Raw genomic sequence first — 57,671 nt, 5'->3', positions numbered from 1 at the left:
GGATTACCAGCAAGTTCCGCTGGCTCATGACGACAGCGGTAAACCGATCGCTATCCGCGACGACGGCGTCTATCTGATTACCGGCGGACTGGGTGGGCTGGGTATGCTGCTAGCCAGCTATCTGTCCGATATCAGCAACGCCTCACTCATTCTGACTTACCGCACGGCGCTGCCACCGCGCGAAGCGTGGCAGCAGTGGCTACAACAACACCCGGTAGATGATTACACCAGCGAAAAAATCGCCGGGATTCTGAGACTGGAACAGCACGGCAATCAGGTCCACCTACTGAATGTAGACGTGTGCGACTACGAGGGTATGAAGGCCGGACTGTCTGCTTTCCCACATATTAACGGCGTGTTCCACACCGCCGGTATCGCCGGTGGCGGTATCATCCCACTGAAGAATGCCGCCGACTGCGCTGGCGTGCTGGATCCGAAGGTCATCGGTTCACTGATTCTGGACGAATTGCTGTCCGACCAGGCGCCGGAATTTTTCATTCTGTTCTCGTCGATCACCTCCATCGTCGGCGACATCGCACGTATCGACTACTGCTCCGGCAATGCTTTCATGGACGTGTTCTCCCACTACCGCAACCAGCTCCGCCCAGGCCATACCGTCTCTATCAACTGGGGCAAATGGGGTGACATCGGCATGGCGGTGCGTTGGACCAAACAGCTCATCGAAAAGAAGAAAAACAGCAAGATCAATACATTTGAAGAACGTACCGGTGATTTGCTGACGCTGATTGAAAGCGCAGGCGCGCAGGAGACGTTCCGCATCAATTTGTCAGTCAATCAGGACTGGGTGATCGACGAACACCAACTGTCGCACACCCCAGCGCTGGTAGGGACCACTATCCTTTCAATGCTGTACGAATACCTGACCGTGTTCAAACCACATGAGGATCTACAGGTCAAGAGCCTGATGCTGACCACACCGGTAATCTACCATCACGCCTGGCCACGGGAGATGCGGCTGTTCGTCACTGATGAGGGCAACGGTTACAAATTTAGTCTAAAGAGTCGCGGCCTGCTGGAACTGGATTGGCAGGAGCACGCGCTGGGCAACATCCGCCACAGCGATGAAGTAGAGACACATTACGCCACTGCGGAAACACTGCGCCAGCGTTGTAGTACCCTCTACCCGCACCAGCCGATGGCACTTCACATCGGCAGCGCTACCACTGGCGAGGAGTTCCTTACCTTTGGCAAACGCTGGGACAACCACTGCGAACTACGACAGAATGGCACCGAATGGCTGATCCACAAGGTATTGCCGGAAACGTTCAGTACCGACCTACAACGCTATGCGTTCCACCCAGCGATGATCGACTCGGCGGCCATTACCTGTCTGATACACTTCACGCAAGACAACTTTCTGCCCATCAGCTATGGCCGGATTACCTTCCACGCACCGCTGGGACAGACATGTTACGTGCATCTTCAGTTGCATCGACCTTATCAGTTGCAGGATAGCTCCATCGTTATGGACATCGTGTTCTTCAGCGAGCAGGGCGAACGCCTGCTGACGCTGGAAAACTACACCTTGCTCAAAATGACGCAGGGCAACCAGGTGGTCGACTCTCAGACCAAACAGGCCGACGCAGTCAAAGTAAATCTACGCGATAAAGATATCCTGTTTTCTGAAGGCCTCGACGCCATCAAACGCCAACTGGCACATCTGGAATTCCCTCAGTTGGTGGTGGTGACCAGCGATTTACATCAGTTGATCTACGAAGCCATCCCCGAACAAGAAGAGGAGAACACGGAAGAGGATACCGCTGACGTCACCGACGCTCACTCTCGTCCAGTGCTATCAGTGGAATATGTCGCGCCGGAAAACGATATCGAGAAGGAAATCGCCAGGGTGTGGCAGTCCACCCTGGGCATCTCCGGCATCGGCGTGATCGACAGCTTCACCGAGCTGGGCGGTAACTCCCTGCTGGCGGTGCAGGTAGTGTCAATCGTGTCCGGCATTTTCGAGATCGATATCCGCGTTGACCTGTTCTATCAGGATCAGACCATCAAAGGCATGGCCAATCTGATCGTCAAAGAACTGGAAGGCGTGCTGGAAGGCGAGTAAGTCAGCACCGCGCCATGGCTCCAGTACGGAGCCATGGCCGTACCCGCGGTGTCACCGAAATAAAGGGATAGTATATGACCAATAAAAGCGCGGCCATCCTCTCGTTGAGTCTGGATGAACTGAAAAAACTGGCTCAGAAGAAAAAATCACGGCCTGCCAGTCAGGGCGGAGACGGTATTCAGCGCTGTACGGACCCCACCCGTAGGCAGTTTCCGCTGACCAGTGCCCAGAAAAGTTTCTGGATGCTCGATCAGTACCTCGAAGACAAACGAGCCTACAATAACCCCTACGCCGTTATCTGCCGCGTCGACCACGAATTCAATCCAGATCGGGCGCGTCAGGCGCTAACGTTTCTGGCCCGAAAGCACAGTATCTTGCGTACCACCTTTCAGGTGGTGAACGGCGAAATCATGCAGTGCGTATCGGACAATATCCGTTTCGATTTCGTTTATGAAAATATCGTCGCCATGCCGCAGGACGAAAAGCAGCAGCGTATCAAACAGCAGGCGCGTGACGAAGGCTGCCGGGATTTCGATCTGGCCCGCGGGCCACTCTCTCACTGGCGCATCGTCAAAACCAACCATAACGAATACGTGCTGATGCTAACCTTCCACCACATCATTTCCGATGGCTGGACCGTGAACCTGTTTTTCAAGGAGTTCATGGAAATATACTTCCAGTTGGAAAACAACATGACGCCGGCGGTGGACAATTTTCTGCAGTTTACCGACTACGCGTTGGCGGAAAGTCAGTGGCAGACCAACGGCCACTATGACCAAGGACTGGCGTACTGGAAAAACAAGCTGGACGGTGTTCAGGGCATTCTGGATATCGTCACCGACGCGCCGCGGCCACCCAAAATGAGCTCGGCTGGCAGTCTCGTTAGCCAACGACTGGATCCCGTCACCCGGGAAACGCTCAATACGTTATGCAGTCACCATAACGTCACGCTATTTCACGCTCTGCTGACGGCCTGGCAGGCCCTGCTGTACCTCTACAGCGGCCAGCAGGAGATCATCATCGGTATTCCTTTCGCCAATCGTAACCACCCGACGACTCGGGAACTAATGGGGCTGTTTATGAACACCCTGCCGCTGTGTGCCAACATCCGGCCAGAGTCCCGACTAGTAGACATGCTGTCTCAAGCAAAGGAGGAGAGCGAACAGGCGATGCGCCATCAAGACGTGCCATTCAACATGATCATCGAACACATCAGTTTCGGCCGTTCGCCACAGGTCAATCCGCTGTTTCAGGCCATGCTGACCTATCAGGTATTCCCGCATTTCCACAACAACACACTGTTCACTATCGAACCCCTGAAAGTGGACTACGGCGTTTCGAAAACCGATCTCAATCTGTGGGTAGAAGAAGACAACGGCATGCTGCTGCTGACGCTCTACTACAACCCGGTAATCTTCCGCCAAAACACTGCCGAACAGATGTTAGAACATTTCCAGCGCATCCTGCGGCAGTTCATTGCCGACCCAGAGATCACTGTCGCGCAGATCTCGCTGCTGAGCGAACAAGAACGGCACCAACGCCAGGCCGAGTGTCAACCACAGCCCCCGTGCGCCGTCGAACCGGTACACCGGCAGTTTGCCCATATCGCCAGCGATTACCCGCAGCAGCCGGCAGTACGCTGCGACAATCGGGAAATGAGCTACCAAGCCACGGCGCAGCTGGCGGAGCAACTGGCGCAGCGGCTGCTGGCTGCTGGTCTAGAGCCGGGAGAAGCGGTCGGTCTTTACATGAAGAAAGGCGTCGACTACGTCGTTGCGATAATGGCGATCCTGAGCGCTGGCGGCTGCTATCTACCGCTGGATATTACTCTGCCGTGGGAGCGGGTGGATTATATCATCGCCGACGCCGCTGTACGGATGGTGCTGACGGATGCCGACGATATCGCCATCGACGGCGTCGCCTGCCTGAACATGCGCACAGCGGGCGTTGACACCGCTACCCGGCGGCCATTACCCGAGCCAACGCCGGACTCCCCCGCCTACATCATCTATACCTCCGGCAGCACCGGCGTTCCCAAAGGAGTACGGGTCAACCACGCCCAGCTCGCCTGCTACTGCAATAGTGCCCGTCAGGTACTACAACAGCCGATGGGCGCCCGCTACGGTATGTTTTCCTCCTTCACCACCGATCTGGCGCACACCATGCTGTTCCCCGCGCTAACCAGCGGCGGCTGTCTGGAGATCATCAGCGACCAGCAGTTACAGGATCCGGCCCGCTTGATGGCAGCGCTGACGCAGCATCCGCTCAACTGTATGAAGATCACCCCCTCCCACCTCGGCGCGCTGCTGGCGTCAGATCTGGCCGGCGTCCTGCTGCCGACCTCACTGCTAGTGCTGGGCGGCGAGCGAGCGCCTTGGTCGCTGATCGAACGGCTAAGGCAGCTCAACGCCCGCTGCCGCATCCTGAACCACTATGGCCCGACCGAGTGCACTGTCGGCGTCGCCACCTGGGAAGTGATGCCAGATACGCAATTGCCGGAAGGCAGCTACCTGCCGATCGGTAAACCGTTCCCCGGCGTACACCTGTTGATTCTGGACAGCCAGCACCAGCTGGTGCCGGACGGTCTGCCCGGCGAAATACACATCGGCGGCGCTCACCTCTCCGCCGGCTACATTGGTAATCAGGCAGGGAAAAACGCCGCGGCGTTCATTCCACATCCGCTGTGCGCCGGTGAACGACTCTATCGCACTGGCGATAAAGGACGACGTCTGCCGGATGGTAACGTGGAATTCCTCGGACGCATCGACCGTCAGGTGAAAATTCGCGGTTTTCGGGTAGAACTGACGGAAATCGAACAAATTCTTCATCAGTGTCCCGGCGTGACGCTGGCAGCGGCCGCCCTACAGCCGATCAGTGCTAACGAACACCGACTGCTGGTCTTTCTGGTCGGCATCGCCCCGGCGCAGCGCGATGCAGTCAAAGACACCGCCCGCGCCCGACTGCCCCACTATATGCATCCAGATCGTTGGGTATGGCTCGACAGTATGCCATTGACTGCCAGCGGTAAGATCAACTACACCGCACTCACCACCATGACACTGCCGATCGGCAGTAGCGAACGACGACCACGCAGTGAAACCGAACACCAGTTGCATCACCTCTATGCCAGCGTGTTGGATCTGAACGAGGTCGATATCGACGACAGTTTCTTCCAACTGGGCGGCAACTCCATCAACGCACTAAAACTGGTGATGCAGGTCAACCAGCAGTTCGGCATATCCTTATCTCTGGGGCAGTTACTGGAACACAGCAGCATCCACCAGTTGGCGCAATTACTGGAACAGCTCGGCCCGCAGCAGGCACTCACCTCACTAGTGGAGCTCAACCGGGGCCATGATGACCAGCCAACGTTCCTGATGGTGCACCCGGCGGGCGGCAACGTACTCTGCTACTATCCGATGGTGCAGGCGTTAGGTTCCCGCTATCCGGTGTATGGCGTTCAGGTGGCAGATTTCAGCCAGGCGCACGACTACGACCGTGATATCACGTCACTAGCAGCGTTCTATCTACAACACGTCGGCCACATCGCTCGCCGGCCAAAACTCATCATCGGTGGCTGGTCGCTGGGTGCTACCATCGCGTTGGAGATGGGCCAGCAGATCGCCAGAAGTACCGGTCAAGCACCGACGCTGCTGGTATTTGATCAGCCGGCGCCGCAAGTGCGGGTCGACTACGCCGACACCATGAGCGACAGCGACCGTCTGGCCTACTTTGCCAGCAAGGTCGCGCTGTTCACCGGCACCCGTTTTGATATTTCCGGCGAGAAGCTATCCGCCATGAGCGAGGATGATCGGACACGGCTGTTCCTGACGGAGTTCCGTCGGGCGCGACTGGTACCCTCCACGCTCAGCTTCGAGAACTTCCAGCACTTTCTGGTAATCCTATGGGCACACATCAACGCCAGCGACAGCTACCCAGGCGCATCCTACGCTGGGCCGATCCTGGTAGCGGAAGCTCAAGAGATCCTGACAGGGCGGATACGCCTGCCAGAACCGGGACTGGGCTGGCAGCGGCTGACAGATCGACCGCTGACCGTAGTGCCGGCGCAAGGAAACCACATCACCATGATGAACGAACCGCATATCGTTGAACTGATTCAACGGATCAAACAGGTGCTGGCATGAGTGGAACGAGCGCGATGAACAGCCCGGGGGCTACGGCGGCAGCCGCCGCTCCCGCCGTCTCCGCCCGCAACTGGTGTGCCATTATCGGTGGTTTGATCGGCGGCTTCATGGCCATTCTCGATATCCAGATCACCAACTCGTCGATGAAAGTGATTCAGGGTGCGCTGTCCGCCACGCTGGGCGACAGTTCATGGCTGATGACCGCCTACTTTACCGCTGAAATCGTCGCCATCCCGCTGTGTGGCTGGCTGTCGCAAGCGTTGGGTACCAGCCGTTACGCACTATGGTGCATCGTGAGCTTTCTGGCGGCATCATTGCTCTGTTCGTTCGCCTGGAATCTCGACTCGATGATTATTTTCCGGGCATTACAGGGGTTTAGCGGTGGTGCGCTGATTCCGATCGCCTTCCGGCTGATTATTGAGATCCTGCCCAAAGAGAAGCGGCCGTTCGGCATGTCGTTGTTCAGCATCATCAGCACCTTTGCACCAGCAATTGGACCGGCGATGGGCGGCTGGCTAACCGACTCCTTCTCCTGGCACGCCATTTTCTACATCAATGCCGTACCGGCGTTGTTGGCCTTCGGGCTTATCAGTTACGGCCTGAAACACCCGCCGATCCGCTGGCAGGTGATCCGCGACGGCGATTACACCGGCATCGTCACCGGCATGTTATGGCTCGGTACACTGGAAGTGATCCTGGAAGAGGGGCGTAACAAGGGTTGGCTGGAATCTGACCTTATCTGCACGCTTGCAGTGATCTCGACCCTGTCATTCCTATGGTTTCTTTACGACCAACTGGTTCACCCGCGACCGCTAGTCAATATTCGCATGTTCCGGGACTCCGCCTTCGCCTACGCCACCGTAATTTTTGCCATGCTGGGCGTTGCCATATACGGCACGCTGTTTCTGGTGCCCTATTATCTGACCATGATCCACGACTACAATGCGTCGCAGATCGGTAATGTGGTGATCTGGATGGGACTGCCACAATTGGCGATCCTACCGTTCATTCCGTGGCTGCTGCAACGGGTAAATCCTAAATATATGATTTTTATAGGCTTCTTTGGCCTTGCTATTAGCGCTTTCATGAACTGTCACATGGATAGCAACTTCGCAGGACCGGAAATGAAGCTGTCGTTGCTGATCCGGGCTCTGGGCCAGCCGTTCATCATGGTGCCACTCTCCATCATTGCCACCCGCAACGTACAGGCGCAGGACAGTGCGTCATCGGCGGTACTGATCAATATTTTCCGTAGTATCGGTGGCTCGTGCGGCACGGCGATCCTGACCACCGTATTTGCCGACCATGCCCGGATACATGCCGCGCAGATCCAGTCGGCAATGGCCTCCGGAAGCGACGCCTTCACCCGCTATCTGAGCAGTATCAAAATCCTGCTGGCGGGCCATGGCAGCGTAACCAACAGCCTGCACGTAGAGAAGACGGCCTATTCCATTCTGGCCAACAACATCAAGATTCAGGCGGAAGTGATCTCATTCAATGACATGTTCTTCATCATGGGCGGTATGATGCTGGCAACCGCGTTTCTAGCGTTATTTGCCACACGAAATTTCCAGCTGTTTCATCATTGAGGAAATATAGTGCAACAGAGAAACTCACTCACTTTCTGGCGCTATCTAAGCTCTCGCGCCGCGCTGCTGAACATCATCATTCCGCTGGCGCTGTACAACGGCGCACTCTACTTCTCCGGCGCTGGCATGGCGCTGCTGGTCAGCGCCATCTGGGCTGGCGTTCTCGCCGTGCTGAGCGGCGATCGTCAGGCGACACTGTCGGTGGCACTGATGATCCTGCTGTCCGGCGCCAGCCACTATGTGTTCCTGCTCCATCCGGCATGGCTACCCATCCAGCGAGAGGCGGTATTTCTGGCACTGAGCGGCGCCCTGACCGTCACCGTGGTGTTTCTCTGCTACTCGCTGCGTGGCCGCCCCATCGTGCGCACACTGGCGGAACAGGCGATACCAACGCTTACCACGCTGTCAGTGTATGGCACGCCAGCCTACGCCCGCGTCTGGCAGGAAGTGTCGCTGGCGTGGGTGACGGTTTATCTGCTCAAGGCCACGCTGATATACGGGCTCTATCGCCTAACCAGCACGTGGCTGGATGCTTTTCTGCTGCTCGCTGGCTGGCCGCTGACGCTGGCGATGATTTTTTTCAGTTTCCGCTGGCCGCGTTATCGCTGGCGAGCGATAGCCAAACAGCGTAACGCCCTTGCCGGGCAGCCAGATGGCACCGAATCAAAATAACTCACAGGACTATGAGGACGCTATGACCCACTATGAAAATAAGGCCGTTGTACTGGCCAGACACCCTGAAGGTGCTCTACAAATCAGCGATTTTCGCATGGAAGCAAGGTCGGTAAGAGCACTGGAGCCGGGTGAGTTTCTTATCGCCAACCACTGGCTCTCCATCGACCCTTACACCCGGCCGCGATTGAATCGGCACACGGACTACGTCAGCCCCATCGGGCTTGGCGAAATCATTTCGGGAGAAACGGTGGGGGTAGTGGTGGCATCCCGCACCCCGCACTATCAGGAAGGCGATAAGGTCTTCGCCTATTCCGGCTGGCAGCAATATCACATCACCAACGATCAAGACTTCATCGTTCACAAGCTGCCGCCCACCGATCTGCCAGACACCGTATTTCTCAACACCGTCGGTACGCCGGGACGTTCCGCCTATTTCGGAATGATGCGCATCGCCAAACCGCGTGCCGGCGAAGTGTTGGTAGTCTCCGCCGCCTCCGGTGCCGTAGGTTCGATAGTGGGACAAATGGGCAAAATGGCTGGTTGTCGGGTAGTGGGTATCGCCGGCAGCGCAGAAAAATGCCGCTATGTGGTGGAAGAGCTGGGATTCGACGCCTGTGTTAACTATCGCGATGACGACCTGAAGAAACAACTGCGTCACGCCTGCCCGGATGGCGTGGATATCTACTTTGAAAACGTCGGCGGCCGCATCTCTATGCTGGTGGCACAATTGCTCAACGAAGGCGCACGGGTACCAATCTGCGGTAACGCCGCTCAATACGACAAGGGTACTGATGTCAACGTTTCCAGCCCAACGGCGTTTTTTTCCTCCTTGCCGGATGCGCCGACCAACCGCTTCTTTCTAGTAACCGAGTGGTTCAAGGACTACCCAGAATCCGACATGTGGCTGCTTAAAGCGCTGAGTGAAGGGAAACTCAAATATCGGGAAACCCTGATTGACGGGCTGGAAAACGCACCGCAGGCGTTTGTCGACCTGTTGAACGCCAGACATTTCGGCAAGCAAATCATCAAAATCGTGTGATCCAACTGGCCGGGAAGCACCTCGAACATCGATTCCCGGCTAATTTGCAACACCTGGAATTACAATTCTTTGTAACAGGGACACTATGAAATACTTCAAGAAAATCATTCTGCCGCTGCTGGTAGTCCTACTAGTAGCGGGTTACCTGTACTGGCTGCTGTACTGGCGTTATTTCCAGACCACAGATAACGCCTACACCCAAAACGACATCACCAATATCAGCGCTCGCATCAGCGCCCAGGTGATGCACTCCTTTATTCAAGACAACCGTGAAGTGAGGCAGGGGCAGTTGCTCGCTATCCTCGACGATCGCGCCTACAAAGTCGCGGTTCTGAAGGCTGAAGCTGACGTCGCACAGATGGAGGCGGCGCTGGCCAACTCCCGGGCCAGTTACGAGATGCAGAAAAGCATCATCAACGAATACAACGACAGCCTGCGTTCAGAGCAGGCCAGCGAGAAATATGCCCACCAGCAGATGCTGCGTTACCGTCAGCTTAGCGCTAATCGCTACGTCTCGGCAGGGGACATGGACAACGCCGACTCTACCTACAATGTCGAAGCGGCCAAAGTGGCGCAGGCGCAGTCAAGCCTACAGACTCAGAAGGCCAAACTACCTGTACTGCAAACCGCCATCGAACAGGCCGAAGCCGACCTGAAGCAGGCGCAGGCCAGCCTGGAAGCGGCAAAGTTGGAGCTCACCTACACCCGCATTACCGCCCCGATTGACGGCGTGATTGGCAACCGCAGCTTGCAGGTGGGCATGCTGCTCCAGGCCGGGCAAACGATCGCCAGCATCGTCGCCGACCAAAGACCGTGGGTCATTGCCAACTTCAAGGAAACGCAAAAAGGGGACATGAAGGCTGGTCAGCCGGTAGAGATCACCATCGACAGCTATCCGGGACAGGTATTCCACGGCCACATCGACAGCCTCTCCCCCGCCACCGGTTCTATTTTCGCGCTGCTACCAGCGGACAACGCCACCGGCAACTTCACCAAAGTGGTACAGCGCATCCCAGTGAAAATTGTGTTCGATACGCCGGTGAATATCGCCAGCGGCCTTTCCAGTGAGATCACGGTGGATACCCGCCGGTAACGGTTCAAACATACCCGCGATACACAGGCGGCATTTCGTTATACGTCGCCGGTTATGCCCTCCCCGGCTGATCCGGCGCATGGTTCCCGCGGTATCTTCACCGCCGCAGACCGGCAAGATTCAATGCAAACCATACTGACGCAACAAGCCAGCCAACCGAGGATTACCACGAAACAGCAGTCGTCGATCAGACAGAATGAGTTGTACCTTGGTGAACAGTTCCCAGTCATTAACGACTCCCAGCTTCACCATCGCTGAGCGCTTATAACGACTCAGATCCTTGATACTCCAGCATGTCAACGCATGTGCTTCAGAAATGGTCATCTCGAGGGAAAAAAGCATCAACACAAACTGTTCTTTATAATTCAGCAAATGCCAGAGATGCTCCGTTCTCGGGTCCCCCTGACTGTCCATCAATGCCAGCGTCTGACGCATACAGCAGGTGAGCTCGTCACACGGCATTTTGATATCAATAAAATAGGGCGCACCAGAACATACGCCATGTAACACCCGCCAAACTTTATCGTCACCAATAACAATCATGCGCTTTTTTTTAGTATGTTTTATTTTTATATAATCACTCATCCCCAATGCACTGCTATCGCAAAAATACACAAAAGTATTATCAGGAATAATGAGTTTCTCTATCATTGACATGGCTGCTATTTTCATAAAACCATTTCGAGATAAAACATTAATTCGGGTATTTTCATGTATTGCCATAATATCCTCCCTGGACAAATACATTTCTTATAAAAAATACAACATTTCCTTTACAACTAATCACTCATCGAAACAATTAATTAAGCGATAGCTGATAGTCGTTGAAATAATATTTTCTACATTTTTCTCTTACATCAAAAAATAAATTCATATTCGCTATCTCATTATTTCATTTACATTCATTCAAACGTAATAATGCTAATGGCCTTTTCATACCAAATAGATTTCGAGTTGCAGAAAAACGACAAGTGAAGAGATCCCGATGAGCTCACCAAAGTAAGTGATGCGGGCGACAATTCTGCCTAGAACAGAATTAAACGCTACTTGCAGCAATCCCAAAAGGTCGAAGCTCAAATATGAGTCAAGTAATAAACACTACCAATGCATCTGCAACTCAAAAGATGATGAACAGATAATTAATACCATGTTATACCCTATATATCATGCTTATTTTAATAGATACGGACACTCTTTTTAACCAAAAAACACAATTAATAATAATTAAAAAAATACATAAAAAACACGCAATAGAAAATTAAAAGTGCGTTGTTAATGCTATTTTTTATGAATTTAATGGGAATTTATCTGATATATCCTCAATACTGCGGGACTAATCATTAGCATGAGATATGACAAACAGCAGGAGAATATTACGTATTCTTACAATATTGATTGCACCCACGAACAATAAACACTGGCCTAAGTGAGATTCTGGTTTTCAAATTATTCTGAAGCGGACCGTGCTGCTACATCCACTCATCAGACTTATTTGCTGCACTGTTGTGCAGCAAATATCCACCATTATCGGTAAATCAACCCGCCATCAATCATCGGTGCCTGCCCGGTCATATAATCCGAATCTGGGCTAGCCAGATAGGCGACAAACGCTGCGACATCATCCGGGGTTTCAGCCCGACCTAATGCAATGCCGCCGACATATTTCTCATAGGTTTCACCAATTTTAGCACCGGTTTCTTCCGACATACGCTTATCAATATCAACCCACATATCAGTGCCCACTACCCCTGGACAATACGCATTAACAGTAATTCCAGCGCTTGCCAGCTCTTTTGCCGCCGCTTGAGTGATTGCCCGCACAGCAAATTTGGTCGCAGAATAGACTCCCAATAAAGCAAAGCCCTCATGCCCGGCAATCGACGAAGCATTAATAATTTTGCCTTTCTGCTTAAGCTGTTTAAATTTCTCGGCCGCCGCCTGAATTCCCCACAGCGTACCTTGCAGATTAATACTGAATATTTTATCCACTTCCTGAGGGGTAACCTTAAGTAACGGATTAACCTGGCTGATACCCGCATTGTTGACAATAATATCAAACCCACCCAGTTCTTTTGCGGCAAACTCGACAGCCGCGAATACTTCCTCACGGTGGCTGATATCAGCCTTAAAGGTGACAGCCTTGCGTTTTAATGCTCTGATTTCTTCAGCGACTGCTTTGATTTTGTCATCTTTAACATCCACCAATGCTACATCCGCACCATCTCGCGCCAAACGTAAGGCAATAGCCCGACCGATGCCTTGCCCAGCACCAGTAACCAACGCAACTTTTCCATCTAACGCCATGATATTTCTCCTCAACGTACAACGACAAAGAGGGCTGACATGTTTCATTTTAGCCAGCCTGTTTCACTAAAATTAAAATCTGTTTATTGAGTATAGACGTTAAAATAAGCCCCCTTATCACATTAATGAGTAACAAACTCTCTCTGCTTCAAATGATTTTATTCAACCATCAGGCGATTTAAGCCATCATCTGACATACTTATATTAGTCATCCTTGTCCCGACATAAGCAGGACGATGTTGATCGTGCTACATTTAAATAAATATAAAAATCAATCATGTATATAGCCAATAGATTTCAAGATACCGGAAGGCGGCAAGCGAACGCGCTGCAACTTGAAAGATGACAGGTATATCTGCATGGCTCTGAATGGAGAACGCATCATGCTACAGATCTTTACTCTCACGCTCGCTCCTTCGCTGGATTGCGCCACCACCACGCCCAGAATTTACCCGGAAGGCAAACTACGCTGCACCACACCGGTATTTGAACCCGGAGGCGGGGGTATCAATGTTGCCCGGGCGATTGTTCATCTGGGTGGTGAAGCCAGTGCCATTTTTCCGACTGGCGGCCCGACGGGTGAACATCTGGCAGAGTTACTTAAACAGGAAGGTGTCGGAACCGATACCGTACACACACAAGACTGGACGCGACAGAATCTGCACGTCCATGCAGATAATAGCGGCGAGCAATATCGCTTTGTGATGCCCGGAGCCAGGCTGACTGAAAGCGAACTTGAACAGTTGCTCGACCGGGTGTTAAAACTTCCCTCGGGTTCAATATTGGTCATCAGCGGTAGCCTGCCGCCCGGTTGTGATGTCGACAAACTGACACATTTAGTGAAACAGTCACAGGCCAACGGGCTACGTTGCATCATCGACAGTTCCGGCCCGGCGTTGGACGCCTGCCTAAAGCTAGGTGGTCTGGCACTGGTGAAGCCTAACCAGAATGAGCTATCAGCCTTGATTGGACGGCCATTGGAAGGCCCGGATGACGTTTACAACGCCGCATCAGCGCTGGTAAAGAAGGGATCAACGGAACGGGTCGTGGTATCACTGGGTCCACAGGGGGCACTGGGCGTAGACCACAAGGGACGTATACAGTTTGTTCCGCCGCCGGTGAAAAAAATGAGTACCGTAGGTGCCGGTGACAGTATGGTCGGCGCGATGGCCCTAAAGCTGGCCGCCGGGGCTGAACTGGACGAAATGGTACGCTATGGCGTTGCCGCCGGTACCGCCGCAACACTGAACCACGGAACTCGCCTCTGTACCCGGGAGGATACTCAGCGCCTGTATGACTATATTCTTCAGAGCAACATGGTTTCCCATGACAGCATTACGCCAAAGTAACTAACTGATTTAACAGACCATGATGGGGGTTGATACATCACGAATTCAACTCCTGCCGAGACATCTCGCGCCTCAGGGCATCATCAGAAAGCGATCAAGCTGCCGGCGTAACTGCTCATTCTCTTTTTTGAGTTCTTCGAGCTTATCCAGCAGCGTTAGCGTCATCGCAATGCCTGACCAGTCCAGATCCAGCTCGGTCTGCAATCGCAAAGCGCGCTTAAGGCAGCTCACCGCGTGAGAATCGAAGATCCAGTGCGAATCTTCCGATTCCAGTGGGACAATAACACCCAGCCCCACCACTTCAATCAGCTCGTCCTGAGAAATATCCACCGACTGACACAACTCCATCACGGTAAACGTCATTTCTTCAGACATCGTACTTACTCCCATCCTGCTCGAGGATTAAATGCAGCCTGCTCCGCAAGTTGTTTCCACAGAGCACTGACTTTTTCATCTGGTTTCGCGGGCATAACCACCTTCAGAATGGCATACATGTCCCCAGTCCCCTTTTTACTGACCAATCCTTTTCCTTTAATTCTCAGTCGGTTTCCGCTCTGGCTACCGGGAGGAATCGTCAGGGAAATTTTATCCGTGAGTGTCGGCACTTCAATCCGCGAGCCTAACGCAGCCTCCCACGGTGCCAGCGGCACCACAATGTGCAGATCCCGACCGTCAATATCAAACAAGGGATGCGGAGCAATACGAATAACCAGGAATAAATCACCGTCAGGACCACCACCAACTCCCGCACACCCTTGCCCTTTCAGGCGAATACGGTCCCCATCCGCCACACCGGCCGGGATCTTCACATTCAATGTTTTGGCTATTTCTCGAGTCTGACGACCGAATTCATCATAGACCGGCAACTGGTAAGAAATAGGCCGGTTTTGTCCCGTCAGCGTTTCTTCTAAAAATAACGAGATCTTCATTTCAAGATCTTGCCCACGTATACCATGGGTTCGGTGGGATCGAGCAGAAGATCGATGTCCTGCCGCAGCCTGACTACCAAACATTGACTCAAAGAAATCAGAAAAATCATGCTGCGTCTGCCCATCACCTCTGAAGCCCGGAGAGGGCTCAGAAAATCGAGGATCGTTACGGTGCTGTCTTAGTTCATCATACTCGGCGCGACGCGTGTCATCTTTCAGCACTTCATACGCTTCGGCAACCGCCTTAAACTTATTTTCCGCATCCGGCTCGGTGCTGACATCAGGATGATACTTTCGCGCTAGTCGGCGGTAAGCCGTTTTGATCGTTTTCAGATCAGCGGATGGCTGTACTTCCAGCGCGGCATAGTAATCTTTAAACTCCATGCGGTAGTACCCTCACAATTCACTTGGATTATAATACCCGTCATCTTTCAAGTTACCGAGGCATTGGCTACGCTCGGTTACCCGGCCCACATCCGGACCTCATCCTTAAATTTATTGGCTTATATGTTCAACGTCATTTTCATCACTTATTGATACCATCTATTTCTTCACTGTCACTTCTTAACAATACGCCCTTCAGCAAGCCATTGCGTTATAAAAAACCGTAGACGATAAGTCAGTCTTTCGGTGTGATCTAACTAAAGATGCCTGAAAAAATAATGAATTGATTACCGGCATTATTGGATCTGATTAAATCAGCATATCTTTCAGCACCGCGAACAGTTTGTCGAAACGCGTATAGCCGTCTCGTTCAAGAAAATGGCCGCTATCTGGCACGCCGTAAAGATCGGCATCAAGCTGCTGGCTGAGCGCTAGGCTGAGTTCAGGGGGGACAATATCGTCATTGAGAGAAAGAATAACCGCCCGGCGCAGGATCTGTGTTTTCAGTTGCGCCATATTGAGGGGTTGTGCGGTAAATTCATCCAGACCAGGCAGTATCGGTAATGATGAGAGAAATCCGGCGGCCAGCACCGCCCCACCCACTTTTACACTGGCAGGTTTACTTTGCAGGTAACGTAGCAATGTCACGCATCCCAGACTGTGACCGACAAAGAAGGTCTGCTCGTCCAGTGTTTTCACATTTTCTGTAATGTGTTTCTGCCAGGCAGCATTGTCTGGGTCAGTAGAGTTCGGCATCGCTAATATAGAGACGTCCGTCCCTAGCGAGTGCAACTGATCCGTTAGCCAGCCAAACCAATGACTGGTGGGCGTTGCGGTATAACCATGAATAACATAAACGTGCTTTTTATCGTTCATCGATACATCCTGCAAAAAATTAGGGAAGAACTAAAGGGTCACCGTCACGGCTAATCCTATGGTCTTCCCTATTTTCATATCCAGTATCTTTTTATTTTTTTATAACCGATGGCAACGCACCGCGATACCAGAAGCCGTCGGTAGCAGATCCTGCGGTTTCTGGCAGCGTTCATCCGCGTAAGGACAGCGCTCACGGAAAAAACACCCCTGAGGCAGATCACGATTGCCAGGCAACTCGCCCTTACGGTCAGTCTGCCCGTCATCAAGAGAACGCCCCGCCTGTGGAACAGAGTCCAGTAGCAGGCGAGTATAAGGATGTTGTGGTGCGCCAAGCACCTGTTGTGTCGGGCCGAGTTCGACGATTTGCCCAAGATACATCACGGCTACGCGATCGCTCATGTGCCGAATCACCGAGACATTGTGGGAAATCAGCACAAAGGTGAGATTGCGCTGTTGTTGTAACTCCACTAGCAGATTCAGGATCTGCGCCTGCACGGAGATATCCAGCGCTGACGTGGGCTCATCCAGCACAATGATATCCGGCTCCGACGATAATGCCCGCGCAATGGAAATGCGCTGACGCTGACCGCCGGAAAACTCATGCGGCAATCTGTCAAGATACTCTTGCCGAATACCGACTTGCGCAGCAAGCTCTGCGGCCAGCGCCCGACGTTCGGCCACACTGTTATGTTTTTGCACATAAACCGGTTCGGTAATAATACGCCAGACAGGTAGGCGTGAGTCGAGAGATGACTGCGGGTCCTGAAACACCATCTGCATACCCGAGCCGAACCAGGAACCGTCCTGCCGGGCGCGAACCAGCTGACCGCTGCTTGGTGACTGTAACCCCATCAGCAATTGCGCCAACGTACTTTTACCACACCCGGATTCACCCACAATGCCCAGCGTCTCGCCACGCAGGATGTCCAGGTCCAGACCGTTAAGCGCGTGGACAAACGTCTTGGGTTTCCCCAGCCAGTTATAACCGACCGGAAAGTGTACCCGCACATTCCGTAATTCCATCAAGGATTCACTGATCATGACATCGGCTCCTTCTTCGCCTGTTGTGGGTGCCAACAGGCAACCTGTTGGTGACCATTATCGTTCAATGCCATAAGTGACGGGGAGACACTGCATTGCGCATCGACATGCTGGCAGCGACCACAGAAATTACAGCCCGGCGGCAAATCTGCCAGATTGGGCACCGTACCGGGAATGGCCTTCAGCATGCTGCGTGGCGCTGCATTTTCCGGCGCGGCCTGTAACAAACCGATCGAATAAGGGTGTGCGGGATGGCCGATGACCTCATCAGTAGTACCACTTTCAATCACCTGCCCGGCATACATCACATAGACCCGGTCACAAAGCTGTGACACCACGGCCATATCATGGGTGATAAACAACACCGCCGTGCCACTGGCTTGCGCTTTTTGTTGTAGCAGGCGCAGCACCTGGCGCTGTACCGTTACATCCAGCGCGGTAGTAGGTTCGTCGGCAATAATCAATTCCGGTTCACAGGAAAATGCCATGGCAATCAGCACCCGCTGGCGCATACCGCCGGAGAGTTCAAACGGATAGCGGTTCATCACCTGCTCGGCATCCGCTATCTGCATCTCCCTGAGTAAACCGATGGCCTTAACCCTTGCCTGCTGATAGCTCAGTGACTGATGCAGACAGATCACCTCACACATCTGACGGCCAATTTTGCGTGTCGGGTTCAGCGCGTTCATCGGCTCCTGAAAGATCATCGCCACCCGTGCGCCACGCAGGGTGCGCATCTGTTTTTCGCTGGCGTTCACCACGTCCACACCCAGCATACGCAGCTGCCCCCCGGTAATGCTAAAACCCTCCGGTGGCAACAATCTCATCGCCATCATGGCCGTTACGGATTTGCCCGAGCCGGATTCTCCCACTACGCCGACGATTTCACCGGCGTTCACGGTTAACGACACCTGATTCAGCGCGTTCACCTGCCCACCGTACACCGGAAAAACCAGTTGCAGCCGGTCAATTTCCAGTATCGGCGCAGACGCATCAGGAGGTATTACTGTGGCAGTATTCATGGTTAGCGCCCTCTCCCTTTCGGGTCCAGCAGATCACGCAGACCGTCGCCGAACAGATTAAAACCGGTAGCGGTAATCAAAATAGCCATACCCGGGAATGCCGAATACCACCACTGATCGAGAATATAATTACGCCCATTCGCCACCATCGCCCCCCATTCGGCGGTCGGTTGCTGTGCCCCTAACCCGATGAACCCCAGTGTGGCGGCCATCAGGATCGAGGTGCCGATATCCAGTGAGGCCTGCACCACCAGCGGTGGCAGCACATTGCGCAACACATGCCAGGTGATGAGGTGCCAACGCGACGCGCCAAAAGTCCGGGTAGCCTGCATATACGCCTGATGGCGCAGCATTAGCGTTTGCCCACGGGCCAGACGCACATAGAAGGGAATACGCACCACGGCAATCGCCAGCATGGCATTGAATAGACTCGGTCCGAGGGCCGCTGCCAACGCCATGGTCAGCACCAGCGACGGTACCGATAGCATGATGTCCATACCACGCATAATCAGCGCATCCGTCATGCCGCCAATCACCCCGGAAAAACAACCGAGCAGTGAGCCAACCGTCCCAGCCAGTATCACCACCGCCAGACCGGCAGTGACCGACTGCTGGCTACCTATCAATACACGGCTGAACAGATCACGTCCGACTTCATCAGTGCCGAACCAGTGCACGGCAGACGGTGCCTGCAAACGGGCGGTCAGGTCGATAGCATTAGGATCGAACGGCACCAACCACGGCGAAAACACCATCAGCAACAACACCATCAACATAATGGCCGCGCCGATCAGCGTCAGCGGGCTACGACTTAGCAAATAAAAGGTTTTGCGCATACTGGCAAAGCGCGAGCGCGATGTCACCGCGGTGGCGGCCACCGCACCACAACGCTCGTTCATGACAGGTTCAATCATAGACATCCGGTTCACCCCTCTCGTCCGATACGCGGATCAATCCACACATAGAGCAAATCCACCAACAGGTTGACGATCACATAGGCGAACGACACCACCACCGCAAACCCCATCACGGCCGGGAAATCCAGCGCCTGAATCGAATTCACCACGTAAGCCCCCATACCAGGCCAGGCAAAAACGGTTTCGGTCAACACCGCACCATAAAGTAAATCACCGAGTGCCAGCCCAAGCACGGTTACCGAAGGAATCAGTGCATTGGGCAATGCATGACGCAGGATCACCCGCCAGTGAGACAACCCATTGGCCCGAGCGGTGCGGATATAGTCTTCGCCCATCTGTTCCAGCATCGCCGAACGAATTTGTCGGGCGACAATACCCATATGGACAAACGCTAACGTCAACGCTGGCATGGCAAGATGCCGCAGACTGTTCCACAGGACAGCGCTATTGCCGGTCAGCAGTGCATCGATTACGTAAAACCCGGTGATATGCGTAGGCGGATCGAGCCAGTCGTCCAGCCGGCCGCCACCCGGCAACAGGTCTAGATGGCCATAGAACAGAATGATCACACCCAGCCCCAGCCAAAACGCCGGAGTTGAGATGCCAAGCACCGACAGAAAGCGCACGAGGTGATCAAGAAACTTATTACGATAAACCGCTGACAACACCCCCAGCGGTACGCCAAGCAAGATGGCAATCAACAGTGCACTCAGCGCCAATTCCAGCGTCGCCGGGAAGAAAGCGCGCAAGTCTTCCAGCACCGGCCTGCCGGTACGAATTGAGACACCCAGATTGCCGTGCATCAGATCATACACATAGTGATAAAACTGCACATAAAGTGGCTTATCCAGCCCCAGTTGCTGGCGAATATGCTGCACGATCGCATCACTTGCATGATTGCCTGCCAACAGTCTTGCCGGATCACCGGGGATCAAGTGCGAGATGATAAAGGTGATGACACACACACCTAACACCACCAGCACCAGTCCCCAGCAACGTTGGCGAATAATGGTCCAGAAAGTCATAAACATCCCCTGACCGGCTCACAACACAATTTACCGTTTATCTTTTCAGCGGCAGTGGTACCCAAACCTCAGTCACTGAGTTGACTCAACGCCTGGGTTCGTTGGATTACCACCTTCTTGTACCTTGAAATCTATCGGGTATAAATGCTGTTCGCCGGGTATAAACCGTCACTACACAGAGCGTTACCGCGCGGCTACTTCTTGCTCATTTGACCCACGTTAAACACCTGCTCCAACATCGGGTTGAACACAAAACCCTGCACCTGCTTATTCATCGCCACCTGATAGTTCTTCTGGAACAGATACACATATGCCGCATCATTGATGACCGTTTTCTCCACCTGCTGGTAGTAGTCCGTACGCTGTTTTTGATCCGAGACCAATACGGCCTTTTTCAGCAACGCGTCCACCGCGGGATTACTGTAGAAAGATCGGTTTCCCGGCAAGCCTTTTTTATCCGACTCGAACCAGTAGTTCATGTACATATACGGGTCGGCGAAATCTGGGCTCCAGTTACCGATAGAGATGTCATAATCCCCTTTACCGATACGGTCGCGCATAGTGGCATTGGCCAGTTTTTCCAGCTTCACATGAATGCCGACGGAAGCCAGTGTGGCCTGCATGGAAAGCGCGATGGATTCCCAGTTCGGATCGTTATCCGAATAGAGGAAGTCCAGCGTCTGGCTGTGATCTTTCACGTTGGACAGTGCAGCTTTGGCTTTGGCCAGATTCAGGCTGTACTGCATTGCCGTAGCATCAAAGCCCCACATACCGTCGGGGATCGGGCCACGCATTTGTTTGGCGTTGCCACCTAGAATCCCTTTCACCATGCCCTGATAGTCCGTCGCCCAGGAGATGGCACGGCGGTAATCGACATTATTCAGCGGCGCTTTGGCGTTGTTGAGATACAAATATGTCACACGCAGCGCCGGAAATTCGTCTACTGCCACTTTGCCTTCTTTTTTCAATGCCGCGAGTTGATCGACAGGCAGCGAATCCGCAATATCGATATCTCCACGAGAAAGCTGCAAACGGCGGGAAGCACTTTCACCGATGATCTTCACCGTAACGCGTTTAAAGGCTGGCTTGGGGCCGTGATAATAGGTGTTTGGCACCATGACCAACTGCTGCCCTTTCTGCCAGCGCGCCAGCATGTACGGACCGGACCCCGCAGTGTGGGTGGACAGCCAGGCTCTGCCCTGATCGCCAGGATGTGCTTTGGCGATAGCCGGGTTCACAATACTTGCGCCGTCGTTTGCCAGTGTATAAAGGAACGGGGCAAAGGGCGTTTTTAGTGTGAAACGTACTGTCATCGGATCAACGACCGTCACCTGCATATCTTTTGGAAACGCTTCCGATGGACCTTGCCCTATCTGCATCAGACGATCGAACGACCACTTCACGGCAGCCGCGTTTACTTCGCTGCCATCATCAAACTTTTCTCCCGGCTTGAGTTTGAACGTCCAGACCAGCTGGTCATCGGATGCTGTCCAACTGGCGGCCAGTTCACCTTCTACCTGCGTCGAGCCTTTACCATTTTCAGTTTTGTACTGTACCAATCGCTGATACGCCGGGTAGGTTACCGTCCAGTCGTTGTTATCGATGGTGACGGCCGGGTCGAGTGTTTGCGGGTCGGCTGCTTTGCCAATTACCAACATATCTTTGGGTACTGCCGCCTCAGCCGGTAACACAGCGCCAGCCATGGCGAGCATGATGGCTCCGGCTACAACGCGGCGGGTAAACAGATGGTGAAGTGGTGGTGTTGTGCTGGTTATAGCGGTTATTACTGTCGTTATTCTCATGGCAAACTCCTGAAACAGATAAAAGTTATCGACTGGTGTTGTGATAAAGCCTAAGGACGAACAAGACTGTCACTGAGCCGATATCGGCGGATAACAGCCGAAGCGGTCAGTTAACAGCGGGTACGACAATGCGTCTGGCAGTTCGAAATGCCACCATTCGCTGGTAATCCCCCGATATCCTCCGGCTACCATCACCGCATTAAGCAACAGGCGGTTACGCTGAATCTGCGGGGGAAAATCAGGGTAAAACGGGTGAGAACGTTCGTGCATTTCATCAAAATCAGCCCCCATATCGAGCGCCTCACCCTGTTCGTTCAACAAGGTGAGATCGATTGCCACCCCACGGCTGTGATGGGAACCACGACGAATATCCACCACATATTCCGGGTTGGGGAATGCCGTCCACAGACAGACCTGTGCCTGCTGCGGGCGATAAGCATCAAAAATTTTCAGACCGAAACCGGCCAGCTTTGCCACTGCGGCACTGCGTACCAGAGCCTTAGCCGCATCAGGATGCAGGAGACAGTGGTGCTCCCGGTAGATAGGCTGACCGGTCAGGTTATCGGCGGTGGCGTATTTCAGGTCGATGACCACATCTGGCAGTAGTTCGGCGATATCCACCAGCACCACGTTGTCATCGTTAATCAAACCGTTTTGCATCACGGTATTTCCCTCTCTCATCATCAAAATCGTGCAATACAGTCTCAGTCCACTCAGCGTCAGGATTCGAACTGACCGAACTGTTTTTGCAGCTGACGGTTATCCGCCAGTCGTTGCTCTATCTCCGTACCACCAAGTTCCAACACTGCCGAAATCAGCAAGTTAAACAGGCAACTGAGTGGTGCCAACGAATCCCAGAACTGCCCCGTATCGGTCTTCACTTGCAACAAATCGACGGGGTAGTCACGCGCCCAGGGGCAGTAAATGTCGGTAATTAATGCCACATTCAGGCCCCGTTCACCGGCTACCCGACAATATTTCTGGGCTACCACTGAATAGGCGCGAGTATCGGTCACCACCAAATACGGCGAAGCAAATTCCGAATTCAGCGATTCCACATAGGTGCCGGAAAGCCCGTCGGCGAAATAGACTTTGGGGCGCAAATACTCCAGATGGCTGTAAAAGGCATTAGCGATCCCGCGGGTGGACTGAATACCCAGAATAAACACCGCATCTGCCTGGGCCAGCCGGCGGCTGATGCGGGCAAAGCTCTCGCTCTGCGCCAGTTGATAGACATGGTTGATGGCCTCCAGTTCTAGCGTTAACGCCTGTTGTAACTTTTGCGGTTGCGGTTGCTGTCGGCGTTCCTGATAGGCACCAAGACGATCCGTCACCAGCCATGGCTGATAGAGGCCACCGCCGCTTTGTTGACGCAGTGTGCGTTTGAAGTCATCCAAATTGCGGTAGCCGAGACTGCGCAGATAACGCCCCACCGAAATACCGCTGGTGGCCGCACTGCGGGCAATACTGTCTGCTGTTTCAAACGGCACCTGTGCCAGATTCGCCAGCAGGTATCCGGCAATGCGTTTGCCTGTCGGCGTCTGTACCGCAAACGAGGCTTCTATCTGCGCAATGACATCCTGGTTATCACTCATCATTAGCCCTTTGTTACTCATCCATCATACTTATGACATTTGTTATAAAAGTAACAATGCATGGATTATGCCAATACTGAAATAAACGTGGCTTTTTCATAACAAGCAGTGTGCGACAAGGGGCTCACAGGAATACGCTAAAACGAAGGGATAACAAGAGAGAGGGAAACAGGTCACCATTGCACAACAAACAGGCAACCTGGTAAAGCTATGGTGCAATCGCTATAAAACGACGCTTGCCGAACGCCGCATGACGCCGGTCAGCAAAACCGTGACAACCACTGACGCCATAAAAGCCAGAATAAACGTCGCCAGCACCCCAGCCCAGAGTATCAGTTCCCGGATTACCACATAGAACAGGATGACTCCCGTTGCACTGACTGCGTTACCACGCACCACAGCGGCCATGTCTCTTCTTCCCCCTTGAATGTGGGCAAATAGCGTCAATGGCCAGGCAATAACGGGGACAGGAGCAAGCATGCCACTTATCTGGGGGCCGAGCAGGTGTGCAGAGGAAGTAATCGCAAACAGCAACGCTGTTGCAGTAAGCATACGCAAAGGAATATCCCAGTATGGTACTGCCGGTTCTTTTACTGCCCTCTCACCACTGTCAGTTAACCGCAGGATGATGATAATCGCCACGACACTGACAATAATCGCGCCTTCCGTTGATGCTAAGAATAGAAACAGTGTGGAGATCATCCCAAAGAAACAGAGAGCACTGACACCAGCCACCAGAATGGAAAGGAAGCGGGTCAGGATAAAATAGAAAAGATAGGTGAGTAATACCGCACTCAGTCCGGATAACGCGGCACCAGCCGCTTCAGCGGCAAAATGCGGCCCCTGTTCGACCGCCAGAAAGACAGCCACCGGGCCAGATGTCAGCGGCATGCCGGAGAGTATACCGCCAACGAAACTCCCCCACTTCCGGACAGCCAGAGAAACGACAAGCATCAGAATCGGCGTGACAAGCAATTTAATGGTAAATAGGTCCAAGTATGCCACCGCCTTTATTAACGATCGGGTTAGCCATCAATGAACTGATCAATTCAGTTCCTTTTCCTGAGAAATGATATTTAATTAAATAAATTCAACAATATATCAACCAACATCATCGCTGACCACCGGTGATGGACAATCAATAATATGCAAGCGACGGCTCTCTGTGCAACCGCGCTGAAACAGTCAAATTAAACCGGTTATCTGTTTCGGTATATTGACCTGTCTCTCATCACTGGGCAATAGTCATTTGTCCCCATCATCGTTTAAACCGCAAGTACGCTAACTCCCCCCACGCCCTTGGTTGCCACCTTCCTGCATCTTGAAATCTATTGGGTATAGCACATCAGATTTCTCTGCATTTATCACTTGATCGTTCTAAACCACACGCTAACCGATGGTTAGCAATCCACAGGGAGGCCTCATGTTTAGATGCAGGCCTAACTGTTCTTAATAAGAAACAATAAGTAAAAATATCCACATTTTTTAGGTTAAAAAAATCAACAAAAATAAATCAAAAAACACTAACCAAATGTAATTTATACATATTCTATTAAATCATTATGTAGATTTGTTAAGTTAAAATTAACATATAAAAAATATTTGTTCGTTTTAATTTTTGATTGTATGTTTATTAAGAACGAAAGGAGGACAACGTGGCTACAAACCTAACCCCAATGGAAGATCACGCAACGCTACTGCATTGTTTCTTTGACGCCGCGACAAAATATCCAGAGCGCATCGCAGTAAAAGACTGTGTCAAGAGCGTTTGTTACCGAGATCTACAAAACCAGATAATCAATATTGGCAACTATCTGCGTGGACAAGACATCAAAACAGGTGATCTTATCGCCGTTGAGTTTTTTCCGTCGGTTGAACTTATCGCAGCACTACTTGCGGTACAAAGTGTAGGAGCAGCCTATGTACCTATAGATAAAAAAGCCCCCAGAGAAAGAAATCAGCTGATACTTGACGATGCTCAACCAGCACTCATTATCAGTGATACACAAACGTCATTGCATCCCGGCTTTCGTAGCAAAGACATTAGCGACATCATTAATGCCAAACCGACAGAAAATAGTCACGATGAGTCGACTCCAGACGGAATTGCCTACGTGATTTACACCTCCGGCACGACTGGCAGACCGAAAGGGGTTCCCGTTTCCCATCAAAGCCTACGCGCACTATTTGCGGCAACAGACAGCCTCTACCACTTCAGTGAGAAAGATGTCGTATTGATGTATCACTCTTATGCATTCGATTTTTCAGTCTGGGAGATATGGTCAGCTCTTGCCTATGGCGCCACACTACTGATCCCGGATGAGGAAACCCGGGTGATGCCAGAGAAACTGACCAGACTCATTAAAAATGAGAGAGTCACGATTTTAAACCAAACTCCAACGGCTTTTTCCATCAATGCAGAAAAGCTTTGTCAGCTTAAGCCATGGGAGCTGTCGTTACGATTTATTATTTTTGGTGGGGAAAGACTCAATTTCCAGACATTAAAAAACTGGAATCATCATTTCGGTCTGTCTTCTCCGCTATTGGTTAATATGTATGGCATTACTGAAACCACAGTTCATGCCAGTTGGCACATAATAAATGAGAGTGATTTAAAACGGTCCGAATCTAACATCGGGAAAATACTCCCTGGGTTTTATTATATTATCCAACCACTTGGTGATCATGAATGGCCAGATAATAGCGGTGAACTTTTACTGTCTGGTCCTCAGGTCACCTGTGGATATCTAAATATTGATAATGAAGAAAGTGGCAAATTTGTATGGCTGGGAAATGATGGTATTTCACATCGATATTACTGTTCCGGAGATATTGTTCAACATAATGCCAATAATGATTTAATTTATTTGGGTCGCTGTGATCAACAAGTCAAAATTCATGGCTATCGTATAGAAATAGGCGAAATAGAATCAATCCTGGCCCAGATGGAAAGTATCAATGATATATCCGTTATCGCTACCCATTCTGAGTTGCACGGCCATCACTTAGTCTGTTTTTTTACTTCTACGACGCCAGCTGCCGAAATTATTGAAAAATTAAAGTCTATGGCAAAAAATCTATTACCGGTTTATATGCGTCCGGCACTCTATAGAAAAATAGACATTATGCCTAAAACAGTTAACGGGAAAGTTGATAAAAATAACATTATATACTCACTCACTGGAGCAACCTATGAACATCACTAATGATACAATTAAACAAGATAGTCAAATTAAATCAAAAGCATTAAAAAAATATATATCTTGGTTAGAAGATATACTGGAGCAACCAATATCTAAGGATGAGAATTTTCTAGATATTGGTGGTCATTCTATGATTGCAATCTCATTGAACGAACGAGTTAAAAATGAATTTGGCCTTAGTCTTTCCATTGAAAGATTATATAACACAACGTTAGACGAAGTATTTTCATCTGCTAATTACCTTTCAAAAGAAGGATGTTAAAAATGAATAAAACACTAAACTTAAATGAAGAACAGTTGGCAAATTTTCATAACAATGGATTCATTGGTCCGATCACTATTTACACTCCAGAAGAAATGGCGGAAATGTGGAATATAATACGCCGTCAACTACCCAATCGTAGTAACGCAGCTTATCCTGCAGACTCTTATGGCGCGGCCACCAATATATCAAACTATGATCGCCACTTAGATATTCAACTACTCAGCCAGCATATTACCAATCCACAGATAGTGGCGGCCGTATCCAGTATTCTGGGTGACGATGTCTTGTGCTGGAGAACGGAGTTTTTCCCAAAATATCCAGGGGATGAAGGCACCGATTGGCATCAGGCAGACACCTTTGCCAACGCCAGCGGTAAACCACAAATCTTGTGGCCCGGTGAAACTGAAGAGCAGTTTGGTAAAGGAACACTAACAGTTTGGACCGCTTTTACCGATGCGACAATTGAAAATGGCTGTCTGGAAATCATGCCTGGCACTCACAAGAAAATGAACTATGACGAAACCAAGTCGATGGCTTACCAGACCGACATTATTAATGCTTTGAATAAAGAGGGAAAAAACCGTGGATTCTTTGGTTATGACTACCGGAATCTTCAAGTCGATCCAAACTGGAAACCAAATGAAGAACAAGCAGTCCCACTGGAAATGAAAGCGGGCCAATGCGTGATCTTCTGGTCAACACTTATGCACGCTTCTTATCCTAATATTTCCGAGAAAAACTATCGTATGGGCTTTGCATCCCGCTACGCACCAAGCTACGTCGATATTTATCCCAATACTGATCAGGTAAGTGAATACGGCGGGAATATCCCACTTGATAAGTTTGGCTGCGTAATTGTGTCTGGTCAAAATCACAACAGAAACAATCGTGTCGTGTCTCATAATTTGCTTGGTCAACCCTTTACCCAACTGTCAACTGGCGCGTAACGCGGGAGAGATTCGATGACTCAAATTCAGTGTTACCTTGATGATACTTACCGTTTTCACTCATCAAGTGAAATTATTGACAGCGGTTCTGATGAATCAGGCCAATGGATTGCACTAAAAGACAATATTTTTCATCCACAGGGCGGGGGGCAACCCGCCGATGTTGGTTGGGTCAATGATATCCCGGTGCGTGTCGGTAGACTCTCCACAGATAAAGTAATCCTCTATCCCGAAGCGCCACTGAGCACTATGGATGGCGTCCCGTTGACCGCCACACTCTCAGCAGCGGATCGCTTGTTACATGCAGCGTTGCATACCGCAGGCCACCTTCTGAACTGGGAAATGCGCCAATACGGTTGGATGGCTATCAGCGGACACCATTTCCCAGGCGAGTCGCGAGTCGAATTTTCGCCAATGGGCTCGACAGCCATGCTGGTCGACAAACTGCCATTACCGCTTATTCAGGCAAACATTCAGGAGTTGCTCAAAGATGGACGACCCGTCACAACCTGGCATGAAGAAGAAACGCGTCTATGTCTGATTGAAGGAACCGAACCCATGCCTTGCGGGGGCACTCATGTAGATAATCTCAATAAAATTACCGAATTCTCCATTAAGTCGGTCAAATTTAAAAAAGGCAAGTTGCGTATCAGCTACGATGCCTCTCATGCGGTTTAAGGACTGACTATGTCTCATGACACATTGCAACTTCCCCGGTCCCAGCTTTATCTATTGGATTTCGGATTACTGGTTGTCGCCCTCTCCTGGGGAGCAAGTTATTCGTTAATGCAACTGACGGTTAGGGCCGGTGTTACTGTACCACTGTTTTTAATGCTTCGTTTTGCACTGGCTGTTCCTTTTATGTTTATTGGCACTCGGATACGTTTACGTGACATACAACGTGGAGAATGGGTTAATGGACTGATATTTGGCGGTTTACTCTATGCAATTCTGACATTTGAAACCTTGGGGGTATCCCATACTACCGCGGCTAATGCAGGCTTTCTCATCGCCTTGTCTGTCGTTCTGGTGCCATTTTTTGAGCGAGTGATTGGTAAACGTAAACAAAGTAAATTCATTTACTTTACCTGTTTTCTTTCTCTGGCTGGAGGAGGATTACTCAGTTTTTCTAATGCCACGGGTTTTGGGTTTAACAGTGGTGATACGTTGATTTTGATCGCAGCGTTAATCCGTGGGTTTCAGATCTTTATGTTTGGCAGACAGACTTCCGGCCAAAATTATTCACTGGTTAATATTACATTAATAGAATTGTTTACTGTTGCCATCCTGGGATTGGCTTTCGTTCTGCTATCTGATCCTACGTCGCTGAATATCATCCCGACTATTTCCCTTAGTGTCTGGGGATATATTTTGTTTTTAAGTCTGCTGGCCACAGCCTTTGCCTTTTTAATGCAATTGCACGCGGCAAAAACCACCAGTTCTACACGTGTCGGATTAATTCTTTCATTGGAACCCGCGTTTGCCGCCATGTTTGCCGTCTCGATTATGGGCGAAACCATCGGCTTACTTCAGGGGACTGGTGGGATAATTATTGTCTGTGCTGCATTGATGGGACGTATTGCAGAAGGGAAACGTTATGAATGATCCGCGCGCTCATCTGGTTATTTTCCATCATGCAGGCGGTAGCGCTGCAGCATTGAGAACATTTGCTAAAAGTTTCCCCAGTGACTTTAACATTATTCTGATGGAGATGCCGGGCCGTGGACGTCGGCGCCAAGAGCCTTTATTGTTTGAAGCTGATAAAGTGATTCAGGACTTTTTTCCTCGTATCCCTGCGGAAGATCCGATTGTTTTCATCGGCCATAGTTTGGGAGCTTATATTGCCTATTTAATGGCAAGTCACTGTCGTACACGCGATCCATACAGAAATATTGGTTTGGTTGCTATTTCTAATTTACCAATTCATTGTCGGCAGCATTTCCCATCGTTAGACCTGAGTGATATATCACAACAGCAGTTATTACAATTTGCGGAACTGGCGGGTCAACTTCCAGACTGGTTAAAGCAGGATGAACGGCTAATAAAGCAGTTTTTACAGGTATTCGCCGCGGATTTAAGCGTAGCAAATTCTATTAACACTGAGCAGGAGGCCCCGTTGGTGAATACGCCGATACTGGTGATCTATGGAAAGGACGACCCTTTACTCCCCTCGCCACCCTATCGCTGGCAAGAGTGTACACAAAATGCATTCCAAATGATTGGCATACCCGGAGATCATTTTATATTAAATCAACACGAGACTGATATTAGTGGAATGATTACTCGATTTATTGATAAACATTATTGTATGGAGTAGTTGCAAATTTAATCAGCAAAACCGCTATTGCATAACAAGGAGCCACACGGCTCCTTGTTTGTTAACATCAAATAGAATAGGACATTACCACCGTTGCACTCACTGTCACGTCAGTACATACATAGGAGTGTAGAACATCACCAGAAAAAGCATAAAAATCGCCAGGTTGCAATACAATACTTTTATTGTTTTCAAACCGGATCATCAGCACGCCATAATGGATGATGATATGTTCATGTGTTCCAGAAATATGCGCTGGGCTATTAATAATGGTCCCGGGATTCATTTGTAAATGCCATATTTCAGAGATATTACCCAACCCGATACGAAACTTCATGACCTGAGAATAGGCAGTCTCCATCGGAAGATATTTTTCCAGATAGGGATAGAGTTCATTATTTCCACCCAGTAGATCCCCCAATGGAAGACGCAGTGCGCTGGCAATGGCATCCAGTGTATCGACGCGAGGATTAGAACTACCAGACTCCAGCTTGGAGAGCGCAGCCTTGGATACCCCGGACAACCGAGAAAGCTCGTTTAGCGAAATATTCCTTGCTAACCGTAACTGCTTAACTTTTTTGCCTATAGTGCTACAGGTTTTTTTTAATCCATCTTGCTGTTGAGTTATGTTCATTGCCGGGCCGAGTACCAGTTATATATCTATTCATCATACCAGAATAAAAACACCCTTTCCGTAAAAATACCATCAGATCAAGCCATATTTAACACAACATAAAACCTGAGATACTTATTGATACCTTCTTAAACATAATAATACCCAGTAAGATATTAAAATGATTTATACAGGTAATATTAAACAACCGCTTTTAATCGATCAGTACATTATAATTTTATGTCCGCACCAATTAAACGTGCAAACAGTTATCATATGCTGATGACTCCAATTTATTGATTGATGCATAGTAATACCTTTTGGAGCCGGTTCCGATGGCAAGCAGTGATATCATATATTCTTCTGTGGTGCAGTAACCTCCCAAAACTGATTAGGCGTTACTCTATAGGGGCTTAATGGAACAATGTGTAAGTAATAAAGCACTGACATGTGAGCTGGCCTAGGGTAAACGCAATACACTGGTCAGAAACGGCAGCAATATAAAATTCATAAAGAATCAACATCTTTCCTCACGAAAAGAACATTTATTAATGTAGAAAATGGCTTGAAATACGAATGTCATTATCGGTTGCCCCGTTATCTTTGTAAGCCCCGCCCTTACATTTACTAACAGATAATTTACCAAATACATCAAACCTCCACATTAACATGACAGAGTCTCCATAGTTAGCGTTTAACATAGCGAAAAGCGCAACAGATTTAAGTCATGCAAGGATGAATTAAACGGGTTTGATTAGAAAATACTCCATCATATAAAGAATGAAATAGTCACGGCATTACTGCCCAAGCATTCAACGTAGACAAGATTTATAAAGGTGAAGGTGAAGGTAACATGTTTAAGATTTTGATTACGGGAAGTACTGGTTTTATCGGGGGGAGCTTCATGGCCTATGCCTTGGAAAAATATGGAGCTGAAAATATCCTTACGATTGCCCGCGAAACCCAGGATAAAAGTGCACTGATACGTGTTAGGGAAAATCTAAAAAATTTTCATGTTAGTGATGATCTACTAGAAAAGTTATCTGATGATAATATCATCAATGGCGATCTATTGAATCCAGAACATTTCCTTAACGATGAACGTTTAAACGTTGTAACTCATGTTGTGAATTGTGCTGCTGTGGCTTCATTTGGCAATAACCCACGCATCTGGGCAGTAAATGTTGAGGGTACGTTTAAGTTAGCCCAAAAAATGGCTGAAGTTGAAGTCCTGCAGAAGTTTGTTCATGTTGGAACAGCAATGGCGTGCCTGCCGGAAAAAGGAGCGTTTGTCACTGAAAGATTATCCTCTTCCAGCCATGGTCAGCATATCGTGCCTTATACTCGTTCCAAAGCCGAAATCGAAGAACGAATAATAAAATATCTTCCTGGATTACCTTTAATTATCGCACGTCCATCTATTGTAGTAGGGCATTCTAAATATGGCTGCGAACCGTCGAGTAGCATTTTTTGGGTGTTCAGCATGGTGATTAAACTGAGCAAATATATGTGCTCGCTTCAGGATAAGGTAGATATCATTCCGGTAGATTACTGTGCGGAAGGATTGGATCTACTCATGAATTTTGGCGATATCAATGATCCGATTTATCATATCTCTGCGGGAGAAAAGGGAGCGGTTACTTTTTCTGAAATTGACGCCTCATTCGCCGAAGCACAGGGGACAGTCTCGATCTCAAAAAATTATGAACAGGTTGAATTTGACTATTTTTTAAAAAATCAAAGTAATTTCAGGATCATCTTTGGGGATTGCAATGAAAAATTGATGTTAAAGTCGATTTATTTATATGGTGAATTCTCAAAGCTTAACGTCGTTTTTAGTAATGAGAAAATTGTTGCTCTAGGTTTAAAAGAGTCAGCCCGGTTCACAACATATATCGACAAGTGTGTTAAAACCACTCAAGGAAAAAATATTATGGAAATGATGATGTGTGATTTTAAATAAACTTACAAGCCTTCGTGAATCTGTAAATAATTCTATGTAACTGCCACTATATTAATGGTGATCGCTCATGCGGTCACCAACCTCGAATAATAAAACAGTTTATCACCAGCGGCCAATTTTGGGTGATCATACTCCACTTTTCGATGCTGCCTGTATTGCCAGATAAATGACCTCACATACTGAGTCATCTATCAGAACCTGGTACACCACCTTTAATCCTCCAACCACATGCCCAACAGCGTTTTCTGGTCGTTGGTGTTGTAGCCGGCTTTAATTACAAAATAATAAAATAAAACAACTTGATATAGTAAATACAGCAAACAGTTTTGCCATTCGGTAATAAATTATAGTCTCATCGCTGTGGATTATTCCTCAATTTATAGTGAGCTATTTTTAGTCTCGGTTTTGTTAGGCCAGCGTACCTCGAAGAGGGTCCCACCAGTTAATGAGGGGCGGCAGGTCGCTTGCCCGCCATGTGCCAGCGCGATAGCCCGCACGACAGCCAATCCCAGTCCGCTACCGGCACCTTCGCGCGTGCGCGCGGAATCCCCGCGCTGAAAGGCATCGAACACGTGGGTCGCAAGTGTTTCGGCAATTCCTGGGCCATCGTCTTCGACGCTCAGGTAGGATGAGTCATGCTCCACTCGCATCTGAACACGAACACCGCCGGGTACAGCGTGGCGTCGTGCGTTTTCCAGCAGCGCCAGCAAAGCCTGGAGAATCCTGGCTGGGTCACACCGAACAGGTTTGTCTTCCAAATCGAGTACTGGTGACAAACCGGCCGCGTGCAGGCTGGGTTCAAATAACTGCATGGCGGCCTTGATTTCACCAGAGAGGTCAGCGTCGCACAGCTGAATTTGCAGGTGACCACTGTCGGCAAGTCCTACCACCCTCAAATCCTCGATCAAGCGAGTCAACCCCTCAACCTGAGCGAGTAGGCTACGAAACTGCGCGGCGTCAGGTTCAAAAACGCCTTCGGCAAGCCCTTGCAGTCTACCCCGGAGGATGGTCACCGGCGTACGCAACTCGTGAGCAATCGCCGCGTTCCAGAAAGTTTGCTCTTGCGCCATACGCTGTAGGCGCTCAGCCATAGTGTTAAAGTCATGGACCAACAAAGCAGCTTCGCTCAACGAACTGTCGTTTGTGACTGCCCGGGCATCAAGATCGCCTTGCGCAATCTGACGGAGGCTCTCGGCAACTGACGTTAGCGGCAAAAGGATGCGGCGCGAGAGCTTAATGGCGACAGTGAGCGCGAGGGTCAGTGCGACAGCGGTGGTCGATAGTATCCAGCCCCATTCAAGCCCCGATGGTGCCCAGTCGTCATTTGGCGGAAAGCTGTCCGGCCAAAACATCAGCAGGGCCGCATAAAAAGCATAGGATCCCAAGATGATCAGTAGAATGACCCCCAAAACCACTGCCATCATGGTCAGAGCAATCTGACGGCTAAGTCCGGTCAATATTTTCATGAGGTACTGCCAAACTTGTAACCTACGCCGCGCACACTAGTGGGCACACAACTCACCCCAAGATCCTCCAGTTTCTTGCGCAGTTTGCTAATATGACTGTCCACCGTACGCTCCAGCGTATCGCCCTCTGGCAGACAAACGGCCAGTAGTTCGCTGCGGCTGAATACCTGTCTGGGTGCTTTCGCCAGGTGCACCAGCAGCTTGAATTCAGTAAGAGTCAGAGTAAGAAGATGCTTGCGATGACCAAGGTCCACCGTGACCTCATGCTGGTCCAGGTCGATCTCGAAGATATCCACCCGCATGACTTTTGGCTCTGAATTCATGCCTCGGGATGACGTTCGTCGCAACACAGCCTGTACGCGCGCGACGACTTCGGCAGGGTTGAAGGGCTTGACGACGTAATCATCCGCGCCGATACGCAACCCCATTAGCTTGTCGATATCCTGATCCAGTGCGGTAAGCATGATCACCGCCGTATCACCACGATGGCGAATCTCGGAAAGCACCTGCCAGCCATCCATCCGTGGCATCTGTACATCCAAGAGTACAAGGTCAGGTTTAAGTGTCAGGTGTAACTCCAGAGCTTGTAGCCCGTCGATGGCGTGAACAGTACGTAACCCACTGCGCGTAAGATAGGCTGTCAGGATTTCAGCAATCTCAAACTCATCTTCGGCGATGAGTATCAGAGCAGATCCCTTACCATCATCCACTAGCCCAGTAGATGAATCATGTGGAAAGCCTGCCATGTTTATCTTTCTCGTTTGCGAACATTAAATTTACCAACTTCATCATAATTCCACATACATTCAACTCAAACTATATTCTTTTTTGTAGAATCTCCTCCTTTTCTGGAAGTACAACGGCAATTATAGTCCGTTGAATAGGTTGATCCTGACCCAGCCAAACCAGAATTCCGGCATGATAAATACATCCCTGAACAGAGGTTGTGGCGATGAAAAAGTCACGATTTACCGGAGAACTGACTATCCTCGCTATTAAGCAGACCGAACTTGTGAGGTCGAGGACTCTCTGGCGGCGTCGAATTTAACTCTGGGTTAAAATAACATCTATTACTTCTGATCATTGTGTTACCTGTTTTGACTATGAGACGATGATATCACTGCTGTCCAGGTGGCCAAATTCAGAATTCCATTTCAATAAAGTCTACCTTTTCAAGAGCCGTAACCAGCCATAATAAAAGAATACTGATTGATTTTAAGGCATTTTCTCCAATTGAAGTAATTTAGGAGAAAGGAAGCCGGTCAGACACACCAGGCCGCCAAGCACGCCCATCAGCACAAATAACCAGCGAATGCCGATCAGTTCACCCACCGGGGTAACAATCGCCAACCCAATCGGTGCCGCCAATCCCATCACGGTATTCAACAGCGATAACACGCGCCCCTGCAAATGGTTAGGTATAGTGCTCTGTAGCAATGCGGTGAGCGGCGCATCACCGAGAATAAAGGTGAAACCACTCACCACCCACCAAGCAATTGCCACCCCAAAAAGCCTGGGCGGTACCAGAGCGGTCAACGCCAGAGAGAAACACGATGCAGTAAAGCCCCAAAGAATCCAATACATTTTCCTCCGTGGCGCACTTGCCGCCACCACCAGGCCACCGAGCACCATACCTATGCCCTCCAGCCCTTCTATGAGGGCTACCTGAGGTGCGCCACCAGCGAAGTATTCTTTCACCAGCAGCGGCACTAGCATAAACGACGGCATAGTCACCAGCACGACAATCCCGAGTAAGCCATAGAGCCTACGCAGGCCCGGGTCAGACCATACCAACTGCAATCCTTCGCGGAACTCGCGCCATATGCTACTGGAGGCATTCATACCGGCGCATGCCTGAGGAATGCTGAATATCAGCAAAGGCACGATGCCGAGCAGCGCGGTGGAGACATCAATGCTGAGCGCCCAGCCCAGCGGCATCACGCTGATGGCAAGCGCGCCAAGGGGAGCGGCCGCCACCAGCGTCAAAGCTTGCAGCGTCTGATTAAGTCCCGCTGCGCGTGACAAAAAGCCATGCGGCACCAGCATAGACATGCTAGCTGCCGCCGCCGGGGCCTGAAAAGCCTGCATCGCGCTACGGATAAACATCATGGTGTAAAGGTGCCACAGCTCGATACGCTGGGTCAGAAACAACACGATCAATACCAGCATGCACAACGCACTGATCACATCAGCACCGATCATCAGCAAACGTCGACTATAGCGATCGGCGAACGTTCCGCCCAAGGGACTCAGTAAAGCCTGGGGTAGCAGTGCCGCCATGCCGGCGGTCGCCAGGGCGGACACACTGCCGGTGGTATCCGTGATCCACCACAACAGCACAAACTGTGTCAAGGCGGAGCCCAGCAAAGACAGCGCTTGTCCACTGAAAATAGCCCAAAATCGTATCTGCCAATACGGACCGGGGTCAATATTACCTTCCGGTTTGGGCTGGCCCATAGGAACCTGTTTTGATTCAAGACTCATCAACATAAAAAATCCATATTATTTTTATTGGGTTACCATACTGATGGACCACATTATTTAATCCTTTTTAAACTGAGAATGGACGGTCTTCCTGGCCCGACGATCGATGCGCCATGTCTCGAAACGCGCCTGCAACCCCATGACAAATACAAAGAATACCGGAACAAAAAATACCGCCAGCAACGTCGCACTGACCATGCCGCCGAATACGCCCGTGCCGATAGCGTGTTGTGTTTCGGCGCTGGCACCCATGGCAACCATCAGCGGCACCACGCCCAGCCCAAACGCCAGCGACGTCATCAAAATCGGCCGCAAGCGCAGTCGCGCCGCCAATACGGCGGATTCCACAAGCCCTTTACCTTGCTCGCGCAGTTGCGTGGCGAATTCCACAATCAAAATGGCATTTTTGGCCGACAGGCCAATAACCGTGATAAGGCCGATCTTAAAGAACACATCGTCCGGCAGACCGCGCAACAATACGGCGGCTACCGCACCGATCAGGCCCAGCGGCACCACCAGCATCACCGATAGAGGAATTGACCAGCTTTCATATAGGGCTGCCAGCACCAGAAATACCACTAGCATGGACAGCGCCATCAGCATCGGTGCCTGCGTCGCCGACTGCCGTTCCTGCAGGGACTGTCCGGTCCATTCGACCGTAAAGCCCGGTGGCAACTGTGCGGCCAGGCGTTCCATCTCGATCATCGCTTCTCCGCTGGACGTCCCCGGCGCGGCGCTACCCGATATCCTGGCTGTGGGATAGCCCTGGTATCGCACCAGTTGCAGTGGCATTTCGCCCCACGCCGGCGTTACCACCTCGCGCAACGGCACCATACCACCTGCCGCGTTGCGCACATAAAGCTTGAGCACATCGTCCAACTGCATACGTGCCGGCGCGTCCGCCTGGATGATGACCTGCTGCATACGTCCGGCATTGGGGAAATCGTTAACATAAAGCGATCCTATAGCCGCAGACAGGATTTCACTGATATCGGTGAACGATACCCCTAACGCCTGGGCTTTAGTGCGGTCGATATCCAGGCGGATGCTGGTGCCAACTGGCAGTCCATCAGGATACACACCAGTGACCTTTTTGCTCTGTTCGGCCAGTTGAATTAACTGACTTTGTGCGGCCAGCAGCGCGGCATTTCCCTGGTTGGCGCGGTCTTGCAGCCGCAATGCGAATCCCGATGTCGTACCCAGGCCGTCAATAGCCGGTGGCATTAGACTCATCACGGTGCCATCGACTGTCTGCGACATAGCCTGCTGGGCCAACCTGACTTCCTCCTGCGCCGTCGCACCGTGGCGGTCACCCCAGTCTTTCAACGTGGTAAATGCCAGCGCAGTATTCGGACCGGAACCGGAGAATCCAAAACCCAGGATGGAAAGATTCACGTCCACACTGGGACGCTTAGCCACATACCGCTCAAAAACCTTGACCACATCAAGTGTGCGCTCCATCGTCGCATCTGCTGGCAACTGGAACGAGGTCATGAAATTGCCCTGATCCTCTTCGGGTAGGAAGGCGGATGGTAATTGACGGAACGCCAACACCAATACCACCACGATGGCGCCAAAGACCATCATAACCCGGCCAGTACGCACTATCAGCGCGAATACGCCCGTTTCGTAACCTTGTGCCAAACGGTCGAACCGTCGATTAAATCCGCCAAAGAAACCGCGATTTTGTTGATGCCCCGACACCACCGGCTTAAGCAGCGTGGCACAAAGGGCTGGCGTCAGGCTCAGCGCCAGAAAGGCTGAGAACAGGATGGGGACCGCCATTGACAGCGTAAACTGTTTATAGATCACGCCCACTGAGCCACTGGCAAACGCCATCGGTATAAACACCGCAGTCAGCACCAGAGTAATACCGATCACCGCCCCGGTGATTTCGCGCATCGCTTTTATAGTCGCTTCTTTTGGCGATAGACTTTCGGTGGCCATCAGCCGCTCAACGTTTTCCACCACCACTATGGCATCGTCCACAATGATACCGATAGCCAGCACCATGCCAAACATGGTCAATACATTAATCGAGAATCCTGCGACCAGCATCACCGCGAAAGTGCCCAGCAAGGCGATGGGTGCCACGATGGCCGGGATCAGGGTATAGCGAATATTTTGCAAAAACAGATACATCACCAGAAACACCAAGACCATAGCTTCCAGCAGTGTGTAGATGACCTTCTCGATGGAGACTTTTACGAACGGCGCGGTGTCAAACGGCACCGAGTAATTCATGCCACGCGGCATTGACTTACTCAACTCCGCCAGCCTGGCACGCACCGCTTCAGAGGTTCTAACTGCGTTGGCACCTGGTGAAAGCTGCACTGCGGCACCCGTGGACAGCTGACCGTTCAGGCGCGTACTAAAACCATAAGATTGCGCGCCCAGCGCAACCCTGGCCACGTCGCCCATCACCACGTTAGAACCGTCTGCATTGGCGCGCAGCACGATGGCTGCAAATTGCGCCGGTGTCTCCAACTGCCCTTGTACCGTCAGCGGAATGGTCACCCACTGCCCCGGCAACGCGGGAGCATCACCCACCCGGCCCGGCGCAATCTGGGCATTCTGCTGGCTGATCGCAGTGGACAAATCGTTCATGGACAAGTTAAACGAGATCAGCTTGGCTGGATCGACCCAAATGCGCATTGCTCGTTCTGCACCAAACAACTGGACTCGGCCCACGCCATCAATGCGCCTAAGCTCCTCGATAATGTTGCGCGACATATAATCGCTCAGCGCAATCTCGTCCAAGCGTCCATCTGTGGAGGTCAACGTGACAATCAGCAGAAAATCCGAACTGGACGACTCGACGTCAACGCCATTTTGCCGCACCACCTGCGGCAAACGCGGTTCGATCGCCTTGAGGCGATTCTGTACGTCCACCTGAGCCAGATCGGGGTTGGTACCCGGCTTAAAAGTCACCGTAATTTGCGCAGAACCGGAAGTATCGGTGGACGACTCGAAATACAGCATATTTTTGACGCTGGACAGTTCCCGCTCAATTAAGCTCACCACCGAATCATTCATGGTTTGCGGCGTGGCCCCGGGATAGGACGCAGTAATGTTGACGGTTGGAGGCGCCACTGAGGGATAGCGTTCGATCGGCAATCTGGGAATGGCGATCAGGCCAAACAATACGATGAAGGCCGCAACTACCCAGGCAAACACCGGGCGGTTAATAAAAAATTGTGGCATCACGAAATCTCTCGATGGCTTAACAGATTGTGACGTGAGCGAGGAGGCATGGTCTGCCATGGGGAAGACGCCACTTCGACCCCCTCCGCCAACCGATCCATCCCTTCAACCACAATGTTCTGACCAGCATGCAAACCTGTAAGGATAAGGTATTGGCGTCTCACCAGTTCGCCGAGCCGTACTAATACCAAATGTGCCCGCCTATTCTCGTCTACGACCCAAATATAGGCACCCTCCCCATTCCGCACCACCGCCTGCTGCGGCACCAATAGTGCCTCGGCATAGCTCCCGTGCGGCACACGGGCCCGCACAAACATGCCGGGCAACAGCAATCTTTGCGGGTTGTCCACCAGAATGCGTAGCAGTACGTCGCCAGTGCTGGCATCCACATTAATGCCCGAGAACAGGATGCGGCCGTTAACCGGATAAGCATCACCGTTATTACGAAGAATGGCCACCGGCAGGCCGTGACTGTCAGCCGGATTTGCTGCGGCGAACACGCCACGCAAGGATTCCAACGTAGACGCCGGTTGCCTCACGTCAACATAAACTTGATCGATTTGCTGAATGCGAGCCATGGGATTGGTGTCGGACGTCCCCACCAGTGCGCCCTCAGTGACCAGCGCCTGATCGATACGCCCTGAAATGGGTGCATCCACCGTAGCGAATGTCAAATCCAGACGTCTACGCACCAGAGTGGCCCGGGCCGCTGCCACCTCGGCGGCAGTCTGATCGCGTTGTGCGACCGCATCGTCATATACCTGATGGCTAACGGCGTTGGTGGCTACCAAGGGATGCAGACGTCTCACATACACTTTTGCGCGTACATACGCGGCCTCGGTGCGTTGCAAAGCAGCCGACGCTATATCCACATCAGCCTTAAAAGGAGCCGGGTTAATCTGGAACAGCGGTTGGCCGGCTTTGATTTCAGCCCCCTGTTCAAACAGGCGGTGCTGAACGATTCCGCTCACCTGAGCGCGGATTTCCGCCGTACGCACCGCAGCGACACGACCAGGCAGTTCATCGGTTAAATCCACTTTGGTCGCCACCAGCGTCATGACAGAGACCTGGGTGGGTGTATCTATGAGTTCCTGCTCAGGCTCGTCGCATCCAGCTAATATCAATACCGCCAGACAAACCACTCCAATATTGCATCGCCACCAGTACATTTTCATATCCATTCAACATCGGTTTTTCTGGAAAGAGTCACATTATGCAAAATGAAAATGGAGTTTAAGTTGGATATATGTGGAAGCATGATGGAGAGAGTAAATTAAATGAAAACCGGTATATATGGCCGGCATTTAACGTAGATACCGCCTCTTTGAATAGCAGAGATGATGCCAACATATTAATTGATACTTAGTCATACCTTTTGGAGGCAGTTTCGATGGCAAGTATTGATGTTATCTGTCTTTCCTGTAGCGCAGTAGATGGCGTGTTTCGCAATGGTAAAATACCTCAGATCATCAGCGCTATCGCTGTTTTCCTGCATATTGCCAGCTGCTGGGTATCAAACGACAAACACAGGCCGGCGACATCACTTTTGCCCTTCCCATTGCATCAGTAAACTCAGCGCCGCGGGTAATACCGTCAGCGTAAAGATCGTGGCCACCAGCAACCCGCCAATAATGGCATACGCCATCGGCCCCCAAAACACCTGATGAGCAATAGGAATCATACCGAGAATTGCCGCACAGGCGGTGAGCAGAATGGGGCGTGACCGGTGACGAGCCGCCTCAATAATGGCCGTCTGCGCCGCCGCACCACTGCATATATTGCGGTCTACTTCACTGATAAGAATAACCGCATTACGGATAATCATCCCCGCCAGCGCAATCACCCCCAACAGGGCAACGAATCCCATTGGCGTACCGGTCGGCAACATCGTGGCCACCACACCAATCAGCCCGAAGGGCGCCGTCAGGAACGCCAGGATCATCCGGGAAAAACGCTGTAGTTGAATCATCAGCAATATCAGCATAACCAGCACCGTCACCGGCAGAACGGCATACACCGAGCAATTGCCTTTGTCAGACTCGATAACCACCCCACCTTCCTGAATACGATATCCCACTGGCAATGTGGCCCGATACTGATCAATTGTCGCCGCCAGATCGGCAGAGACCGTTTGAGCACGCAGGCCTGGAGCCACATCCAGTTGCACACTGATAAAGGGCTCACGCTGACGACGCCAGATAATCGGGTCATCGACACCATAAGTCACCGAGGCTATCTGACGGAGCGGCACAACATGCCCATCCGCCGTGGGGATTTGCAGATTGGCCACTGTCGCCACATCCTGCCGCTCATCCTGTCTCCCCCGGATGACAACATCAACCAACCGGTTACCGTCACGTACGGTAGTAAGCGTTGTGCCGGAGAAAATAGCGGCTAACTCACTGGCAACCTCCTGAGAACTCAAACCGACTGCACGCGCTTCGGTTTGGTTAAGCTTCACGTTCACCGAGCGCTCCGGCTCACCCGCCGTCAGATTAATATCCCGTGTGCCGGGGTGCTTGCCAATCAGGCTGGCAAGCTTTAAAGCAATATCGCGTACCCGCTCAACATCTGGTCCACTGACCCGATATTTGAGCGGCCAGCCGACCGGTGGCCCCAGTTCCAGCGGAGACACCCGTGTTACCAGGTTACCGAAATCGCTTTCCATCACTCGATCTAGCCGTGCTTGTAACACATCACGTGCTTTCAGGCTCTTGGCGACCACCACCAACTGAGCAATATTTTCATGGCCCAGTAACACATCCATCGGCAGATAAAAGCGCACTGCACCCGATCCGATATAGGTTGAGAAATGATCCACATCTGGATCATTGCTGAGTATTTTCTCCAGTCGCAATGCCTGCCGTGCGGTTGCAGATTGAGACACGTTTGTCGGCAGTGTCAAACTGACCAGTAATTCAGTACGATCCGATGCCGGGAAAAACTCGCCTTCGAGCCGAGTTGCACCAAATACGGCGGCAAGAAGCATAGCCACGGCAATCGATATGGTTTGAGCCCGGTGATTCAGGACATAACACAGTAGGCGTTCATACCAGTTGGTCAAACGACCACGGCCAGTCTGATGAATTACCGACGTGGCGGGCAGTAGCCAGACACCCAGTAAGGGTGAAAACAGAATCGCCACAATCCAGGAACTGAGCAATGCCAACAGCACGACCACGAACAGCGAAAAACAGTATTCTCCGGCACTGGACGCCGCAAACCCCACCGGAATAAAACCGGCAATCATCACCAGCGTTCCGGTTAACATCGGAAACGCCGTGCTTTCATAGGCCGAGGCTGCCGCCCGTTGCAGACTCCATCCCTCTTCCAGACGGGATACCATAGCTTCAACAGTAATCATGGCATCATCGACCAACAGCCCCAGAGCGATAATCAACGCACCAAGCGAAATACGCTGTAACCCAATACCAGCGATCTCCATACCGGTAAACGTCATCGCCAATACAATAGGTATCGATGCGGCTACCACTAATCCTGCCCGGCTACCAAGCGAGACGAAAGACACCGCCAGGACAATACCAATAGCTTCCATCAACACCTGGATAAATCCGTTCACTGCGTTTTTAACCACCGCCGACTGATCTGCCACCTTGACGGCCTCAATCCCGTGCGGCAGCTGGGCGACAATGCGCTTCATGCGATCCCGTATCGCCTGACCGAAATCGAGTATATTTCCGGTCGGTGCCATGGAAATGGCTAAACCGATGGCTTTTTCGCCATTGACACGGAACGTTGGCGCTGGAGGTTCTGCTGTTTCACGGGTAATTGTCGCGATATCAGTCAACGGAATAAAACGCCCCCCGACGTGCAATGTCACCTGACGCAAGCTCTGTTCAGAAACAAATGCCCCGCTGACATGCAGTGCGACCTTATCACTACCGGTGCGGATGACGCCTGCCGGGGTCACTGCATTCTGCGCCTTGAGTGTGTCAATCACCTGTTGGAGACTCAATCCCAGCCCTGCCAGCTGGCGCGGTGAAAATGCGATGACGATTTGCTCTTCCTCGACACCCAGCATCTCAATTTTACCGATATCCGGAAGGGTCAGCAGTTCAGTACGGATATCGTCGACCTTATCGCGTAATTCACGCGATGAATAACCGTCAGCAGTAAAGCCATAAATCGTGCCAAACGTGTCACCAAACTCGTCATTGACAGCGGGTGTGCTTACACCTTCAGGCAGTGACGCGGCAACATCCGTCATTTTTTTGCGGATGGTGTACCAGATATCAGGTACCGAAGCTGGCGGTACATCATCACGCAGATTAACGAAAACCACCGTCTCTCCGGCACGGGTGTAGCTCTCAAGATAATCAAGATAAGGTGTTTCCTGTAACTTCTTCTCCAGCGTATCTGTGACAAAATTAAGTGTGTCTTTCACCGTTGCACCCGGCCAGTTTGCCGACACCACGGCAGTTTTGATCGTAAAGGCCGGGTCTTCATTACGCGGCAGACGTTCATAACTCATCACGCCGGCGACCATCACCACCAACATCAAAAACGCCACCAGCTGTTGATGGGCCAATGCCCAGGCTGAAAGATTAAACTGCCCTTTCATCGGCGAATGCGGACCGGAAAACATCAGTGTGATTCTCCATCCAGCAATACTTTTTCACCCGGACGCAGTTTGCTTACACCGGCAGTAACTACCCGATCACCCGCCACCAGACCGGTAGAGACAAAAATCTGTGTTTTGCTATAACGGGCAACGCCAATCGGCTGTAGACGCAACAATTGAGTCACCGGGTTGACGACATAAACTGCGGGCTGATCCCCTTGGCGGCTCAATGCAGAGGCCGGAAGCGGAAAACTCGCAGCACCGGGTAGTTGAACCGAACCGAGGACGGTAGCACCGAAAACCAGCGCCGCCGATGGATTATCCAACGCGATGCGCACCCGGTAAGTTCGGGTAACCGGATCAGCCTGTGGGCTGACATCACGAACATGTCCCGTCCCCTTGACCGAGGGATCGGAGATTAGCGATACCGTCACAACCGGATCGGTAAGACCACTGTCAATCAACTGTTCAGACACATCAAACACCGCATCACGCCCTGAAAGAGCCGCCAGTTTGATCACTTCCTGACCGGCGCTGACCACTTGACCGGGATTGCCGCTGACGGAAGTCACAACGCCCGCCTGCGGTGCAACCAGCTGTGTAAAGCTACACCGTTCCTTCGCCCCTTTAAGAGTGGACTGTGCGCTCTCACGGCGAGCGACAGCGGCTTCCCAGGTGGACTGAGCCTCATCAAGCTGTACACGGGCTATCGCACCACTCGGTGCCAATTTTTTCATCCGATTTAAATTGATCCCGGCCAGACGCTCTGCCGATACTGCACTTTGCAGGCTAGCCTGTGCGCTCTGAAGCTGATTCTCGCTGTCGCGTGGGTCAAGTGTCGCCATCAGATCACCCGCTTTTACGACCGCGCCTACATCAACCAAGCGAGTGAGAATACGTCCATCCAGTCGAAACCCCAGCGCAGTTTCCATATGCGGACGAATTTCACCGGTCAACGTGACGAGTTCACCGCCATCAAGCGGTTCGGCGATAACCGTTTTCACCACTCTCGGAACGGGAGTAGCAGAAGGATTCTCGGCATCATGACAGCCAGCAAGAAGGACACCGGACACGAGCAGAAGCGTACGGACAACCGGTTGCGCGATGCGTGTCAGACAGAAAAGTAAGTCACGATATATCATTGTCATAGCAGTCTATTCCACTTGTCTGCATTAAAAGCTATACAGAACAGCCATGTTTGCCTCGGTATTACTTCGCTTTTCCACCACTGGACTTTTAGCCACGTTATTGTTCAGCCAGAGAGACGACAGCGACACGTTGGTCGCCCAATGAGGTGTGAACTGATGCTCCCAGTCAATTCCCAACGCATAGCCATAAACACCGCGCCCCGGATGATAAGCAGCCAACCCCGTTCGGGCATGTTGTTGTTCCGTGACGCCGTAATAGATGTTGGTGAAACGGGAATCACCAAAAAGTGCATCAGCACTCAGCGAAACCGTGTCACTGGTGGATACAGACTGCCAGACAGTACTCTTCAGCCCGGCGCGATATTGATTCCCCCTTTCGCGTTCACTCAGAGCGAATTCACCGCTTACTTCCGCAGCGAGCCACGGAGCGAACTGATATCCTGCAATCAATGTCGTGGTGACAGCCCCGTTGATGCTTCCCATGCCTCGTAATCGGTTCGCGCCGGGTCGCCAGTTATTATTTTTATCGGCCCGTCCCGGGTCATACCCGATGGAATGATCAAGATAAAATCCCGCGGAAGACTGCCACTGCCAGCCAATGCCATGCGTTGAATCAACGTACAACGCACCTCGCTGTATCTGCACTATTGGCAATACACTGTTCTGACGCTGACTTGAACCGGTATAACGTGGCGCGTTCCTGGCGGCAATGCCGACGGCCACTGCGGTATGATCTCCCCAGAAGGCTGACGACATATCTGCGGCACAGGCAGAGGATAGTGGTAATAGGCAGATGACCGGCAGCACCATCACCGGAATAATTTTTTTGATTTTCACACCATTTCCTTGTCTTGAGCGATAATCTCAAAAATTTGACACATCAGGATCCGCATTGCTTTTTACGTACCCCTGTGTCGGCAGCGATTATGCGGGTATTAAGTCAAGAAACGTTTTGTGGTTCTTTAAGATTTCATCAAGAGGTGAAACATGACGGAAAAGCGCGTTCTGATTATTGAAGATGACAGGGATTCAGCCAGCATACTTGAAGCTTATCTGCGACGTGACGGCTATCAGGTTTCTATTGCCACTGACGGGCAGAGTGGTCTTGACATGGCGTTAAGCGGGAAACCCGATCTGGTCTTGCTTGATATCATGCTACCCAAAATGAATGGTTCAGAGGTGCTGTCCGCATTACGCAAGCACGGTAATATTCCCGTCATTATGGTAACCGCCATCGGTGATGAACCGGAAAGAATAGGCGCACTGCGCTACGGGGCCGATGATTACGTGGTCAAACCCTACAATCCACAAGAAGTGGTTGCCCGAGTGCATGCGGTACTGCGACGCGTAAACTATAGTGCGCCAAAAGACGATGTACTGACTTTCGAAAATTTGTCGGTCGATCTTGCCTCAGTGACCGCCCGAATTACGCCACCGTCGTCGGAAACAATAACGCTGGATCTTACTCCGACCGAATTCAATATTCTTGCCACACTATTGAGAGCGCCCAACCGGGCATTTACCCGTAGTGAATTACTCGGAGCCTGCCTGCCGGAAAGTGACGCACTCGAACGGGTTGTCGATACCCATGTCCATAATCTCAGAAAAAAACTGAATGCCCACAGTATGGTAAACGTTCTGGTCACGGTTAGGGCCGTGGGCTATCGGTTTCGGTGAGAAATGATGAAAAAACTCGCTTGCTTGTCAGAAAAAACATCATTATGGCGATGGTTGTGCTTGCGTATTCTCTCGCTCGCTATCGGCGCGATCATCGTGATAGCAGCCTGTATGTGGCTGCGTTTTGCCTTGTGGAACGCCTATGTTACGCAACACATGCCAGAAACGGTCAGGGCGGAGTTCAAGGCACTCATCGCACGCCAGGATTACACTAATCCCCGTTATCACCAGATAACCGATCAGTATTATGGCAAGGCGTTTTCTTCCCCTAACATCACCGGCAGTGACTGGCGAGCATTGGCTATTCTGGTGCTTATCGCACTACCAATCATTGTAATACTGGGTTTATGGCGGGCTCGGCCTTTATCCCAGCAATTTTCGTATATTGCCCGTTCAGCGCGGGAGGTGACACAGGGTAAATTTGATACCCGAACACAGATCGTTGAGCAAGCCCCCCTGGAGCTCACCCTGTTGGCTAATGATTTTAATCAAATGACCACACAACTGGAGCGTTATGAACGTGAATTGCGTGAGTCCAGTGCCGCCCTGGCGCACGAACTCCGCACACCGCTCAATGCAGCCATGGGGAGAATACAAGGTATGATCGATGGTGTTTTCCCACTGCAAAACGCCCAGCTAACTATGGTAATTAAACAGCTTGAGCAGCTCAACCATGTGATTCAGGATCTTCACTTTCTTTCCCTTGCCAGAGCGGGACAACTCATACTGGTTAAAACACCTTTCTATCTGGAGGAGGTGATTTCAGAAAGACTTTCCTGGTATCGACCACAACTGGAGGCCGCCGGTTTTTGCATCCAGCAACATATTGAACAAACTGAATTTTGCGTAGCCGATCTTGAGCGATTGGGGCAGGTGTTTTCCATCCTGATAGAAAACGTACTGAGCTATGCAAGTGAAGGGAAATATTTGGGCATCCACGTCATCGAACAGGAACATCAGTGGGTAATCAGTCTCTCCGACCACGGTCAGGGCATTGATCGCGACTCGCTGCCAATGCTATTCGATCGCTTCTGGCGTGCGGAGCATTCTCGGGGACGGCATTCCGGTGGCAGTGGGTTAGGATTATCCATTGCGTCAGCCATCATTACGGCTCACGCTGGAACCATTCACGCTGTTTCTGTACAAGGGAAAGGACTCACCATTGTAATTACATTACCCCGTGAAACCTGAAATCGCTCACTTTTGATCATCAGCAGTACAGAGACGCATAACTGGCGATCGGCGGGCGATACTGAATGCGCTTAACGCAATTTAATTTTGAGTGTCATATTTATGACATTGGTTATTCACCATAATCGCCTAAAAATACAATTTCTCGTCTATCTTCCTTTTAGCTACATTCCATTCTGCCAGGAGAGATCAGCATGAAGTATAAAAAATTATTCTGGGCCATCGCCATAATGATTTTTTCTTTGTTATTTGTCCTATGGTTTATTTTGGGACGAGGAAACAGCAACGCACTCTGGGAAATAGTGAGTCAGAAATGTGTTCCTAATCAGCAGAGTAATGGTAATCCCGCGCCTTGCTTAAACGTCGATCTGAAAGATGGATACGCCTTACTTAAAGACCTCCGGGGGCCTTACCATGATTTGCTGATACCTTCCACCAAAATTACCGGTATTGAAAGCCCGGTGCTCTTACAAAATAATACGCCTTCCTTCTTCGCGGCCGCATGGAATTACCGTGGGTATATTGTTAAAGAAATCGGTAAACCGGTAAAAAATGAATATTTATCACTGAGCATTAATTCCCAATATGGTCGTTCTCAAAATCAGCTACATATTCATATATCATGTCTGCGACCTGAGGTTTACTATACGTTACATGAACAATCGACAGCAATTTCAACCCACTGGCAACCACTGGGCGTTGAGCTTCAAGGGCATAAATATCTGGCGATAAAACTCACTACAACCGATTTAACGCAGTCAGATCCCTTTAAGACGTTATATCGATATGTTCATAGACAAGATGACAGCATGGGCAATTATGGTCTGGCTGTTGTCTTCACCCCCAGCGGAGACCCCATCCTGCTCGCCAATCGTCTTGATATTCTGGATGCTAATCGCGGATCGGCAGAAGAAATTCAGGACATTACCTGTGCACTGGTTAAAGAAAACAATTAACACGATGCGGCGTATGCCTTAGATAGAATAACGCCCGATAGCGTATTAAGGAACGGGGATACACGGGGCGACCGCCACATTTGGCCTCTTCCTGGCCCCCATATCGAAGCCAGGTGAACGACGCCGGTGTTAAGCCAACAAGGCGTAAAGTCAGGTTTTCCCGGCGACAACTCTCATCCACGCCGTTGTTAATGATCAAGTAATACACCACACTTTTGGTGTATCGTCGCGGAGAAGATAACGTAGTTTTCTGTTTACTATCAGTGAGTTAATTATAGCCAGGAAACTGGCCATTAGACGGTTGAAAATGAAAATCACCAGGTCCTCCGACAGGTCCCCCACCCCCCCGGAGGAGGGAAAATACACCCATTCAGGGCGACCGTCAGAATAAGTAAACCCATCAGTTTCAAGAAACGCTTCATATTTTACCTCGTTATGCACGCTATTCGGCCGCATCATAGAAAGGAGACACCTGTCAAACAAGCATCTTATTCCTAAAAAAAGATGTATTAACAATACGTTATGATATTTTCATTTCTCAATGGGAAAATGGCCGTTTCCTTTACGATAATCTGATTGTCGCCAGAAAACAGGCGAAAAAAAAACCGACGCTAATCAAGTCAGTAACGACCAGACGGGCATCAGTTTTTGCTCAGAAAACCGGATAACGTTCCCAACGATGAGTTATCACCACTCTGGCTGATGAACACAGCACTAGCAGCAATAGTGATATTCTCTCAACGGATAGAAAAAAGCGCTGTTTGAACAGACGTTCAAACAGCGCTGACACTAATAACTAATCAAAACTGACGTCATGCTTATTCCAACCATTCGGTATGGAATACCCCATCTTTATCAGTACGCTTATAGGTATGAGCACCAAAGTAATCACGCTGCGCCTGAATCAGGTTAGCCGGCAGAACCGCTGCGCGGTAACTGTCATAATAGGCGATAGCCGCAGAGAAAGTTGGGGTCGGAATGCCCTGCTGAACAGCGTAAGCCACAACATCACGCAACGCCTGTTGATAATCATCAGCAATCTGCTTGAAGTAAGGTGCCAACAGCAGGTTGGCAATATTGGCATTCTGGGTGTAGGCATCGGTGATTTTTTGCAGGAATTGAGCACGGATAATACAACCGGCGCGGAAAATCTTGGCGATTTCTCCGTAATTCAACGACCAATTGTTTTCATCAGATGCTGCTTTCAACTGAGAGAAACCTTGTGCATAAGAAACGATCTTTCCCAGATACAACGCACGACGTACTTTCTCCACAAATTCCGTTTTATCACCAGCGAATGGCTGGATTGTCGGGCCGGTTAGCACTTTCGAGGCTGCAACCCGCTGAGATTTCAGGGAAGACAGATAACGCGCGAACACGGACTCGGTAATCAGTGACAACGGTTCACCCAGATCCAGTGAACTCTGACTGGTCCATTTCCCCGTTCCCTTGTTTGCCGCTTCATCCAGAATCACATCCACCAGATAGTTACCATCCTCGTCTTTCTTGGTAAAGATATCAGCAGTAATTTCAATCAGATAGCTGCTTAATTCACCTTTGTTCCACTCCGAGAATGTTTTAGCCAGATCGTCATTATTCAGGTTCAATGCCTGCTTTAACAGCGAGTAGGCTTCGGCGATCAACTGCATGTCGCCATATTCAATTCCGTTGTGTACCATCTTGACGTAATGACCGGCACCATCAGCACCAATGTAGGTGACACAGGCTTCACCATCAGCACGAGCGGCAATTTTCTCCAAAATCGGCGCCACCAGTTCATACGCGTGTTTCTGTCCACCAGGCATGATCGATGGCCCTTTTAGCGCGCCTTCTTCGCCGCCGGAAACCCCGGTACCAATGAAGTTGAACCCTTCGGCAGACAGTTCACGATTACGACGAATGGTGTCTTTATAGAAGGTATTACCACCATCGATCAGGATGTCACCTTTCTCCAGATGCGGTTTCAGTGAATCGATGGTTTTATCTGTTGCTTCACCAGCCTTAACCATTAACAGGATGCGACGCGGTTTTTCCAGGGATTCAACAAACTCCTCAACGGTGTAGTAAGGCACCAGTTTCTTACCCGGGTTTTCTGCTACAACCTCATCGGTTTTATCTGCAGAACGGTTAAAGATGGAAACGGTATAACCACGACTTTCAATGTTAAGCGCCAGATTGCGCCCCATCACCGCCATACCGACAACGCCAATTTGCTGTTTGGACATTAAAGCAACTCCTGTCTGAAGGATAATCTACCTGTTGCGGATATATACGACACAGGCAATTCAAAAGCAGACAGACATGGTAACTCAGCTAACGCTGGGTGGGTAGTAATTGGTTTAATAGGAAGAGGTGTTCTATAACACGGGGATAACACCCTGCCTGAGCATCCGCTCAGACAGGATTGGTCACTAGGCAGAATGTTTGGCGAGCAGTGTCTTGATGTTCTCTTTAAACGCAGCACCCAGTTCTGGGTTATGTAATCCATAAGAGACGAAAGCCTGCGCATAACCCAGTTTACGTCCGCAGTTGAAATTATGGCCTGTCATCTGCACCGCATCAACCGGTTGATGTTTGATCAACTCGGCAATGGCGTCAGTCAATTGAATACGTCCCCAGGCACCCGGCAGAATCTGCGACAAAATCGGCCATGCATCCGCTGTCAACACATAGCGCCCGACAGCAGAAAGGTCAGAACCTTCAGTAGGCGTTAGCTTCGGTTTTTCAACCATGGAAGTAATGACCGCTGAGTCACCCGCGTTGATTAACGGCTGTGCGCATTCCACCACGGAGTATTCCGGCAAGACTTCATAAGGACGGTGTTTCACCAGCACCTGGCTGTGCCCGGTGGCTTCAAAACGGGAAATCAACTGTGCCAGGTTATCTTTAGATTGATCCGCCGAACTTTCATCCATGACCACATCCGGCAAAACAACAACAAAAGGTGCATCACCCACAATGGGATGCGCACAGGAGACCGCATGTCCAAGTCCCAGCGTTTGCCCCTGGCGAACATTCATAATGGTTACACCAGCGGGACAAATAGCCTGAACTTCTGCCAATAACTGGCGTTTGGCGCGATCTTCCAACAAGGATTCCAGCTCAAATGAAGTATCAAAATGGTTTTCGATCGCATTTTTGGAAGCATGTGTTACCAGCACAATGTCCTTGATGCCCGCATTGGCGCACTCATTAACAATCTTCTCAATCACCGGACGATCGACCAACGGTAGCATCTCTTTCGGGATAGCCTTGGTAACCGGTAATAAATTCATTCCCAAACCAGCAACCGGGATAATCGCTTTTAATGTTGTCATTCGTTGCTCTCTCAAAAAGAACCCGCAGTCTCACCTGCATTCAGGACACACTCTATCACTAGCTTTATACCTAATCGGAACCGAAGAGATCACGTGTATAGACTTTTGTTGCAACATCAGACAATTCCGATGCCATCCGATTAGACAGTATCACGTCCGAAATCTGTTTAAACTCCTCCAGATCATTGATAACCCGCGATCGGAAAAACTCGGTCTCTTTCAGCTCCGGCTCATACACAACCATTTCGATGCCTTTTGCCTTGATACGCTTCATTACCCCTTGAATAGCGGATGCACGGAAGTTATCAGAACCGGTTTTCATCACCAGACGGTAAACCCCTACAACTTTAGGGTTTCGCTTAATCACCGAATCGGAAATAAAATCCTTACGCGTCGTGTTGGCATCCACGATGGCACGAATCAGATTATTGGGGACAGCCTCGTAATTTGCCAGCAGTTGCTTGGTATCTTTCGGCAAACAGTAGCCGCCATAGCCAAAAGAGGGATTGTTATAGTGCTGACCAATTCGCGGATCCAGTCCAACCCCTTCAATGATTTGTTTGCTGTCTAAACCCAACGTCTGTGCGTAAGTATCCAGTTCGTTGAAATAGGCAACACGCATTGCCAGATAGGTATTGGCAAACAGCTTAATGGCTTCTGCTTCCGTGGAACCGGTAAACAATACCGTGATATCGGTTTTTCTGGCACCCTGCACCAAAAGTTGAGCAAATTGTTCCGCACGTGGTGATTGTTCACCCACCACAATCCGCGATGGATACAGATTATCGTACAGTGCGCGACCTTCCCGCAGAAATTCCGGTGAAAAAATGATATTTCCCGTACCAAACTGCTCGCGTACCTGCTGGGTATATCCCACCGGAATAGTCGATTTGATGATCATCAGCGCGTGTGGGTTGACGGCAATGACCTCACGGATCACCGACTCAACCGACCGGGTATTGAAGTAGTTGGTTTTGGGGTCATAATCGGTAGGTGTGGCGATAATCACGAAATCCGCCCCCTGATAGGCAGACTTGCCATCCAACGTTGCACGGAAATTGAGCGACGGATTACACAGAAACTCTTCAATTTCTTTATCTACAATCGGTGAAATGCCTTTATTCAACATTTCTACTTTTTCGGCGAGAATATCTACCGCCACTACTTCATTATGCTGCGCCAGCAGCATTGCATTGGACAGACCAACATAGCCAGTGCCCGCAATTGCTATTCTCATTTTTCAGTCACATTAATCAATATATTGTACGCAATGTACAAATTAAAAAAGAAATAGCAATGTAGCAGAAGAAAACGTCTGCATATATATTGCTGTGCATCGATAACCAATTATTCAGACTTGATAAAAATCGCGATACCAATCGACAAAGGCCTGAACACCTTCAACCACGCCGACTTTAGGGCGATAGCCGGTCATCGCCCGCAAGTCTTCAGTATCGGCGTAAGTTTGGTACACATCGCCTGCCTGCATTGGCATAAAGTGTTTTTTCGCTTCAATGCCGAGTGCATTTTCTAACGCAGTAACAAAATCCATCAGTTTCACCGGACTGCCGTAACCGATATTGCACACTCGATACGGTGCCGAACTGGTTGCCGGAGATCCATTTTCCACCGTCCAGGTGCTGTCTGCGACAGGAACCTTATTCACAATACTCACGACACCATCAACAATGTCAGTGATATAAGTAAAATCACGACGCATATCACCATGGTTATAAATATCAATGGGATTGCCAGCCAGTATGCTCTTGGTGAATTTGAACAATGCCATGTCCGGCCGCCCCCACGGACCATATACCGTAAAAAAGCGTAATCCCGTCGTGGGAATGCCATATAAATGCGAATAGGAGTGCGCCATCAGCTCATTGGCTTTTTTGGTGGCGGCATATAGCGAGACAGGATGATCCGTCGAATCACAGGTAGAGAATGGTGTTTTGCCATTCAAACCATACACTGAACTGGAAGAGGCATACAGCAGATGCTCAACATCATGATGACGACAGCACTCCAGAATATTCAGATGCCCGATAAGGTTGCTATCAGCATATGCCATCGGATTTTCCAGCGAATAACGCACGCCAGCCTGTGCCGCCAGATGAATAACCCGGTCAAATTTTTCTGCGGCAAAAAGCGCATTCAGCCCTTTTCCATCATAGATGTCCAGTTTTTCAAAACGGAAACGACTCACTGTCTGAAGTTTTTGCAAACGCGCTTCTTTGAGAGAGACATCATAGTAATTATTAAGGTTATCAATGCCGATCACATCATGTCCGTCAGCGCACAATGACTGACTCACATAAAAACCGATAAACCCGGCCGCACCGGTAACAAGAAATTTCATTACAACCCCTTATATAACTTCACATATGATGCTGCAGCAGCATTGATATCATATCGTTTATTTAGACTATTATTAATACTACTTGTTTTTTAACTGAAACCATCAATTTTCTAAGCTGACAATATTATTGCGCTTATAAATACATATTACATCTTGATGTTATATACCCGTCATACTTCAAGTTTCAGGTATGTTGGCTGCGTTTGTTCACCCGAATCACTTATCTGAGTAAGCTCATCGGGATTCACTCTCTTGCCGCCTTCCTGCAACTCGAATTATTTTGGGTATAGATATAATCCAATATAAGATTAATCATCAGAAATAAGGTAACTTTAAAAAACATAGATGTTTAATAAAACTCGAATACATTCACTAACCCACATTTACATATTAAAAATAGAATTTGAATATCCACTCAAAGGCTATAAAGCATAAGACTTCCATACGTATGATGAAGAACAATGAATGACAATTCAAAAACCAAGAAGGAACAACCCTAAAGAACGGAATCATCACATCATTTAATTATCATTTTCTTAATTGTAAAAATCAAGATACTCTTTATATGCCAAAAAAAATGCCTGGAAAATATTTTTCGATTATTATACTGGGCATAGTGCACCGCCTTTACCATAGGTAAATATAGTGGCTTTATGTTCTTCTTCGTTGAGCGATAACAGATATCTATATCCTCACAGTACATAAAATATCGTTCATCAAATCCTTTCAAATTAGCATAATGGCTCACTTCAAAAATCATAAAAGAACCGGCCAACCAATCCACATAAGCGATATCATTGACCTCTTTTCTATTTATTACAGTATCATTCTTACCTAAAAAGAATGATTTAAAAAAATCAGACAAAACCGGGTAATGCCTAATACCCTTATCATGAATTGTGAAATTTTCATCTGTGAATAGATTTATACCCGCTAATTTAAAATGATACTGATCATGAAGAGAAATAATTTTTTCAATTTCTTCGCATGTAATAAGCACATCTGGGTTTAATACAATAAATAGATCATTGCCTTTAGGATTAAATTTATCTTGTATATATTTAAATATCAAATTATTATTTTCGCCAAACCCTAGATTTTTTTTATCATCAATATAGTCAATATTATTTTCCAAACAAAAAACATCAAACCCAGAGCGATAACGTTCTGAATTCTCTTTTACAACAACTTTATATTTTTTGGCAAGATCAGGAAGGCAATGAATGTTTTTTATCATGCATTGATGACCATGTGAAACGACTGAAATATATACATTCATATTAAAAATATTCCGAGCATAAAAATTCATGCTCTCTAAGTATTCTTTATTAACAAGACAGAAGCTATACCAATCGACCATTTAATATTTGTGTTCTATCACTCTCATGTATGCTCACAAAACTCTGCTAATCAACATGATGCAAAGCAGAACAATATCTTCACATTCGTGTCAATACACACCATTAATCTGAAAAAATCCACAAACCAATGGACAGAAAAACGCCAGATCAGATGCCTATCAGGAATGCAGGGATTTTTCATACAAAAGAAAAAATCAAGCGGTTAGATTTAAGATTTAATCATAAAAAACAATAACAGGTAGGAAAAAGCAGTTTACACTACTAACTAAATAACGCACATGCACGCTACCGCCTTGGCTTTCTGGCTACCAATGCGCGACCAAGCACAAATCCGAACTTGTGTCCATCATTATATCAATCTAAAGTGGCGCCTAAAGATCAGAACACCCTTTACTGAAACGAAGTAAAAACAGCTGTCGCTACATTATTAACTGCATATAACATAATACAAGTGAAATATCCCGAATGAGGGAAATTTTACCAAGGTATAACTATCCTTTACATTTGAATTTCCGGGCCTTTCTGCCTTCTGCACTTTTCGATCTCCATTCCGAATTTATATATGCTTTATCACCGAAGAAATTTTACAATAAAATGCTGTAGGGAGTAGTATTCGATGGGTTATTAATTCTTTCTCTCTCCCTAAGAAATCGCCTAACATAGACAACAAACGAATAAATCAAATAAAATTTAGAATATTATTCCAAAAAAAGGTAAAAATTCAGTATGGAATGGATAGTTGATCCAACA

46 protein-coding genes (2 of these 46 running past the window's edge) are annotated in these 57,671 nt (G+C 49.9%); 19 read left to right on the top strand and 27 right to left on the bottom strand.

The annotated features are described in order from the left end of the window. The 6 genes from PCO85_07780 to PCO85_07755 form a co-directional block, all read left to right on the top strand. Positions 1 to 2,083, top strand: partial view of a beta-ketoacyl synthase N-terminal-like domain-containing protein gene (locus PCO85_07780; protein WJV55292.1) — the end only. The gene continues 3,398 nt to the left of window position 1, outside the view; the window shows 2,083 of its 5,481 coding nt (coding positions 3,399-5,481); the start codon falls outside the window, past its left edge; the stop codon is at positions 2,081 to 2,083. Positions 2,084 to 2,157: 74 nt separating this feature from the next. Then, a complete protein-coding gene (locus PCO85_07775; GenBank protein WJV55291.1) occupies positions 2,158 to 6,228 on the top strand; it encodes an amino acid adenylation domain-containing protein in 4,071 nt (1,356 codons plus the stop codon). Beyond that, a complete protein-coding gene (locus PCO85_07770; GenBank protein ID WJV55290.1) occupies positions 6,225 to 7,817 on the top strand; it encodes a DHA2 family efflux MFS transporter permease subunit in 1,593 nt (530 codons plus the stop codon). Before PCO85_07775 ends, PCO85_07770 begins: the two co-directional genes overlap by 4 nt. A 9-nt stretch (positions 7,818 to 7,826) precedes the next feature. Beyond that, positions 7,827 to 8,489, top strand: a complete 663-nt coding sequence (locus tag PCO85_07765) for a hypothetical protein (protein ID WJV55289.1) — start codon at positions 7,827 to 7,829, stop codon at positions 8,487 to 8,489. Further along, positions 8,470 to 9,531 (top strand): NADP-dependent oxidoreductase, encoded by a 1,062-nt coding sequence (locus PCO85_07760; protein WJV55288.1) that lies wholly within the window; start codon positions 8,470 to 8,472, stop codon positions 9,529 to 9,531. Before PCO85_07765 ends, PCO85_07760 begins: the two co-directional genes overlap by 20 nt. A gap of 85 nt (positions 9,532 to 9,616) precedes the next feature. Beyond that, positions 9,617 to 10,624, top strand: coding sequence for an HlyD family secretion protein (locus tag PCO85_07755; GenBank protein ID WJV55287.1), 1,008 nt, complete (start codon positions 9,617 to 9,619; stop codon positions 10,622 to 10,624). 120 nt (positions 10,625 to 10,744) lie between these two features. On the opposite strand, the gene PCO85_07750 is transcribed toward PCO85_07755, so the two are convergent. Continuing rightward, on the bottom strand, positions 10,745 to 11,347 hold the full coding sequence (locus PCO85_07750; protein ID WJV55286.1) for a hypothetical protein: 603 nt from the start codon (positions 11,345 to 11,347) through the stop codon (positions 10,745 to 10,747). 801 nt (positions 11,348 to 12,148) lie between these two features. Continuing rightward, positions 12,149 to 12,928 (bottom strand): acetoin reductase, encoded by a 780-nt coding sequence (locus PCO85_07745; GenBank protein WJV55285.1) that lies wholly within the window; start codon positions 12,926 to 12,928, stop codon positions 12,149 to 12,151. Positions 12,929 to 13,311: 383 nt separating this feature from the next. Between PCO85_07745 and pfkB the strand changes: the two genes are divergently transcribed. Continuing rightward, positions 13,312 to 14,277, top strand: a complete 966-nt coding sequence (pfkB, locus tag PCO85_07740; protein ID WJV56030.1) for a 6-phosphofructokinase II — start codon at positions 13,312 to 13,314, stop codon at positions 14,275 to 14,277. 72 nt (positions 14,278 to 14,349) lie between these two features. On the opposite strand, the gene PCO85_07735 is transcribed toward pfkB, so the two are convergent. The 11 genes from PCO85_07735 to PCO85_07685 form a co-directional block, all read right to left on the bottom strand. Continuing rightward, positions 14,350 to 14,652, bottom strand: a complete 303-nt coding sequence (locus PCO85_07735; protein ID WJV55284.1) for a chaperone modulator CbpM — start codon at positions 14,650 to 14,652, stop codon at positions 14,350 to 14,352. A 5-nt stretch (positions 14,653 to 14,657) separates the two neighbouring features. Beyond that, positions 14,658 to 15,590 carry a curved DNA-binding protein gene (cbpA, locus tag PCO85_07730; protein WJV55283.1) on the bottom strand — a complete coding sequence of 311 codons (933 nt, stop codon included), beginning with the start codon at positions 15,588 to 15,590 and terminating at the stop codon, positions 14,658 to 14,660. 309 nt (positions 15,591 to 15,899) lie between these two features. Next, complete coding sequence (locus tag PCO85_07725; GenBank protein WJV55282.1) at positions 15,900 to 16,466, bottom strand: alpha/beta hydrolase; 567 nt, start codon at positions 16,464 to 16,466, stop codon at positions 15,900 to 15,902. A gap of 99 nt (positions 16,467 to 16,565) precedes the next feature. Continuing rightward, a complete protein-coding gene (locus tag PCO85_07720; GenBank protein ID WJV55281.1) occupies positions 16,566 to 17,507 on the bottom strand; it encodes an ABC transporter ATP-binding protein in 942 nt (313 codons plus the stop codon). Further along, positions 17,504 to 18,529, bottom strand: a complete 1,026-nt coding sequence (locus tag PCO85_07715) for an ABC transporter ATP-binding protein (GenBank protein ID WJV55280.1) — start codon at positions 18,527 to 18,529, stop codon at positions 17,504 to 17,506. The genes PCO85_07720 and PCO85_07715 overlap by 4 nt, the downstream gene beginning before the upstream one ends. A gap of 2 nt (positions 18,530 to 18,531) precedes the next feature. Next, positions 18,532 to 19,449: a D,D-dipeptide ABC transporter permease gene (locus PCO85_07710; protein ID WJV55279.1), complete on the bottom strand. Its 918-nt coding sequence runs from the start codon at positions 19,447 to 19,449 to the stop codon at positions 18,532 to 18,534. 5 nt (positions 19,450 to 19,454) lie between these two features. Continuing rightward, positions 19,455 to 20,471 carry an ABC transporter permease gene (locus PCO85_07705; GenBank protein ID WJV55278.1) on the bottom strand — a complete coding sequence of 339 codons (1,017 nt, stop codon included), beginning with the start codon at positions 20,469 to 20,471 and terminating at the stop codon, positions 19,455 to 19,457. Between the two features lie 194 nt (positions 20,472 to 20,665). After that, on the bottom strand, positions 20,666 to 22,183 hold the full coding sequence (locus PCO85_07700) for an ABC transporter substrate-binding protein (GenBank protein WJV56029.1): 1,518 nt from the start codon (positions 22,181 to 22,183) through the stop codon (positions 20,666 to 20,668). A gap of 159 nt (positions 22,184 to 22,342) precedes the next feature. After that, positions 22,343 to 22,933, bottom strand: coding sequence for a D-alanyl-D-alanine dipeptidase (gene ddpX, locus PCO85_07695; protein WJV55277.1), 591 nt, complete (start codon positions 22,931 to 22,933; stop codon positions 22,343 to 22,345). Positions 22,934 to 22,992: 59 nt separating this feature from the next. Beyond that, entirely contained in the window at positions 22,993 to 23,868 is an 876-nt protein-coding gene (locus tag PCO85_07690) for a MurR/RpiR family transcriptional regulator (GenBank protein WJV56028.1), read from the bottom strand. Positions 23,869 to 24,090: 222 nt separating this feature from the next. Then, on the bottom strand, positions 24,091 to 24,864 hold the full coding sequence (locus PCO85_07685) for a hypothetical protein (protein WJV55276.1): 774 nt from the start codon (positions 24,862 to 24,864) through the stop codon (positions 24,091 to 24,093). A gap of 659 nt (positions 24,865 to 25,523) precedes the next feature. Here PCO85_07685 and PCO85_07680 point away from each other — a divergent pair. From PCO85_07680 to PCO85_07655, 6 genes are read left to right on the top strand one after another with little or no spacing between them, the layout of a single operon-like run. Next, positions 25,524 to 27,074 (top strand): amino acid adenylation domain-containing protein, encoded by a 1,551-nt coding sequence (locus PCO85_07680; protein WJV55275.1) that lies wholly within the window; start codon positions 25,524 to 25,526, stop codon positions 27,072 to 27,074. After that, entirely contained in the window at positions 27,061 to 27,333 is a 273-nt protein-coding gene (locus PCO85_07675; protein ID WJV55274.1) for an acyl carrier protein, read from the top strand. The genes PCO85_07680 and PCO85_07675 overlap by 14 nt, the downstream gene beginning before the upstream one ends. A gap of 2 nt (positions 27,334 to 27,335) precedes the next feature. Beyond that, positions 27,336 to 28,283 carry a chlorinating enzyme gene (locus PCO85_07670; protein WJV55273.1) on the top strand — a complete coding sequence of 316 codons (948 nt, stop codon included), beginning with the start codon at positions 27,336 to 27,338 and terminating at the stop codon, positions 28,281 to 28,283. Between the two features lie 15 nt (positions 28,284 to 28,298). Then, complete coding sequence (locus tag PCO85_07665) at positions 28,299 to 28,961, top strand: hypothetical protein (protein WJV55272.1); 663 nt, start codon at positions 28,299 to 28,301, stop codon at positions 28,959 to 28,961. Positions 28,962 to 28,970: 9 nt separating this feature from the next. After that, positions 28,971 to 29,888, top strand: a complete 918-nt coding sequence (locus tag PCO85_07660) for a DMT family transporter (protein WJV55271.1) — start codon at positions 28,971 to 28,973, stop codon at positions 29,886 to 29,888. Continuing rightward, entirely contained in the window at positions 29,881 to 30,600 is a 720-nt protein-coding gene (locus tag PCO85_07655) for an alpha/beta fold hydrolase (protein ID WJV55270.1), read from the top strand. Before PCO85_07660 ends, PCO85_07655 begins: the two co-directional genes overlap by 8 nt. A 67-nt stretch (positions 30,601 to 30,667) precedes the next feature. Here the strand turns inward: PCO85_07655 and PCO85_07650 are convergent, their stop codons facing one another. Then, entirely contained in the window at positions 30,668 to 31,234 is a 567-nt protein-coding gene (locus PCO85_07650) for an XRE family transcriptional regulator (GenBank protein ID WJV55269.1), read from the bottom strand. A gap of 832 nt (positions 31,235 to 32,066) precedes the next feature. On the opposite strand from PCO85_07650, the gene PCO85_07645 reads away from it, so the two are divergent. After that, positions 32,067 to 33,176, top strand: coding sequence for an SDR family oxidoreductase (locus PCO85_07645; protein ID WJV55268.1), 1,110 nt, complete (start codon positions 32,067 to 32,069; stop codon positions 33,174 to 33,176). A gap of 377 nt (positions 33,177 to 33,553) precedes the next feature. Here PCO85_07645 and PCO85_07640 read toward each other — a convergent pair whose 3' ends face one another. From PCO85_07640 to PCO85_07620, 5 genes are all read right to left on the bottom strand, one after another. After that, entirely contained in the window at positions 33,554 to 34,528 is a 975-nt protein-coding gene (locus tag PCO85_07640) for an ATP-binding protein (GenBank protein ID WJV56027.1), read from the bottom strand. 110 nt (positions 34,529 to 34,638) lie between these two features. Continuing rightward, entirely contained in the window at positions 34,639 to 35,388 is a 750-nt protein-coding gene (locus PCO85_07635) for a response regulator (GenBank protein ID WJV55267.1), read from the bottom strand. 469 nt (positions 35,389 to 35,857) lie between these two features. Further along, positions 35,858 to 37,126, bottom strand: coding sequence for an MFS transporter (locus PCO85_07630; protein ID WJV55266.1), 1,269 nt, complete (start codon positions 37,124 to 37,126; stop codon positions 35,858 to 35,860). Positions 37,127 to 37,183: 57 nt separating this feature from the next. Continuing rightward, positions 37,184 to 40,330, bottom strand: a complete 3,147-nt coding sequence (locus PCO85_07625; GenBank protein ID WJV55265.1) for an efflux RND transporter permease subunit — start codon at positions 40,328 to 40,330, stop codon at positions 37,184 to 37,186. Continuing rightward, positions 40,330 to 41,499, bottom strand: coding sequence for an efflux RND transporter periplasmic adaptor subunit (locus PCO85_07620; GenBank protein ID WJV55264.1), 1,170 nt, complete (start codon positions 41,497 to 41,499; stop codon positions 40,330 to 40,332). Before PCO85_07620 ends, PCO85_07625 begins: the two co-directional genes overlap by 1 nt. 221 nt (positions 41,500 to 41,720) lie before the next feature. On the opposite strand from PCO85_07620, the gene PCO85_07615 reads away from it, so the two are divergent. Further along, on the top strand, positions 41,721 to 41,900 hold the full coding sequence (locus PCO85_07615) for a hypothetical protein (protein ID WJV55263.1): 180 nt from the start codon (positions 41,721 to 41,723) through the stop codon (positions 41,898 to 41,900). Here PCO85_07615 and PCO85_07610 read toward each other — a convergent pair. Genes PCO85_07610 through PCO85_07600 form a run of 3 tightly spaced genes read right to left on the bottom strand, consistent with a single transcriptional unit; the run spans position 41,871 to position 46,897 of the window. Further along, positions 41,871 to 44,936 (bottom strand): efflux RND transporter permease subunit, encoded by a 3,066-nt coding sequence (locus PCO85_07610; GenBank protein WJV55262.1) that lies wholly within the window; start codon positions 44,934 to 44,936, stop codon positions 41,871 to 41,873. The genes PCO85_07615 and PCO85_07610 overlap by 30 nt on opposite strands. Beyond that, a complete protein-coding gene (locus PCO85_07605) occupies positions 44,936 to 46,054 on the bottom strand; it encodes an efflux RND transporter periplasmic adaptor subunit (GenBank protein ID WJV56026.1) in 1,119 nt (372 codons plus the stop codon). Before PCO85_07605 ends, PCO85_07610 begins: the two co-directional genes overlap by 1 nt. A 30-nt stretch (positions 46,055 to 46,084) precedes the next feature. Next, positions 46,085 to 46,897 (bottom strand): MipA/OmpV family protein, encoded by an 813-nt coding sequence (locus PCO85_07600; protein ID WJV55261.1) that lies wholly within the window; start codon positions 46,895 to 46,897, stop codon positions 46,085 to 46,087. Between the two features lie 150 nt (positions 46,898 to 47,047). Between PCO85_07600 and PCO85_07595 the strand changes: the two genes are divergently transcribed. The 3 genes from PCO85_07595 to PCO85_07585 all read left to right on the top strand — a co-directional run bounded on the left by PCO85_07595 (position 47,048) and on the right by PCO85_07585 (position 49,884). Next, on the top strand, positions 47,048 to 47,737 hold the full coding sequence (locus PCO85_07595; GenBank protein WJV55260.1) for a response regulator: 690 nt from the start codon (positions 47,048 to 47,050) through the stop codon (positions 47,735 to 47,737). 6 nt (positions 47,738 to 47,743) lie between these two features. After that, positions 47,744 to 48,928, top strand: a complete 1,185-nt coding sequence (locus PCO85_07590; protein WJV56025.1) for an ATP-binding protein — start codon at positions 47,744 to 47,746, stop codon at positions 48,926 to 48,928. Positions 48,929 to 49,122: 194 nt separating this feature from the next. Then, on the top strand, positions 49,123 to 49,884 hold the full coding sequence (locus tag PCO85_07585) for a CDP-diacylglycerol diphosphatase (protein WJV55259.1): 762 nt from the start codon (positions 49,123 to 49,125) through the stop codon (positions 49,882 to 49,884). Between the two features lie 818 nt (positions 49,885 to 50,702). Here the strand turns inward: PCO85_07585 and gndA are convergent. From gndA to PCO85_07560, 5 genes are all read right to left on the bottom strand, one after another. Next, on the bottom strand, positions 50,703 to 52,109 hold the full coding sequence (gene gndA, locus PCO85_07580) for an NADP-dependent phosphogluconate dehydrogenase (GenBank protein ID WJV55258.1): 1,407 nt from the start codon (positions 52,107 to 52,109) through the stop codon (positions 50,703 to 50,705). 186 nt (positions 52,110 to 52,295) lie between these two features. Continuing rightward, entirely contained in the window at positions 52,296 to 53,201 is a 906-nt protein-coding gene (locus PCO85_07575) for a sugar phosphate nucleotidyltransferase (GenBank protein ID WJV55257.1), read from the bottom strand. A gap of 70 nt (positions 53,202 to 53,271) precedes the next feature. Continuing rightward, positions 53,272 to 54,438 (bottom strand): nucleotide sugar dehydrogenase, encoded by a 1,167-nt coding sequence (locus PCO85_07570; protein ID WJV55256.1) that lies wholly within the window; start codon positions 54,436 to 54,438, stop codon positions 53,272 to 53,274. Positions 54,439 to 54,552: 114 nt separating this feature from the next. Further along, positions 54,553 to 55,560, bottom strand: coding sequence for an NAD-dependent epimerase (locus PCO85_07565; GenBank protein WJV55255.1), 1,008 nt, complete (start codon positions 55,558 to 55,560; stop codon positions 54,553 to 54,555). Positions 55,561 to 56,077: 517 nt separating this feature from the next. After that, positions 56,078 to 56,797: a glycosyltransferase family 2 protein gene (locus PCO85_07560; GenBank protein WJV55254.1), complete on the bottom strand. Its 720-nt coding sequence runs from the start codon at positions 56,795 to 56,797 to the stop codon at positions 56,078 to 56,080. Positions 56,798 to 57,647: 850 nt separating this feature from the next. Between PCO85_07560 and PCO85_07555 the strand changes: the two genes are divergently transcribed. Beyond that, on the top strand, positions 57,648 to 57,671 hold the start of the coding sequence (locus PCO85_07555; GenBank protein ID WJV55253.1) for a TerC family protein. It continues 1,563 nt past the right edge of the window; 24 of the gene's 1,587 nt are visible here — the first part of the coding sequence; the start codon lies at positions 57,648 to 57,650; its stop codon lies off the right edge, out of view.

Source organism: Prodigiosinella aquatilis (assembly GCA_030388725.1).
Taxonomy (GTDB): domain Bacteria; phylum Pseudomonadota; class Gammaproteobacteria; order Enterobacterales; family Enterobacteriaceae; genus Prodigiosinella; species Prodigiosinella aquatilis.
The sequence above is the reverse complement of the archived record's forward strand: the minus strand, read 5'-3'. Positions and strand labels throughout refer to the sequence as shown.

Bases quoted from the DNA above. Each gene is read 5' to 3' on its own strand.
- PCO85_07775 (WJV55291.1), top strand. From the start codon at position 2,158: ATGACCAATAAAAGCGCGGCCATCCTCTCGTTGAGTCTGGATGAACTG.
- PCO85_07770 (WJV55290.1), top strand. From the start codon at position 6,225: ATGAGTGGAACGAGCGCGATGAACAGCCCGGGGGCTACGGCGGCAGCC.
- PCO85_07760 (WJV55288.1), top strand. From the start codon at position 8,470: ATGGCACCGAATCAAAATAACTCACAGGACTATGAGGACGCTATGACC.
- PCO85_07755 (WJV55287.1), top strand. From the start codon at position 9,617: ATGAAATACTTCAAGAAAATCATTCTGCCGCTGCTGGTAGTCCTACTA.
- PCO85_07750 (WJV55286.1), bottom strand. From the start codon at position 11,347: ATGGCAATACATGAAAATACCCGAATTAATGTTTTATCTCGAAATGGT.
- PCO85_07745 (WJV55285.1), bottom strand. From the start codon at position 12,928: ATGGCGTTAGATGGAAAAGTTGCGTTGGTTACTGGTGCTGGGCAAGGC.
- pfkB (WJV56030.1), top strand. From the start codon at position 13,312: ATGCTACAGATCTTTACTCTCACGCTCGCTCCTTCGCTGGATTGCGCC.
- PCO85_07735 (WJV55284.1), bottom strand. From the start codon at position 14,652: ATGTCTGAAGAAATGACGTTTACCGTGATGGAGTTGTGTCAGTCGGTG.
- cbpA (WJV55283.1), bottom strand. From the start codon at position 15,590: ATGGAGTTTAAAGATTACTATGCCGCGCTGGAAGTACAGCCATCCGCT.
- PCO85_07725 (WJV55282.1), bottom strand. From the start codon at position 16,466: ATGAACGATAAAAAGCACGTTTATGTTATTCATGGTTATACCGCAACG.
- PCO85_07720 (WJV55281.1), bottom strand. From the start codon at position 17,507: ATGATCAGTGAATCCTTGATGGAATTACGGAATGTGCGGGTACACTTT.
- PCO85_07715 (WJV55280.1), bottom strand. From the start codon at position 18,529: ATGAATACTGCCACAGTAATACCTCCTGATGCGTCTGCGCCGATACTG.
- PCO85_07710 (WJV55279.1), bottom strand. From the start codon at position 19,449: ATGTCTATGATTGAACCTGTCATGAACGAGCGTTGTGGTGCGGTGGCC.
- PCO85_07705 (WJV55278.1), bottom strand. From the start codon at position 20,471: ATGACTTTCTGGACCATTATTCGCCAACGTTGCTGGGGACTGGTGCTG.
- PCO85_07700 (WJV56029.1), bottom strand. From the start codon at position 22,183: ATGCTCGCCATGGCTGGCGCTGTGTTACCGGCTGAGGCGGCAGTACCC.
- ddpX (WJV55277.1), bottom strand. From the start codon at position 22,933: ATGCAAAACGGTTTGATTAACGATGACAACGTGGTGCTGGTGGATATC.
- PCO85_07690 (WJV56028.1), bottom strand. From the start codon at position 23,868: ATGAGTGATAACCAGGATGTCATTGCGCAGATAGAAGCCTCGTTTGCG.
- PCO85_07675 (WJV55274.1), top strand. From the start codon at position 27,061: ATGAACATCACTAATGATACAATTAAACAAGATAGTCAAATTAAATCA.
- PCO85_07670 (WJV55273.1), top strand. From the start codon at position 27,336: ATGAATAAAACACTAAACTTAAATGAAGAACAGTTGGCAAATTTTCAT.
- PCO85_07665 (WJV55272.1), top strand. From the start codon at position 28,299: ATGACTCAAATTCAGTGTTACCTTGATGATACTTACCGTTTTCACTCA.
- PCO85_07660 (WJV55271.1), top strand. From the start codon at position 28,971: ATGTCTCATGACACATTGCAACTTCCCCGGTCCCAGCTTTATCTATTG.
- PCO85_07655 (WJV55270.1), top strand. From the start codon at position 29,881: ATGAATGATCCGCGCGCTCATCTGGTTATTTTCCATCATGCAGGCGGT.
- PCO85_07650 (WJV55269.1), bottom strand. From the start codon at position 31,234: ATGAACATAACTCAACAGCAAGATGGATTAAAAAAAACCTGTAGCACT.
- PCO85_07645 (WJV55268.1), top strand. From the start codon at position 32,067: ATGTTTAAGATTTTGATTACGGGAAGTACTGGTTTTATCGGGGGGAGC.
- PCO85_07640 (WJV56027.1), bottom strand. From the start codon at position 34,528: ATGTTTTGGCCGGACAGCTTTCCGCCAAATGACGACTGGGCACCATCG.
- PCO85_07635 (WJV55267.1), bottom strand. From the start codon at position 35,388: ATGGCAGGCTTTCCACATGATTCATCTACTGGGCTAGTGGATGATGGT.
- PCO85_07630 (WJV55266.1), bottom strand. From the start codon at position 37,126: ATGAGTCTTGAATCAAAACAGGTTCCTATGGGCCAGCCCAAACCGGAA.
- PCO85_07625 (WJV55265.1), bottom strand. From the start codon at position 40,330: ATGCCACAATTTTTTATTAACCGCCCGGTGTTTGCCTGGGTAGTTGCG.
- PCO85_07620 (WJV55264.1), bottom strand. From the start codon at position 41,499: ATGTACTGGTGGCGATGCAATATTGGAGTGGTTTGTCTGGCGGTATTG.
- PCO85_07615 (WJV55263.1), top strand. From the start codon at position 41,721: ATGGCAAGTATTGATGTTATCTGTCTTTCCTGTAGCGCAGTAGATGGC.
- PCO85_07610 (WJV55262.1), bottom strand. From the start codon at position 44,936: ATGTTTTCCGGTCCGCATTCGCCGATGAAAGGGCAGTTTAATCTTTCA.
- PCO85_07605 (WJV56026.1), bottom strand. From the start codon at position 46,054: ATGATATATCGTGACTTACTTTTCTGTCTGACACGCATCGCGCAACCG.
- PCO85_07595 (WJV55260.1), top strand. From the start codon at position 47,048: ATGACGGAAAAGCGCGTTCTGATTATTGAAGATGACAGGGATTCAGCC.
- PCO85_07590 (WJV56025.1), top strand. From the start codon at position 47,744: ATGAAAAAACTCGCTTGCTTGTCAGAAAAAACATCATTATGGCGATGG.
- PCO85_07585 (WJV55259.1), top strand. From the start codon at position 49,123: ATGAAGTATAAAAAATTATTCTGGGCCATCGCCATAATGATTTTTTCT.
- gndA (WJV55258.1), bottom strand. From the start codon at position 52,109: ATGTCCAAACAGCAAATTGGCGTTGTCGGTATGGCGGTGATGGGGCGC.
- PCO85_07575 (WJV55257.1), bottom strand. From the start codon at position 53,201: ATGACAACATTAAAAGCGATTATCCCGGTTGCTGGTTTGGGAATGAAT.
- PCO85_07570 (WJV55256.1), bottom strand. From the start codon at position 54,438: ATGAGAATAGCAATTGCGGGCACTGGCTATGTTGGTCTGTCCAATGCA.
- PCO85_07565 (WJV55255.1), bottom strand. From the start codon at position 55,560: ATGAAATTTCTTGTTACCGGTGCGGCCGGGTTTATCGGTTTTTATGTG.
- PCO85_07560 (WJV55254.1), bottom strand. From the start codon at position 56,797: ATGATAAAAAACATTCATTGCCTTCCTGATCTTGCCAAAAAATATAAA.